This is a genomic window from Pseudomonas sp. Xaverov 259 (assembly GCF_019352915.1).
Lineage (GTDB): Bacteria > Pseudomonadota > Gammaproteobacteria > Pseudomonadales > Pseudomonadaceae > Aquipseudomonas.
In genome coordinates this window covers 435886-478162 of the sequence record NZ_JAAAFV010000018.1, presented here as the reverse complement: position 1 = coordinate 478162, position 42277 = coordinate 435886, and the positions used below count along the sequence as shown (strand labels likewise).

The following is a 42277-nucleotide window of genomic DNA, read 5'->3' as shown; positions in this document are numbered from 1 at the left end:
GCGAGGACTTTTTGGTTACCTTTTTGGTCCTTCAAAAAGTGACCCGCCGTCAGGGCGGAACCCTAAGTAGCCGTTACCCAAACAACGGATACGTACTCAACCCTCCCCAGCCCAGCTACAACCGAGACTTGCGCAAAGGAAAAAGACTGTTAAGCGTATCAATCAACCGCACCAGATAGATGGGCTTGCGAAACAGATCCAACACCTGCAAGCGCAGCATGTCGCTCACATCATCCATCTCGGCATGGCCGGACATCACGATCACCGGCAGATGCGAGCGACTGGTATGCTCGCGCAAGCGCTTGATCAACGATATCCCACTCTCCTCAGGCATACGCAGGTCAGTGATGACCAGGGCAATGTCAGGGTGCAGGGTCAGCTCCTGCAAAGCGAACGTGACCGAGGTAGCGGTAAAACAAACGAAGCCCTCGTTCTCCAGCGACTCCGCCAGTTCTACGAGGGCATCTTCTTCGTCGTCCACCAACAGGATTTGTTGACGTAAAGGTGCGGCTGCAGCATTCATGGGCACTACCTGCTGTCACCAATCAAAACCGTCTGAAATCAACAACAGGCCACCCCAAACTCACAACGCGGTAATCGCCGCCTGAATCCTGGCAAAGAAGGCCGTAATCTGAGGCCCCAGCGTCGTCCCGGCTGCCAGTATCACCAATGCTACAATTGCCACCAGAATCAGATATTCAATCGCGGTCGCGCCTTCTTTGCGATGAAAAAGTAGCTGAAGTTGAACATGGAGTTTAATCAACAGTTCGAGGATCATCGTACTACTCCTTTGGGCGACCAGACGCCCTAGCTCGGTGCTGCACAGTAATTGCCATGTGCCACCTGAGCATTGTCAACAAACCCCGCCCTCACAACTGTAAGAACTGATTAATCACAAAGTAGTGGTCGTTTTACTGGCGCCTGAATCCCTTGTTTTTAAGGCTATCGAGGGCCTTCGCAAAGAAATCTTTCTGTCAGTAATGGCATTTCGTCCTAGCTGAACTACCTTCAAATAGCGAAATAGTTAGTCACTGTTCATAGCAGCCGAGTTGCGGAATTAGCCTGTTGGGATCGATGGGTTTTAGTGCAACAGGAAAAGGAGAGCCGTCATGAACACGCGTCTCAGCATGGTGTTGGCCGGTGTGCTGCTTGTAGGTGCGCTGTTTGCCGGTTACTGGGGGTTGGTGCTCAGCCGCGAACCTGCCCCGGCGCCGCCACCGCCGCCCACCGCACCGGTAGAAAAAGCCGTCGCCGTGGTCGAGGACCAGACCCGCCAATCGGTGGTGGTACTGGCCCACGATGTCCCGCCCTTTATTGCCCTGACCGCCGCAGACCTGAGCATCGAAAAACTGCGCACAGCGCCAGCGGGCAGTATGACCAGTGTCGACCAGGCCATCGGCCGCACACCGTGGCGCGCCCTGCAGGCCGGCACCTGGCTCAACGATGAGAGCTTCAGCCCGGGCGGCCCGCTGGCCCGCATGATCCGCCCCAACGAACGCGCGCTGGCGGTTGCCGTCGATGAAGTGATTGGCGCAGCCGGCCAGTTGAGCCCCGGCGACTATGTGGACGTATTGCTGTACCTGCGCCAGGACGTCGCCAACGTCGAACAATCCGCCCAAGTGGTGATCCCCGCCATGCGCCTGCTCAGCGTCGGCGATCAAATGGGCCTGACCAACGACGGCGCTCCCGCTTCACCGCCGGCAATGACCGCCGAAGAAAAAGCCCAGCGCCATGCGCCCTCTCGCACCGTGGTGCTGGCGGTGCCCGAACAATTGCTGAGCCAACTGATGCTGGCGACCCAGGCCGGCACCTTGCGCCTGGCCGTGCGCAGCGCCGATGAACGCTTGCTGAGCCACTACTGGGCCGGTGAAAGCGATGCACCGGGCAAGTTGCAAAGCGCCAACCGCGACCTCTACCAATTCACCCAACTGGCCTTCGTCCAGGCGCCCAAAAAAGTCGCCCAGGGTGGCCCCGCACGCCGCTCCGGTGTCGAGGTGATACGCGGCAATCAAGCCACCCAACAAACACCCGACTGAACAAGGATGCTGTGCATGAACCGACGTTTCGCACCGGTGTTCACGCTGAAAATCGCCTGTGCCCTGATGCTGTCGAACTTGTCTGTGGGGCTCGTTGCAGCCGCCCCGGGCAACTGCGGCAGCCTGGGCCAATTACCCGCAGCACTGTCGGTGGGTGAGGGCTTGCAACAGGAGCTGCAATCTCCCGTGGCCATCACACGCCTGGCGATTGGCGACCCAAAAATTGCTGACGTACACCTCAACGGCGATCGCGGTTTCCTGCTCACCGGTGTCGCCTCCGGCACCACCAGCCTGATGGTCTGGACCGCCTGTTCGACCACGCCGCGCCAGAGCATGGTGTTCGTCAAAGGCAAGGCCACCTCGGCATTGACCAGCCTGTCGCTGTCGCCGTCCGAAGACCCGACGCTGCCCAGCCAGGTGCAGACCGACATCCGTTTCGTCGAAGTCAGCCGCTCCAAACTCAAGGAAGCCAGCACCAAGATCCTCGGCATCGGCAGCAACTTTTTCCTGGGCAGCCCTAAACTGGTATCCCCGACAGCCGGCACCTTTCGACTGCCGGTGAGCGACAGTAACTTCAATATCGGCTTCGGTGGCGGGCGTGTCTCCGCCATGATCAACGCACTGGAAAGCAGCGGTTTTGCCTACACCCTGGCCCGCCCAAGCCTGGTGGCCATGAGCGGGCAAAGCGCGACGTTCCTGGCTGGCGGCGAAGTACCAATCCCGGTGCCCAGCAGCGCCAGCAACAACATCTCGATCGAGTACAAGGAATTCGGCATTCGCCTGACACTTACGCCGACGGTGATCGACCGTAACCGTATTTCTCTCAAAGTGGCGCCGGAAGTCAGCGAACTGGACTACACCAACGCCGTGACGATCCAGAACATTCAGGTACCGGCGCTGACCATCCGCCGCACCGACACCAGCGTATCGCTGGCCGACGGCGAAAGTTTCGTGATCAGCGGCCTGATCAGCAGCACCAACACCACCAACATCAGCAAGTTTCCAGGCCTGGGCGATATCCCGATTCTCGGTGCGTTCTTTCGCGATTCGTCAGTCAACCGCCAGGACAAAGAGCTGCTGATGATCGTCACGCCGCACCTGGTGCAGCCGCTGGCCGCCAACGCCCAACTGCCGTCCTTGCCCGGCGAGAAGCTGCGCAACTACGACCCGAACTGGTACCGGCTGTACTTCCTGGAAAACGGCAATTTCGACCGACTCAATGGGTTGTCTCAATGAGCGATAGCCTGAGCCAGACGTTTCTGGCAATCACGCGCAACACCACCGACCTGGAATGGCTGCAGGGCGCGCTGGCGCCGCTTGGCCAAGTGGTCAGCGCCGGCAGCGGCACCCTCGACGAGTTGCTGGCGCTGGTGGACGTGACCTTCGCCAACCTGGTGTTTGTAGGCCTCGACCGCGAACACGTGGTGGCCCAGAGCGCGCTGATCGAAGGCGCGCTGGAGGCCAAGCCGATGCTTGCTATCGTCGCCCTCGGCGATGGCATGGACAACCAGCTGGTGCTCAATGCCATGCGCGCCGGTGCGCGTGATTTTGTCGCCTACGGCTCACGTTCCAGCGAAGTCGCCGGGCTGGTACGCCGCCTGAGCAAACGCCTGCCGCCGGTGACCACCAACACTCAACTCGGTGGCCTGACCGTGCTGTACGGCACCCAAAGCAATGCTGACGGCGCACTGCTGGCCAGCCACTTGGCGCTGGTGGTGCAAAAGAGCGGCCAGCAAACCCTATTACTCGACCTGGGCCTGCCGCGCGGTGACAGCCTGGCGTTGCTGGGGCTGGAAAGCTCGTTCAATTTCGGCGATGCCTTGCGCCACCTCAGGCGCCTGGACACTACCTTGATCAACAGCGCGTTTACCTGTGCCGAAGACGGCCTACGCATCCTTGCCTACGCTCCCGGCGACGAGCCGCTGGAACAGACCAGCGCGGCCGAGCTGTACATGCTGCTCAGTGCCTTGCGCCAGCACTTCCAGCACATCGTGGTGAACCTCGCCGGCCAGCCGGACAGCGAAGCGCTGCGCACCTTTGTCAGCCACTGCGACAAGCTGCTGTGGTGCACCGACCAGAGCGTTTTGGACTGCCGGCGCAACCTTGGCGTGCTGAATCAGTGGCGCGAAAAAGGCATGAAGCTGGAACACGCCAAGCTGTTGGTCGACCGCTACATCAAAGGCTGTGCGCCCGACGCCGATGCCTTGGGCAAAAGCTATGGGCTGGAGGTGATCGCGGTGCTGCCGCTGAGCCCGGAGGTGCGCCTGAACGCCAAGAACCAAGGGCAAACCCTGTTCGCCCTGGCCCCGCGAGAAACCCTGACCCACAACCTCAAAGCCCTGGGCGAGCGCCTGGCGAAGCGCTCCGAAGGCATGAAAAAACCCTCGCACACCTGGTTTGAACGCTTGCTGAGAGCCGGCAAATGAACGGTGAAAAACTCTTCGGTTCACCCGCTCGCGGCGTCGGCGGCAACACTGACCACGACGGGCTCAAGCTGGTGCTGCATCGCTACATCATCGATGCCATCGAGGAGTCGGGCAAAAATTTGCTCGAGGGTTCACGCCCGCTGCTGGCGCAGTTTGTCATCGACAAAGTGGCCGAATATATCAACCGCATGCACCTGGCGATTTCCCGTTATGAGATGGAGCGCCTGGCCGAAGAGATCGTCGATGAACTGACTGGTTTCGGCCCACTGGAAGTGTTGCTGCGCGACCCGTCCGTGACCGAAATCCTGGTCAACGGCCCGCACCGGGTGTTTATCGAACGTGACGGCTTGCTGCATCAAAGCGACCTGCGCTTTATTGATTCGCACCACGTTGAACGCGTGATGCAACGCATCCTCGCACCGCTGGGGCGGCGGCTGGATGAGTCGTCGCCGATGGTCGATGCACGTCTGCCGGATGGCAGCCGGGTCAATGCGATCATCCCGCCGATTGCCCTGGATGGGCCGTGCCTGTCGATTCGAAAGTTTCGCAAGGACATGCTGAAAAGCAGTGACCTGGTGGCGATGCAGACCATCGACCAGAACATCTTCGATTTCTTCCAGGAAGCCGTGGGCAAGCGCTGCAATATCCTGATCAGCGGCGGTACCGGCACCGGTAAAACTACGCTGCTCAATATTCTCAGCCAACTGATCAACCCCCATGAACGCCTGGTCACCATCGAAGACGTGGCCGAGCTGCAACTGGGCCACCCCCATGTGGTGCGCCTGGAGACCCGCCCGCCGAATGCCGAGGGCCATGGCGAGGTCAAGGCCAGCGACCTGATCCGCAACGCCCTGCGGATGCGCCCCGACCGCATCATCCTTGGCGAGATCCGCGGCGTGGAAGTGCTTGATGTACTCACCGCCATGAACACCGGCCACGACGGTTCCATGAGTACCGTACACGCCAACAACGCCGCCGATGCGCTGCTGCGCCTGGAAACCCTGGTGGGCTTGACCGGCCGTGTGGTGGCGGAGAAAACCCTGCGGCAGATGATCTGCGCGGCGCTCGATGTGGTGATCCAGTTGACCCGCTTGCCGGACGGGCGTCGCTGCGTCAGCGAAGTGGTCGAGGTGGTCGGTGTCCGTGAAGACGTGTACGTGACCAATACCCTGTTCCGTCATGACCGGCGCACCGGCTTCGGCTTCTTGCGCGAAGCGGTCAACCCGGCCGGCGATAAACTGCGCCGCGAACCGGCTTAGCCTTGAAAGGGACATGACCATGACCGGGGCCATTTTGCTACTCATCTGCCTGATCCTGATCGGCCTGTCGATCCGCTCCTTTCAGAACGGCCTGCGCCGAGCCCAGACCGAGCGGGTGCTGAGCCGGCTCGCCGAGGGCCAGCCGCAGCTCAGCGAAGAAGCCAACCAGTGGAGTGGCGTGGAGCGGATGTTCCTGCGCGCAGGCCTGGGCAAGCCCACCGACAGCCTGGGCCTGTGGTTGGCCATCTGGGCCTTGGGCGTGGCGTTGGGGCTGCTGGTGGCCGGTTGGCTCGGCCTGCTGGTGATGCTGGTGCTGCCGCCGCTGCTGCTGCGCCTGTACATTGCCTGGCGCTACCAGCGGCGCATCAAGCGCATGATCGAACAGCTACCGCAATTGCTCGACCACACCGTGCGCAGCCTCAAGGCCGGGCGCACCCTGGCGGACTCGGTGCTGGGCGGCATCGAGATCAGCGAAGACCCGCTGCAACAGGCCATGGGCCGTATTCAGCGCAACGTACAGTTGGGCGTGAGCCTGCCGGAGTCGACCCACGACTTTGCCGAGTTCTACGAGCGTGATGAGTTTCGCCTGTTTGCGCTGGGCTTGAAGATCAACCATCGCTATGGCGGCAACGCCAGCGAACTGCTGGAAAACCTGATCAAGATGATCCGCGAGCGCGAGCAGGCCGCGCGCCAATTGCGCGCTTTGACCGGCGAAACCCGGGTGACCGCCTACGTGCTCGGCGCCCTGCCCATCTCGATGATCGGCTACTTCCTGGCGGTGAACCCGGCGTACCTGATGACCATGTGGAACGACGGCACCGGGCGCATCCTGTTGTTCGTGGCACTCGGCATGCAGCTGCTGGGCTGCTTCGCCTTGTGGCGCATGCTGCGGAGCGTATGAGATGGCTATCCCACTGCTGATCAGCGCCGTAATGCTCCTGGCCGCCCTGGCGCTGGTGCTGGCCAACCTGCTCAAACACCGGCGCGGCCAGCGCCTGGTCGCCCAGCGCTTGCAGGGGCAGATGGGGCGTGAACGCACGCTCAATACGTTGATGCGCCAATTGGGCAACAGCCCTATCGCGCAACGCTCGGTCAGCCTGGACAACGAAACCCAACTGCTGCTCAGCCGCGTTGGCTGGCGCCAGGCCAGCCAGCGCTCGATGTTCGCGGCCCTGCAGGTCGGCACGCCGCTAGTGGCACTGGGCGTGGTGCTGGTGGGCCAGCAGTTGCTGTTTCCCCACACTGCCTCGCCATGGCTGGCGCCCTTGATCGGCATGGGCATCGGCTACCTGCTGCCCAAACGCATCCTGGCCAGGGCCGCCAAAGCGCGCCAGCAGCGTATCTCCCGTGAGGTCTCGACCTTCATTCCGCTGCTGCGCATCCTGTTCGAGTCCGGCATGGCGGTTGAACAAGCACTGCGCGTGCTGAGCATTGAAGCGCAGCGCCTGCTGCCGGACCTTACCTATGAACTGCGCCTGATCCTGACGCGTGTCGACTCGGGCCTGGAGCTGAGCGAAGAGCTGGGCAAGACCGCGCGGATGCTGGCCGTGGATGAATTCAGCGACACCTGCACCATCCTCCAGCAACTGGTCCAGCAAGGTGGCGGTGCGATGAAATCGCTGCTGGCGCTCAAGCAATTGCTCGACGACCGCCGCCTCACGCGCATCCAGGAATTCGTGTCGAAGATGTCGGCAAAGATGTCGGTGGTGATGATGGTGTTCCTGTTTCCCGCCCTGCTGATCGTGCTCGGGGGGCCGGCGTTCATCGGCATCTCCCGGGCCTTGAGTAACTTATGAGGACCGCCCGATGAAAGCCTTGATAGCCGGTTTGAGCCTGTTGCTGCTCGGGGGTTGCGCCACCAACGGCCAAACCCCATGGGCGGCCCTGACGGCGGGCGGCAGTTGCTCCAAACCCGGGTCGGACCAGGAACTGGCGCTGAACCTGGCCGATGAAATGGCCGGTGACGGCAAGCTGCACGCCAGCCTGGCCAACCTGCAGAACCTGCCGGCCAACCTGCCCCAGGTGCGCCTGCGCCAGGCCAAGGCGTATCGCCTGCTCGGGCGCAGCGAGGCACAGGGGCTTTATCAAAGCCTGATCGGCACCTGCATGGCGGCCGAAGGCGAACACGGCCTGGGCCAGTTGGCTTCGGCCAAAGGCGACAACGGCCAAGCCCTGGCGCACTTGCAACGCGCGGCCCGGTTGGCGCCGACGGATGAAAAAATCCGCAATGACCTGGGCGTGGTGTACCTCAACCAACTGCGCCTGGAAGACGCGCGCTTCGAGTTCATGACCGCCATGGAACTCAAGCAGAGCGACCCGCTGGCGGCGATCAACCTGGTGACCCTGATGATCTATCAGGACAACTGGAAGCAGGCCGCGCAGGTGGCCAGCCAAATGAACCTGAGCCCTGAACAGGTGACCGAGGCCCAGGCCCGCGCCGAGAAACTCAAAGGCGCCAGCGTGCCCGTCGCCAAGGTCAAAGACCAGGTGGCGACCATGAGTGATGCCGCAAGCACCCTGAGGAATTAATCATGAAAATGCCTTATCTCACCAGCCTCGCCGTACTCGCATTGCCCCTGGGCGTCATGGCCATCGAGCCCGGCCCGTCATCGCCGCAGCAAGCGGTGACCGAAAGCTGGCTGACCTTGCAGTCCAGCGGGAAAGCGGCCTCCAGCACCCAGCAAAAAGCCTCCGCTGCCGAACGTGACCTGGCGGCGCAACGCTTGCTGGAAAGCTACAAGCACCCGATTCCGGAATACTTCGATCAAAAGGCGGGCGGGACAACCCAGGGCGGTAGTTGACAGCAGGACGCGGAGCGTCCTGGGCGGCATTCCCACGCAGAGCGTGGGAACGATCAGCCCGCTCCCACAAGTGATCAGTGGGCAGTGACTCGCTGGCGCAGCGCCGAATTACTCGGCGACAACGCCAGCGCCAATTGCGTGCGGTTATGCATGTGCGTCAGGCGCAACACCTGCGACACATACAGCTTCACGGTGTTCTCGGTAATGCCCAGTTCACAGGCAATCTGATAATTGGTCTGCCCCTTGCCCACCAGCCGCGCCACATCCAGCTGACGTGGCGACAGCTGGTTGAAGATCGCCGGAATCTCCACCGGCCCGGCCTCCTCGGCAGGCACCTCGTCGCTCTCATGCCCTGGCGGGCTGCGGCGCGCTTTGTCGAGGTCCTGGTACAGGTCGTTGATGGACTCGGAAAGAAATTGCAGCTTCTGGTTCAAATGCCCCAGTTGCAGCTCTTTCTTGCGCTCCTCCAACGCCGCCTCCTGGCGCTGCAAGCCTTCGAGCAGCTCATCGAGGTTGATCGGCTTCTGATAGTAATCCGCGATCCCTGCGCGCAGCGCCTTGATCACATCCTGCTTGTCTGCGCGGCCGGTCAGCATGATCGCCTCAAAGGCGCGCTGCTTGCCTGCAACCTTCTGCAGGGCCTGCACCAATTCGATGCCGTCCATGTCCGGCATATGCAGGTCGCACAGCACCAGGCCAATCTCGGCGTCTTCGCTAAAACGCTTCAAGGCCTGCTGGCTGGATTCACACGGGACACAGCGGAAACCGCTGCTTTCAAGAAATTCACAGAGCTCTTCCACGATCAGCGGTTGATCGTCGACCACGAGCACTTTTACAGCAGAGGTAAGCTTGTTCACGCGCTACTCCATGCATTGCAAGCCAAATGTTTGACTAATCCTTCACCACGAATATTCCTGTACAGCCACGTATTAAACGTAGACGTACTTTCCGACTATGTACATAGCGTTAATACCCTCAAACGGTTAAATGGATCCAAAAACAGGTGGCGGCAAAACCCACCAGTAAAAACGGTGCAAACGGTAGTTTTCTTGACGGATCCGGTGCCAGGTAACCCAGATGGTTTTTAACCCCTTGACTCATAAGCGGCCAAAGCTTTGGCGCTGCCAATAGCCACAGCAAATTGGCGATCGCGGCGCCCACAAATGATCCCAGCAGGTAGTCGGCATTGGAGGCCAGCGCCAAAGCCGCGAGCAGCTTCACATCACCGGCGCCCAGGCGGCCCAGGGCGTAACCGGGCAAGGTCAATAGCAGCGCCAGAAAAAACGCCCACAGCCCCTGCCCGACGGAAGCGCCGAGCCAGGTGTTGCCCGTCCACACCAGGTAGATCAACGCCAACAGCGCCGCGCCCAGCGTCAGGCGATTGGCAAGCAAGCGCTGGCGAACGTCCTGTACGGCACACAGCCCCAACCACAACAGCACCACTGCGCTATGAATCACGTAAAAAGCATCCCTTTTTTCTGATTGATTCTATGCTGATATCAAGTAGTAGCCGTCAGGGTAGACGCGGTGATGAAAACAAGCCTCCCGGATAAGCAAAAAGGCGCGGCAGCCATCGAGTTCATTGCCGTGTTCGTGATTTTTTTTGCCGTGTTCTACGGCACGGTCAGCTATAGCCTGCCGCTGCTGCTGTTGCAGTCGTTCAACCAGGCCACCGCCGAAGCCGTGCGCCTGAGCGTAGGGCTGGACCCTAATATGCAAGGCTACCCCGCTGCCGTACAGGCCACTGCCAAAACAGCGGTCGCCAACCGTTTGTGGTGGATTCCCAACGCCTACAAATTCGACGCTTCCACCCAAGTCACCACCACCTTCAACAGCGGGCTGTTGTCGGTGCAGATCAATTACCCCTCGGCCAACCTCCAGGCCGTGATGCCCTTTATTGTCCTGCCGGGTATCGGCACCGTGCCGCAGTTACCGGCAATTCTGCAGGCCCAGTCGAGCCTGCAGTTTTGACTTCGGGGGACAGACTTTTCGGGCGCCTGCTCGGTCGCAATAGCGCACTGGAAATCGACACGCACGCGCCGCCGTCTGCCGGCTTGCATGTGCAGCTGGATAGCCAAGGCCACGTGCTCGACCTCAGCGGCACGCTGCGCCCACAGTTGCAGCCACTGGTTAACTCGCCGCGCTTGCACGAACTGCTGAGTGCCCACAGCGCGGTAACGGTTGAAGGCGTGCCCGCCGACTGGCAGCGCCACAGCCTCGACCTGGATTTTCACGGGCTCGCCGGGCAAGTCCTGCACACCCGCGGCACGCTTCACCCCCACGACAATGGCTGGCTGCTGCATGCCGTAGACATCGGCGACTTGCTCGGCGGGCGGCAATTGGCCGAGCAGCGCGAACAGAACCACCAATTGACCAGCCGCGTCAGTGAGCAACTGCGCGTGTGCAGCCTCAGCCGCCTGCCCGAGGTGTTCAACGAACAGTTAAGCAGCGTGGCGCAGCGCTGGCGTATCCCCTGCGTGGCCCTGGCGCTGCTCGATCAGGAAGACCAGGGCTGGATGATCTACAGCCAGTACGCCAACCATGATGCACCGCTGTTCTGGCACACCGGCCAACGCCTCGGGACCTGCCTGGACAGCCTCAACGGCACCACGCCGCTGAGCCTGCAAGCACCCTATGGGCGCGGCGAGCACCCGCGTCTGCACAGTATTTTCGGCAATGCCGATGGCTTCCTTGTGCCCTATCGCGATGGCCAAGGCATCGCCGCATGGCTATTGTGCGGTGCCTACAGCGGCCAGCTACACAGCAACGACCGCGACTGGCTGAACCTCGCCGCCGCCCTCGCCGCGCCACTGCTCAGCCGCCTGCGCGAACACCGCCACCATCAACAACTCGAACGCCAGGAGGCGTTGCAAGGCCTGTTGGGCACGGGCTGGTTTGAGTTGCTGCCCGCCAGCGGCGAAATCCAGCTCGCCCCCCAATTGATGCGCAACCTCGGCCCACAGGAAGGTCCGACCCGGCAAACCCTGGACACGTGGCTGAACCTCATCCACCCCGCCGATCGCCAGGAGCTGCACAGCCGCCTGCGCGACCTGCAGACCCTCGGCAAACCCTTGCTCGCCAGCGTGCGCCTCAACCGTGGCGACAGCGCCACACCGACCTGGTATCGCGTGCAAGGCCAAGTGCTGGGCGCCGGTGAACAGCGGCGCTGGGTCGGTTTTATGCTCGACATCAGCGACATCCAGAACCAGCAACTGCAAGCCGACGCCGCCCGCGCCCGCCTGGACAACCTGATCGCCAGCTCACCGGCGGTGATCTATGTGCAGCGCTATGTGAACGGCGCGCTGCAGCCGGTGTTTTTCAGTCACAGCCTGCTGCCCCTGCTCGGTCGCACCCTCGCCGAATGCACCCACGACAGCCTGGTGCAATGGGTACACCCGGACGACCGCGACCTGTACTTCCAGCGCACCCGCCAGCTGCTGCGCGAAGGCAGCGTGCGCAGCCGTTATCGCGTGCAAGATACACACGGGGATTACCACTGGCTGCTCGACGAAGCCAAGCTGTTGCGCGACGACCTGGGCGTGCCGGTGGAAGCCGTCGGCCTGTGGCTGGATGTGACCGAGGCAACCTTGGCCGCGCAGCAGATCAAGGACAGTGAGGAGCGCTATCGCATCCTCGTCGAAGACTCCCCGGCGATGATCTGCCGCTACCGCCCGGACCTGACCCTGACCTTCGGCAACACGCCGCTGGCCAATTACCTGGAGTGCCTGCCCGTACAATTGCGCGGGATGAACCTGGGTGAATGGCTGTCGACCGAACAGCGCGAAGCATTTGTGCAGCGCATCCACCAGCTGACACCGGAGTTCCCGGTGAGCACGGCCGAAATCAGCCTGCAATTGCCTGGCCGCGAACATGCCTGGTGGGTGTGGTCGGACCGAGGCGTCTTCGATGAGCATGGCGCCCTGGTCGAAGTGCAAGCCGTGGGCCGCGACAACACCGAAGTGCGGCGCTCCCAGCAGCAACTGACGCAAAGCGCGAAAATGGCCACCCTCGGTGAAATGGCCACCGGCCTGGCCCATGAGATCAACCAGCCGCTGAACGTGATGCGCATGGCCATCGTCAATGTGCTCAAGCGCCTGAGCAATGGTGATGTGCAGATCGACTACCTGACCGAAAAACTCCAGCGCATCGACGCTCAGGTACAGCGTGCGGCGCGGGTGGTCGACCATATGCGCGTGTTCGGCCGCCGCTCGGAGGTCGAACAGCAGCCTTTCGACCCGGCGCAGGCGTTGGAGGGCACCTTGTCGCTGCTCAGTGAAGGTCTGCGTGGCAAAGGCGTTGAAGTGCGCCTGAGCCAGGCGGATATCCCGGTGCAGGTCAAAGGCTACGTCGACCAGCTTGAGCAAGTGCTGATCAACCTGATGGTCAACGCCCGCGATGCGCTATTGAGCCAACGCGAAAAAAACCCCGAACTGCGCCCCTGGATTGCCGTGCACACCGATCACGACAGCCGCCACGTGCGTATCTGGGTCGAAGACAATGGCGGCGGTATCGACCCACGTTTGCTGGAGCGCATCTTCGAGCCGTTTTTTACCACCAAGCCGATTGGCGTGGGCACAGGCTTAGGCTTGTCGGTGAGTTACGGCATCGTCGAAAACATGGGCGGGCGCCTGAGCGTCAGCAACGGCGAACACGGCGCACGGTTCTGCGTGGAACTGCCCAGGGCCATCGACGCTTAAATCACCAGGTAGGCCTCGCCGGTCTGGCCGCAGGTGAGGTTGGCGCCGACGTTCACATTCACCAGGCTGATGCCGAGCATGCTCAGCAGGTTGTTGAGGATCGGGTTGAGCAGCGGGCCGAGCAGGCCATTCACTACCGGCGTGACGATGGCGCTGACGCCACTGAGCAACGCTGTGACCGTAGGCGCCAGAATGCCCAACGGGTTTCCTCCGGACGGTTGATACGCCGTGATGCCCACGCCATTAAGCGTGGTCGAAAGGCTACTCACCACATTGGTCGCCGGTGTCGCCGCCTGATAGGTCGGCGCAAGGCCCACGTTCGGCGGCGTGGCAAACGGCGTGGTACTCGAGAACACCAGGGTTTGATTGCTCTGCGCAATCGGACTGACCACCTTGATCGCGATACCGCCGCCGGCAAACGGCACGCGCGGGTTACAGCTGCCGATGCCGAGAATCTTGTGGCAGGTTTTGGTACCAATATCGATCAGCGGCAACGGCGCTACCGTCATCGGCAAGGTGCTGGAAAACGCATTGGTGATACTGCCCACGTTCAACGACGCCAGCGACGTGGTGGTGTAGGCGGACAGGCTCTTGGTGCCCGCGTTGCCGGTCGGGCAACTGTAGGCGGTGACGTAACTGCTCGCGGCGCCGGCATCCAGCACAATATTGATCGGCAGGTTGCCCGGCAGCACCAGCAAATCCGCCTGCTGGCAACCGGCGCCCAGCAAACACAGGGCCGAGTTGATCGTGCTCACCAGGTTCAGGCTCAGCAGGCTGCCGAGCACCGGCGTCAGAGGCCCCAACAGGTCATTTACCGCCGTGTTCAGCCCCGACAAGGCACTCAACACGGGCATACTCACGGTCACTTGCGTGCGCACTTGGGCGGTGCGCACGTAAATTTTATTCGGCCCTGTAGGGTTGGCCGCCGCCAGCACCGGGTTGCCTATGGCCGACAACTGCGGCGGCTCGATCACTTTGACCTGGGTGGTGATATTGGCCAACCCCAGCACACTCACGGGCAAGGTCGCCGCCGCCGCGCTCTTGCTGTTGGACAGTTGCACCACACCCTGGATCAGTTGAAACACCTGCAGGTTGGCATTCAGCGCCGCAGCAGTGGTGCCGGTCTGCAATTGCAGGATCTGCCCGACGGTCAACGGCGCCTGGTTGATCGCGGCGATTTGCAAGCTGCCCAAGGCGGTGATCACATCCGCCGTTGCACCGTTGGCGGTCAGCACGGTGACCGCAGCCTGGATCAACTGCGCAGCGGTGACGTTGGTGTTGAGCAGTTGGGTGTAGTTACCGGCGGCCACATTGAGGTTAATCGCCAGTTGGTTGAGGTAACTGAGCAGGTTGATATTGGTATTGAGCAGGCCATTCCACCCGGCGACCGTCAGGTTGACGTTACCGCCGAGCAAGCCACTGAACAGCGGGTTCAACAGGCTGGCACTCGCCGAGTTGACGCTGGCCAGGCTGCTGTTGATGGTGAGCTGCGCCGAGGGTGGCGTCGGCACCGCCGCTACTGCGGTCGCGGTCAACACGGTGTTGAGGCTCAGTGAGTTGCCGGAGAACAACGCCCAAACCCCGGCGGCCACGCTGGTGGTCACGGTTTTGCTCACCACCACTTGAATCGCCGATGACACGGCAGGGTTGGCACTGAAGATACGCCGGCCCGATGCGGCGGTGGTCACAGTGCCGCATTGGGTCACCAGGGTATTGCCGCTGCCCACCACAAAATGGTTGCGCGCCACACTCTGCCCGGCAAACGCCGCCGCGCTCAAACCGCTCAGGCACGTGCCGCTGCGGCTCACCGCTTCCAGCGCGGCCGTGTCTGCCACGCCTTGCAGCTTGCGCTTCTCCAGGTACAGGCGGCCGCTGTCGATCATCAGCAATGTAAAGGCCAGCACCACCGCCAACACGCCGGCGGCCATCAGGCCGATTGCACCACGTTGCCTGGAACCAAGTCGGGGAGACATCGAGCACTCCTGTGCCGGCGAGTTGCCGAGCGCTTACTCTCCTGGGATGCAATTGAGTGTAGACAAGGGCTGAAGGTGGTGAAGATCAAATGTGGGAGCGGGCTTGCCCGCGATGGCCATAGATATCTAAACAACCGGTTAGTGGCAAGTGGACCGTTGTGGCGAGCAGGCTTGTCCTGCGTTGGGCTGCGAAGCGGCCCCGGTAAATGCACTGCAGTTTTCCTGAAAGAACTCAGCGTCCGGGTTTGGGGCTGCTTCGCAGCCCAACGCAGGACAAGCCTGCTCGCCACAGGAGAAATTGGCGCCCTTCAAACGTTGTGTAGATACCTGTGCCGCGATGGCGACAGATCAGTCAATACATCGGTGACTGACAGATCGCTATCGCGGGCAAACCAGCTCCCACAGGTTTTGGCGGTGGTCGTTAGCGCGGCGGGTAGTTGGAGAGGATCCTGGTCACCGTGCTGCGAATGGCAGCGCTGCGATCCTGCGGGTTCGGCGTGCTGGCCATCATTTGCTCGTCGCTGCCACGCCATACCAGTTTGCCGTCCTTGCCGTCGAGCAGGTCGATCTGGATGGTCGCGACTTTGTAGGTGATGTTGCGCGTTTCGTTGTACATCGGCGCGCCCCAGTAGCCATTCCAAGGGCCGCCCCAGGCGCCGCCGTAGTTGGTGGTGACTTGTTGCTGGCGTTCTTCGACGATCAGGTAGGCCTGCACATTCAGGTCGGCCCTGGTGCCTGCGGCGGCGGGGCGCAGGCCGCGCTGGTCGAGCTGCTCGCCCACGGCCTGGCGGATGCGTTGCTCGGTGAGGTCGCTCTTAACCCGCGGATCATCCGGCCGGTATTGCAGTGCCGGGTCTTTCCAGGCCCAGTTGCGGTAGGCGCCAAAATCGCGGCTGGCATCAAAGTCGTGGTTGACCTGGCTGGTCTGGCAGCCACTCAACAAGACCAGTACAGCTAGTGCAGCAAGGCGACGAAGCATGGGTGTTCTCCAAAAGACGGAATCAGCCTGAGATGAGAATAGCTGCTAACTGGGTGGATAAGCGCTCATTGCCTTTTGCATCGCTTCACGCAATGCATCAGCGCGTTCGCTCAGGCTGCCCTGGCTGGTGGTTTCGGCGCTGGTGCTCCATACCGGCTGGCGCGTGCGGGCATCGAACAGGCTGACGCGTGCTACCGCAACCGTCACTTCATAGGTGCGTACCACCGGCACCGTGTTGTACATGCCGTAGCCGTTGCCATAGCGGTTATAGCCGCCGTAGCCGTAGCCATAGTCGTCCTGCACCTGGCGCAGGCGTTTTTCCAGGCGCACATCGGCGGTCACCAACAGGTCGGGAGCGCGGTTGTCATGCAAGGGGCGCAAGCCGCGCTGGTCGAGGGCGCCGCTGACTGCTTCGGCGATTTGCGCCGAATCCGCCCAGGCCGTGCCCGCGGGCAGTTGGCCGTTGAGCCAGCCCCAACTGCGGTAGGCACCATAGTCGCGCATCGGCGCCGGGTAGGCACTGGCATCAAAGGTATTCGCCGCCTGGGCCGGAGCCGGCGGCATCGGCGCCGAGGCGGCCACGTAGGGGTTGGGCGTGGAGCAAGCGCCCAAGCCCAGCGATAACAGGATCAAACAGAGACGACGCATTTCGACCTCCGCAGACTGGGCCGCTTAAACCGGACGGCAGATCCAGTGCAAATAACGCCCAAGTCCGGCAAAGCTTGGGTGACGACGGTGAGCGAGTTCCATCTCCAACAAGTCCTGCAGATTGGCACGGGCCTGGAATTCCATCGGCATATAGTCGTGGAACACCCGCACGCCGCTTTGGCTTTCGACCTGCCAAAGCCCTTCGAGTTGCGCCGCCAGTTCCCGTGGGTCGAGCGGTTGTTGCGGGGTAAGACTTTGCTTCTCGCCGGCCATGTCGTTCTTGCGCATTTTGCGGAAGTGGCCTTTGAGCAGGTTGCGGTAAATCAGTGCATCGCGGTTGTAGAACGCCAGCGACAACCAGCCGCCGGGCACCGTGAGCTGGTGCAGCACCGGCAGGATGGCATGCGGTTCGGCCAGCCATTCGAGCACGGCGTGGCACAGCACCAGGTCGTAGGGCTCGGTGAGTTGGCCTAGCAATTGCTGCCAGGGCGCATGGATAAACGTCGCGCTCTGCCCGGCCTCGGCAAACCGCTGACGGGCGCCTTCAAGCATTGGCTCGGCAGGCTCGGCCAGGGTCACTTGATGGCCACGCTCAGCCAGCCACAACGACATATGCCCCAGGCCCGCGCCGATATCCAGCACACGCAGCGGGCGCTCGGGCAAGGCTTCAGTCAGGTCGGCCTGCAACACCGCCAGGCGAATCGCGCCCTTGGCGCCGCCGTAGATCTTCTCGGCAAAGCGCGTGGCCAACTGGTCGAAGTGACGGTCACTCATGGGCAAACCGCCGTTCGCTGTCGGCCAGTTTGGCGCGTACCACTTCGTTCATGTCCAGGTCCAGCTCACTGCACAGCAATAGCAGGTACAGCACGATATCGCCGACTTCCTGCCCGGCGTGGGCAAGTTTGTCCGCCGGCAACTGGCGCGACTGGTCTTCGGTCAGCCACTGGAAGATTTCCACCAGTTCGGACATTTCCACACTGGCGGCCATGGCCAGGTTTTTAGGGCTGTGGAACGGCTTCCAGTCGTTGGTATCGCGAATACGGTGCAAGCGTTCGGTGAGGTGTTCGAGGTTCATGCGGGGGCTCCTGAAGGTGTATAGCTTCGGGCGGATGCCAGGCGAAGGCAAGTGAATCCCTGTAACGCGTAAACCTCTATGCTAAAAGGGAACTCGCTTGGTGTAATAACGACCAAAGGCTCAGCGACGCCCACCTCTTCATCAGGACACACACATGCAGGTAGAAAGTTTTTTCGAATGGTTGGGCCAGGCACTGGGGTCCGTCATCCGCTTTATCGTCGACGGGCTCAGCGGGTTGTTCGGCGCCTTGACCCACGCGGGCGGCAACTTTATTGAAGGCCTGTCACGCACATTGGGCATGGACACTTCGATCATCAGCATTGCCGCCCTGATCATCGGCTTGATGTTGCTGTACTCGGCGGTGCGTGCGTTTATGCGCGCCTCGATCATTATGGGGATTATCTGGCTGATGCTGGGCCTGTGGTTGCTCAGCTGGGTTGTGCATTAATCCCAAAGCTGCCGCCTATCTCCTGTGGGAGCGGGCTTGCTCGCGAAGGCAAAGTGTCAGTCGGTACATGTAGTTACTGGCACACCGCCTTCGCGAGCAAGCCCGCTCCCACATTGGTCCTGCTGTGCTGCCCACAGCCAGTTACAATGCCGCTCCCAGAAGGAGCCTGAATGACTTCCCTGCTGACTGATTGGCGCGACCGCCCCACCCATCGCCGCGTCTGGGCATTGGCTGCGCCGATGATTTTGTCGAACATCTCGGTGCCGCTGGTGGCCTTGGTGGACAGCATGGCCATCGGCCACCTGCCCCATGCCCATCAACTCGGCGCTGTGGCCGTGGGCGCCAGCCTGTATACCTTCCTGGCCTGGGCCATGGGCTTTCTGCGCATGGGCTCCACCGGGTTTGCCGCGCAAGCCGCCGGGCGCGGGGATGGCGCAGCGCTCAGGCAAATCCTGCTGCAAGGTTTGTTGCTGGCGCTGGGGCTGGCGATGCTGCTGGGCACGGTGGGCATTCCGCTGAGCCATCTGGCCCTGGAGTGGATGCAGCCCTCGCCCGAGCTGAACCAGCTGACGCGCGATTTTTTCCACACCCGTTTGTTCGGCCTGCCCGCCGCGCTGGCCAGCTACGCCTTGGTCGGCTGGTTCCTCGGTACGCAAAATGCGCGTGCACCGCTGGCGATTCTGCTGACCACCAACCTGGTCAACATCGCCTTGAACCTGTGGTTTGTACTCGGCCTGGACTGGGGCGTGGTCGGCTCCGCACGCGCCTCCGTTATCGCCGAATGGACGGGCGCCCTGCTCGGCCTGGCCCTCACGCAAAAAGCCTTGCGTGCGTACCCCGGGAATATCGCCTGGGCCGCTTTGAAACGGTGGCAAAGCTGGCGGCCACTGCTGGCGGTGAACCGCGATATCTTCATCCGCAGCCTGGCCTTGCAGTCGGTGTTTTTCATGATCACTGTGCAAGGCGCACGTCTTGGGGATGCGACAGTGGCAGCGAATGCGTTGCTGCTTAATGGGTTATTGCTCACGGCCCACGCTCTGGACGGGCTCGCCCACGCGGTGGAAGCCTTGTGTGGCCATGCTATCGGTGCTCACGACCGCCAGGCCCTGCGCCGCTCGCTGGTGGTCGCCTGCGGCTGGTCACTGATCGCCAGCGTGGGTTTCGCGCTGCTATTCACCTTTGCCGGGCACCTGTTTATCGCCATGCAAACCGATATCCCCAGCGTGCGCGAGACCGCCGACATCTACCTGCCTTACCTGGCCATACTGCCGTTGATCGCGGTGTGGAGCTACCTGCTGGACGGCCTGTTCATCGGCGCCACCCGCGCGCGGGAAATGCGTAACGGCATGCTGTTGACGGTGGTGATATTGCTGCCGTTCGCGTGGTTGTTGCAGGGGTTCGGCAACCACGGGCTGTGGATAAGTTTCCTGTTGTTCATGGCCCTGCGCAGCCTCACGCTGTGGGCAATCGCTTGGCGGCTGAACAAACGTAATCAATGGTTAGGGTAGTTCGACCTGTCAGTTCTCACAGGTTACAACGCTGACGTTCCGGCGTTGAATGGAGATCGCCCCTGAAGAGCCTTCAGCTTCAGGCTGCGATCTCAATTCAACTCAAGGAAGACCCCACATGAGCAACAACACCTACTTGATTATCGGCGCGTTGATAGTGGTCGTGTTGATCGCCGTCGCCGTTATCCGCACGTCCAGGAAGAAAAAAGCCAAGCCCCCTGCCGAAGTCATCGCCGAACCGCCCGTTCAGGTTCCACCCGTCACTGCGGACACGGGCGAATGGACACTTAAACTGGATGACGCTCCGTCAACACTTCCAACGCAGCCCGCCATCCAGAAAGGCGTGGAGGTGTGGAATCAAACGGATTTCCAAGTCTTCGTGACCCAACAAGGCATAAGAGCGACGCTGCCACCTAAAGGTCGAACACTGATGGACAATGGCGCCAGCCTGACAGTCAGCCCTTCAGCGCAAAACACGCTGCAGTCTGTCGCGCTGGAGGAAACCGGTCCAGAAAGCTCAGCCCTGTACACCCTGATTGTCCGGTAAAGCCAGCCTCACTGGCCTGGCGTGGAGAGGATAAACGCCGTGACCCGATCCAGTACCGGCGCCAGCCAGCGCAACGGCTTGGCAATGGACGCTACTAATGTCGCGTGGCTGGTCCGGGTGAAATAAAACGCCTCGACCGGCACACCCGCTTCACGCAGCTTGTTAGCCAACGCGCCCGTATTGCGCGTGGGGTTGACCAACGTGTCGCTCACCGAGGCAATCAACAGGCTCGGTGGTGCGTCATGGCTGACGTGGTTGATGGGCTGGGAATCGGGCGGTGAGTCCGGGAAGAAAAACACGGGGCGCACATCGCGGTTTTCAATTGGCAGGAAGTCATAGGGCCCGGCCAGGCCGATCCAACCTTTGAGCATCGAGGGTGACAGGTTCACTTCTTTGAGCCAACGCGCATCCAGCGCCAGCATCGAGGCGTTGTACGCGCCGGAGCTATGGCCCATCAGGTAGAGCTGCTTGGGGTCGGCGCCATATTCGGCGATGTGCTGATGAGTCCAGGCCACCGCTTGGGCGCCGTCCTGGAGAAATGTGGGGTAACGCACTTGCGGGTAGAGCCGGTAGTCCGCGATGACCACCACAATGCCGCGTGAAGCCAGGGCTTCGCCGACGAAACCGTAGTCATCCTTGGAGCCGCTGTTCCAGCTGCCACCGTAAAAAAACACCACGACAGGGGCGTTGGGCAAGGCGGTGACGGGACGGTAGATATCGAGTGTCTGGCGCGGGCCAGTGCCGTAGGCAATGGATGAAGTTTTGGTGAACGTGCTGGAAGGGGTGAGTGCGTTGAGCACTTTGATCGGCGAGCAGGCCGAGAGGAATGCGGCGACTGCCAGGGTGAACGCTTGCAGCCATTTGCTCGACATCGTTCAGACCTCACGCAGTAGGTACTACCAAACGAACATCCAAAGGTGGGAGCTGGCTTGCCTGCGATGGCGGTGTGTCAGCCCTGAATGTGCAAACTGATACACCGCCATCGCAGGCAAGCCAGCTCCCACACTGGTTCTCAATCACTTTGAGATCCAGCCTGGGAGCAGTGTACTTACGAGGACAGGTACGAAGACCGCGTCAGGCCCAGACGCAACGCATCCAGGAACTGCGTACGCTCGCTGGCACTGATCTTCGCGCTGGCGCACTTGTCACGGTAGTGCGTCATCAACTCCTCCGGCGACAAATGCACGTAGCGCAGCATGTCTTCGATGGTGTCGTGGGTCTCGATCCCGGCGCTGTACACCGAACCGTCTTCACGCTGGTAGATGTTCACCGAGTCGGTATCACCGAACAGGTTGTGCATGTCACCGAGAATTTCTTGATAGGCGCCCACCAGGAAGATGCCCAGCAAGTAATCTTCGCCTTCGTTCAAGCCGTGTACCGGCAAGCTGGTCTCGATGCTCTGCTCGTCGACGTATTGCTTGATCTTGCCGTCGGAGTCGCAGGTCAGGTCTTGCAGCACGGCGCGGCGCAGCGGCTCTTCGTCAAGACGGTGCAGCGGCAGAATCGGCAGCACCTGGCCGATGGCCCAGGTGTCCGGCAGGCTCTGGAACACCGAGAAGTTGCAGATGTACTTGTCGGCCAGCTTGTCGTTGAGTTCGTCCAGCACTTGGCGGTGCGAGCGCTGACGCGCTTTCAACGAGTTATGCAGGCGGCGGCACACGGCGAAGTAGCACTGTTCGGCCAGGGCTTTTTCCGCCAGGGTCAGCTTGCCATCGGCGTACTGGGTGGCCACGTCGCTCATGTAATGGGTGGCACGCCAGTAAGTCTCGGTGACCATCTCGATGTCGGTCGGGCCTAGCAGGTCCACCAGCCATTGCACGGTTTCCGGCAGGCTTTCTTTGTTCTCGATCTGCGGGATTTCGTCGTTGTGCTTTTCAACGTCGGTGACTTGCACCACCAGCATGGCGTGGTGGGCGGTCAGGGAGCGGCCACTTTCGGAGAAGATATGCGGGTGCGGCAGGCTCTGTGCATCGCAGAATTCCTTGAGCATGCCCACAACCACACCGGCGTAATCGTCCATGTCGTAGTTGATCGAGCTGGCGTTACGCGAGTGCGTGCCGTCGTAGTCCACCCCCAGGCCACCGCCCACGTCGATGTGGTCGACCGGCAGGCCGAGGTTGCGCAGTTCGCCGTAGTAACGAATGGCTTCCTTGAACCCGTGCTGGTAGTCGGCCAGGTTGGCGATCTGCGAACCCATATGAAAGTGCAGCAGGCGGATGCCTTGGTCCAGGCCAGCGGCGCGGAAGCGCTCGACCACCGACAGCAATTGCGCCGCCGACAAACCGAACTTGGACTTCTCGCCACCGGTGTCCGCCCATTTGCTCGACGCCAGCGACGACAAACGCACGCGCAGGCCGACCTGCGGCTTGACCTTGAGGGCTGCGGCTTCTTCGATCACCAGGCCGACTTCGGATTCTTTCTCGATCACGATAAACACATTGTGGCCGAGCTTCTGGCCCATCAGGGCCAGGCGGATGAACTCACGGTCTTTGTAACCGTTGCAGACGATGGTGCCGCCCTTGGGTGCCAGGGCCAGCACGGCCAGCAGTTCGGGCTTGGAACCGGCTTCCAGGCCGATCGACACGTTCTGGGTGGCGATGATGTTTTCGATCACCGCTTCCTGCTGGTTCACCTTGATCGGGTACAGCGCGGTGTACTTGCTCTGGTATTCCAGGCGCTCGATGTTCGAATCGAAAGCGCCGGTCAGCTGGCGAACGCGGTCTTGCAGGATGTCGGGGAAACGCACCAGCAGCGGCAAGGACAGGCCGCTTTTGCGCAGCTCGTCGACTTGCTCGTACAGATCAACCGGCGTGCTGTTCGGGCCGTTCGGACGGACTTCAACGCGACCGGCATCATTGATCGCGAAATACCCGGCCCCCCAATGGCGAATCCCATAAACACTGCGGCTGTCCGCAACTGTCCATTGGCTGCCATCGTCTTTGCGTGTGCGTCGTACGGACATCGAAGTCCCCTATATAAAGTCGAAGATCACCACGCCCTTCTTGCAAGGCTGGCGAAGTCTAAAGAATGAAAATGACGATTTGCCTGTAAGGAAGGTAGACCCCACTCGCAGGACAGAGTTTAGACACCGGTCAGGAACAGGCTCTGTGAAAACCATGGAGACGACAGTTCGCGTTCAGCAAACCGGCCATCCGGGTGGGTTTCACAGAGGCTGCTAGCCGCCGGATTTCTTCGCCTTGTAACCCAGCTTGATCAGCTCGGCCAACAGCAACTCGACGTGATCGCCCTGGATCTCGATGACGCCGTCTTTCAACGCGCCACCGGTGCCACAGCGCTTTTTCAGCGTGGTAGCCAGTTCCTTCAGGGGCTCTTCGGCCAGGGGCACGCCGGTGATGGTGGTCACCGTCTTGCCGCCACGGCCTTTGCTCTCGCGTCGCACGCGGGCAATGCCGTCGCCTTCAGGGATCAGGGTCTGTTTGCAGGTACACGAATCCACGGGCTGACGACAGTCCGGGCAGTGTCGACCTGCGTCGGTGGAAAATACCAGGCCACCAAGGGCGGCGAAGGATGCGGCTTTTTTGGCCACCGGCAATCCTCTTGGGAGGACAAAGACTGATCGGAACCCGGCTCTCGTTACAAGAGGCAGCTTACCGACCGCGAAGCCCCACTCAGGCAGGGGCAGCGCTACCGAACCGCCAAGGGTGGTTCGGGTGAAAAGTCGCGCAGTGTAACGGCAAAAAGCCGGCTTGCTAAGAGCCAAATAGCGCCAATTTATGCAACTTTAGCGACGTGAGGCCAGATAGCGCCGCAAGCCCTCTTGAGCATCCGGGCAGTAAGGCTTTTGTTGAGCTTCCTGCAGGACCGTTTCAAGGGGCAGAAACCGTGCTTCCATGACCTCTTCGGGCTGCAAGCGCAATGGGCCGTCCCAGACTGCCGAGTAAGATTTGCACCACAGCCGGCTGCCATCTTCCTCAAAGTAGAAGTGGTCATGCTCAACCAGTTCCACGCCGCCCACGCCGAGCTCTTCTTCCAGCTCACGGGCGGCCGAAACCGCGTAGCTCTCGTCCGCCGCCACCATGCCACCTGCTGCGGTGTCCCAAAACCCGGGATACAGGGCTTTGCTCAGGGTGCGCCGATGCACACACAGCTCACCGGCGGAGTTGAACAAAAAGATAAAGGTGCAACGGCCGATCAGGCCTCGCTGGCGCAGGTCGGACCTGACAAGGTGGCCGAGCAGGTTGTCCTGCTCGTCCACCCAGCAGATCAGCTCGGCATCAGAGGCCACACGGTGTGCAGCCTCGTTGGGAGTAGCGTCCATCATCACCCCTGGTTGAGGAGCTGACGCAAATCTATAACTGCAGCGTTTGCCCGGGAAATATAGTTGGCCATGACCAACGAGTGGTTGGCGAGGATGCCAAAGCCACTGCCGTTAAGAATCATAGGACTCCACACCGGTTCCTGCGAGGCTTCCAGCTCGCGAATGATCTGACGCACGCTGACGGTGGCGTTTTTCTTGGCCAGCACGTCGGCGAAGTCGACTTCAATCGCGCGCAGCAAGTGCGACAAGGCCCACGCCTGGCCACGGGCTTCGTAGAACACGTTGTCGATCTGCATCCATGGGGTTTCCACCACTTCTTCATCGACCTGCGGCACTTCACCCGGCGCCAGGGCTTCGGTTTTCAGTGCGGTGTTGAGTTTCACCCGGCCCACACTGGCCGACAGGCGTTGTGACAACGAACCCAGGCGCGTGGCGACATCGCCCAGCCAGTTGTTGAGGTTGTCGGCGCGAGCATAGAAGAGCGCGCCCTTCTGGTTCGGGTCGGACAGGCGTGCTTCGTAGCGGCTCAGGGAATTGATGCCTTCCTGGTATTCCGACTCACTGGACGGCAGCACCCAGCTCTTGTTGTCGAAGTTGAAGCGTGGCTCGGCCTTGGCCAGGTCCGCGTCTTCAGCCGACTGCGACTGCGAACGGGCAAAGTCTTTACGCAGCGCGCGCGTCAGGTCGCGCACCTGCACCAGCACGCCATATTCCCAGCTCGGCATGTTGTCCATCCACAGGCCTGGCGGGAAACGGTCGTTGGAAATGTAGCCACCGGGCTTGTTCAGCAAGGTGCCGACCACGGTCTTGAGGGTTTCGACGGTGGTGTAGCCAATCACCATCTGCTTGCCTTCCTTCTCGGCGGCGAGCTGGGCGTTTTGCTGGACCGGGAACAGCGCCGGCTCTTCGCTCCAGTACCAACCCAGGCCGCCGGTGACCAACAGGTACAAGGCCAGCACGCTGAGCAGCGCTTTGCTCATCAGCAGGTTGCGAAAGTAGCCGCGTTGGGTCGACTTTGGCTCAGGGGCGGGGCCTTTGGCACTGCCTGCACGGTTTTTCCAGTCCAGCATGGCGATATCCTTTCAATCACTTGAGTTCATGCACGTCAATTGTCCGGGTGCGGTCAAACACTCCGACCACAACCCTACCCCATCGTGCCCATCGGCGCGGGGCTTTTAACCGAAAGTGGCAGGTGGGAGACGTTCGACTATAAAGGATGCACGCTTTTTACGCAGCGCGACCATTGAGTCGATAAATGAATGCCTGAGACTTGTACTTAATTGACGTATGACACTCATGCAATAGAAAAGAGGTGCTAGCATAGAGCCATCAGTCGACCTCAGCATGCACCCTCACTAGTAGTCAGGATATGACCGAGCCAGAAGACCCCAGCCGTGAGCGTCTCAAGCACCATTTTGCCCAGCGGGTAATTCATCAGGCACGTCAAATTCTTGAGATCTGGCAGCGCCTGCAACGCAGCGAATGGTCGAACACCGATTTGTCCGAACTCAGCGAAGCCAACCTGCGCCTGCTGCGCTTTGCCGAGCGTTTCGAACAACCGGAACACGGCCAACTGGCGCGACATATCGGCGAATCGCTCAAGGCGGTGGACGAAAATCGCGGCCGCCTGAGCAGCCAGGTCATTACCGAACTCAACCGCCTGATGCAGCGCCTGTCCCGCACCGGCCTGCGTCAGGGCGACCAGCTGGAACAAACCTTCCTGCCGCCGATGCGCAAGCCCATCTACGTGATGCTGGCCGATCACGACCGCGCCGAACGCCTGGCCAAGCAGCTGGAATTCTTTGGCATGAGCGCCCAGTCACTGGACAGCGTGGCGGCGTTTCGTGCCTCCATGGCCGAGCGCCTGCCGTCGGCGATTGTGATGGATGTGGACTTCTGCGGCGCGGGGCTGGGCCTCAAGTTGGCCGCCGAAGCCCAGGAAGGCCTCGAGCAAAAGCTGCCGCTGTTGTTTTTCAGCCTGCACGAAACCGACACGCCAACGCGCCTGGCCGCCGTGCGTGCCGGTGGCCAGGAGTTCCTCACCGGCACCCTGGAAGCGTCGAGCCTGCTGGAAAAGATCGAAGTGCTGACCTGCGTCGCGCAGTACGAACCTTATAAAGTGCTGATCATCGATGACTCACGGGCACAGGCGCTGCACACCGAACGCCTGCTCAACAGCGCCGGCATCGTCACGCGCACCTTGATCGAACCGATCCAGGCCATGGCCGAGCTGGCGGATTTCCAGCCGGACCTGATCATCCTCGACATGTATATGCCTGCCTGTACCGGCACCGAACTGGCCAAGGTGATCCGCCACAACGACCGCTACGTCAGTGTGCCGATCATTTACCTGTCGGCCGAAGACGACCTGGATAAGCAACTGGACGCCATGAGCGAAGGCGGCGACGACTTCCTCACCAAGCCGATCAAGCCGCGTCACCTGATCACCACCGTGCGCAACCGCGCCGCCCGTGCCCGCAACCTCAAGGCGCGGATGGTGCGCGACAGCCTGACCGGGCTGTACAACCACACCCATATCCTGCAATTGCTCGAAGACTGCAGCTTCCGCGCCCGCCGCGAGAACAAGCCGCTGAGCTTTGCGATGCTCGACATCGACCACTTCAAACGCGTGAATGACAGCCACGGCCACCCGATGGGCGACCGCGTAATCAAGAGCCTGGCGCTGTTTCTCAAGCAGCGCCTGCGCAAGACCGACTACATCGGGCGCTACGGCGGCGAAGAGTTCGCCATCGTGATGCCCGACACCGACCTGGAATCGGCCTGCAAAGTGCTGGACGAAATCCGTGGGCGCTTTGCCGAAATTCATTACCCGGCCCAACCGCAGGATTTATGGTGCACCTTCAGCGCGGGGCTGGTGGAGCTTTGCGACGGTTCCGACAGCCTGATGATGGCAGCCCAGGCCGACGAGGCGCTGTACCGCGCCAAGGACGCGGGGCGCAACCGTGTGCAAGCCGCGCGCACGTCAAAGCAAAGTGCCATCTTTTCACCAGAATCCACTGAATCCGTCATAACTTTGTAATGGAAACGCAATAACTTCAGGCACTTATCTTTTGCTGTCGGTTGAAACCACGCATGCGCCTGAAGCTGCTGACCAATCTCAATACCCTTCTGCTGGTGGCCGTGTGCCTGGCCCTTGGGGCCACGCTTTGGTGGTCGCAACGCGCACTGGAACGGCCGTATCTGTTGATGGAACGCTACCTGGGCCTGTCGCAGACCTTTCAGAACCAGGCCGCGCGCAACGTTGACGACTACCTGTCCAGCGGCGATGCCCTGCGTTTGAGCAGCGCCAGTCAAAGCCTGGAAAACCTCTTGCAGCATCTGGACGAATTGCCCGCAGAGCTTGCGCAAAACCTGCGCCCCAGCCTGGTGGATCTGGACACCTTCAGCAAAACCGACCTGCTCGCCGCCGGCAAACTGGCGGGCGACCCGCAAGCCCTGTTGCTGCAAGCCGAACGTGAGCTGGGCGCGAATCTTGAGCAACTGAGCCAATACGCCACGGGCGTCAACTCACCCGACGCCGCTCGCTACCTGCCGCTCTTGCTGGCGGCGTCCCAGCACGTGGGCAAACTGTCCCTGGCCCGCGACAAACTGGTCAGCAGCGGGCGCGCGGAGTTGGCCGATGACGTGGAACGCGAAGTCGCCAGTATCCGCACCCAGGCCGACCTGTTGGCGGCGCTGCCGTTGCTGGGTGTAAAGGCCAGCAGTGAATCCGGCGCCGATGATTTTTCCGCCATGATGGGCTTGGAAAACAGTGCAAAAGCCGAAGTGCAAGATACTGGCGTCGACCTCAAGCGTGAACTCAACAGCCTGCTGACCCGCTACCCAGCCGAACTCCAGCGTACCCGCGAGCAAATCCAGCAGCGCACCGCACTGGCCGCCGCCACCCACCTGAAAATTGCTGCCGTGCAACAGGCTATTTCCGGCCTCGAGCCGGTGGTGCGTGCCCAACACGCCAGGATCCAGGGTGAAGTGCGCCTGTTACAAGGCCTGATGATCGGCCTGATCCTGCTGATTGCCCTGCTGATCGACACCCTGCAACGGCGCCTGGCACGGGTGCTGACCAATCTGGCACCGGCCCTGTCGACCTGGGCCGACGGTGATTTCAGCCAGCCGATTGCCTTGGGCAAGACCAACCGTGAACTGCACGATATTGAAGCATCGCTGAACCGCCTGCGCGCGTATCTGGTGGACCTGGTGGGCACCATTCGCGGGAATGCCGAAGAAGTCGCCGCTAGCAGCCGCGCCTTGGCCGAGCTGAGCAGCGGGTTGCATGATGGTGCGCAGCGCCAAGCGGGTGATACCGCACAGATCCGCGACTCTCTGGGCGAGCTGGAAGCCACCATCCAGCAAGTGGCCGGCGATGCCAGCCAGGCCGCCGGTGCCAGCCGCAGTGCGGGCCTGGCCGTGGAACAAGGCCAACGGGTGATCGGCCTGAGCCTCACCGGCTTGCATGCGCTGGTGGGTGAAGTGCAGCAAAACGCACAGATGATCGAAAAACTCGCGGAAGAATCCGCCACCATCGGCGGCGTGCTCACCGTGATTCGCTCGATTGCCGACCAGACCAACCTGTTGGCCCTCAACGCCGCCATCGAGGCGGCGCGCGCCGGTGAAGCCGGGCGTGGGTTTGCCGTGGTGGCTGACGAAGTGCGCACCCTGGCCCAGCGCACGGCGGGCGCTACCGCAGAAATCCAGGGTTTGATCACCGGCCTGCAAAGCGCCGCCCACCAGTCGGTGCAAGGCATGCGTGCGCAGGTCGAACACGCCGAAGCCACCGCCCAGCAGGCCCAGGCGGCCGACGGCGCGCTGGATGAAATCGTCGGGGCGATCCAGACCATTTCCGACACTGCCGTGCGCATTGCCGATGTGACCGCGCAGCAGAGTGGTGCCGTCAGTGAGATTCGTGACAATAGCGAAAGGATTCACCAGTTGGGCGAGGATAATTTGCTGCGCATCGGCCAAGGGCGCAGCCAGGGTGAGCATCTGCTGGAACTGGGTGGGCAGCTGAACACTGCCGTGCAAGCGTTTCGCGTCTAATGCGATCGAGATTGTGCCCACGCTCTGCGTGGGCATGCATCCTGTGACGCTCTGCGTCACGATTTTAGAGCGGGACGCAGAGCATCCTGGGCGGCATTCCCACGCGGAGCGTGGGAACGATCAAGATTCCACACTGACCAAATCCAGCCTCACAGTCACAAATTTTGCGCAATCATCGCTAATCGTGCCGCCTACTGCATAGAACTGGACAGTCACAAAGGCTTTGCGGCATAGTCGCCGGGTTCTGACGCACCCACATCAATAACAAGGAACAGCCGATGGCGACCTTACTGGTTCTTCACGGACCCAACCTGAACCTGCTCGGCACCCGTGAACCGGGCGTCTACGGGGCGGTGACCCTGGAACAGATCAACCTCGATCTGGAACGCCGGGCGCGTGAAGCCGGCCACCATTTGCTGTACCTGCAAAGCAATGCCGAGTACGAATTGATTGATCGCATCCATGCCGCGCGTGGCGAAGGCGTGGACTTTATCCTGATCAATCCCGCCGCTTTTACGCATACAAGTGTTGCATTACGTGACGCGCTGCTGGCGGTGAGCATCCCATTTATCGAAGTGCATTTGTCGAACGTGCACAAACGCGAAGCTTTCCGCCATCACTCCTACTTCTCCGACGTAGCGGTAGGTGTGATCTGCGGCCTTGGCGCCAGCGGTTACCGACTGGCCCTGGAGGCCGCCCTGGAACAACTTGAACAACCGGCCAAGCGCCCCTGACCGACCCTTGGGAGTTGATGATTCATGGATATCCGTAAAGTTAAGAAACTGATCGAACTGCTGGAAGAATCCGGTATCGACGAGCTGGAAATCAAGGAAGGCGAAGAATCCGTACGGATCAGCCGTCACAGCAAGACCCCGGCTCAACAGTTCTACGCGCCACAGATGCAAGCACCCGCTCCGGCTGCCGCACCTGCCGCCGCCCCGGCTGCTGCCGCTGCACCTGCTGCCCCAGCCGCGCCTGTGCTGAACGGCTTCGTAGTCAAGTCGCCAATGGTCGGTACCTTCTACCGCACCCCGGCACCGACCTCGCCAGCCTTCGTTGAAGTCGGCGCAACCGTGAAAGTGGGCGACACCATCTGCATCGTTGAAGCGATGAAAATGATGAACCACATCACGGCTGAAAAAGCCGGCGTCATCGAATCCATCCTGGTAGAAAACGGTCAGCCGGTTGAGTACGACCAGCCGCTGTTCACCATCGTTTGAACCGCGGAGCGCCTTCGATGTTGAAACCTGCGAAGAAACTGCAAAAAGTCCTGATCGCCAACCGCGGCGAGATCGCGCTGCGTATCCTGCGCGCCTGTAAGGAAGAGGGCATCAAGACCGTCGCTGTTTACTCGACGGCCGATACCGAATTGATGCACGTGAAACTGGCGGACGAAAGCATTTGTATCGGCCCGCCACTGGCCACGAACTCGTACCTGAAAGTCTCGAACATCATCGCCGCCGCTGAAGTGACCGGCGCTGATGGCATCCACCCAGGCTACGGCTTCCTCGCGGAAAACGCCGATTTCGCCGAACAGGTGGAAAAATCCGGCTTCGCCTTCATCGGCCCTAAAGCCGAAACCATCCGCCTGATGGGCGACAAGGTTTCGGCCAAGGACGCCATGATCGCAGCCGGCGTGCCAACCGTTCCAGGTTCCGACGGCCCACTGCCGGAAGACGAGGCAACCGCCCTGCGCATTGGTCGCGAAGTCGGTTACCCGGTGATCATCAAGGCCGCCGGTGGCGGTGGTGGTCGCGGCATGCGTGTGGTGCACAAGGAAGAAGACCTGATCGAAGCCGCCAAGCAGACCCGCTCCGAAGCGGCTGCCTGGTTCGGCAACCCGATGGTCTACCTGGAGAAGTACCTGACCAACCCACGTCACGTGGAAGTGCAGGTTCTGTCCGACGGCCAGGGCCACGCCATCCACCTGGGCGACCGCGATTGCTCGCTGCAACGTCGTCACCAGAAGGTGCTGGAAGAAGCACCGGCACCGGGCCTGGACGAAACCGCGCGCCAGGAAGTACTGGCTCGCTGCGTCAAGGCGTGCATCGACATCAACTACCGTGGCGCCGGTACCTTCGAGTTCCTCTACGAGAACGGCCGTTTCTACTTCATCGAGATGAACACTCGTGTGCAAGTAGAGCATCCGGTTTCAGAGATGGTCACCGGTATCGACATCGTCAAGGAGATGCTGAGCATCGCCGCCGGTAACGTGCTGTCCTTCACCCAGGACGACGTGAAGATCCACGGCCACTCCCTGGAGTGCCGGATCAACGCCGAAGACCCGAAAACCTTTATCCCAAGCCCTGGCCTGGTCAAGCATTTCCACGCGCCGGGCGGCAACGGCGTGCGTGTGGATTCGCACCTGTACAGCGGCTACAAGGTTCCGTCCAACTACGACTCGCTGATCGGCAAGCTGATCACCTGGGGCGCCACCCGCGACGAGGCCATGGCCCGTATGCGCAATGCCCTGGACGAAATCGTGGTAGACGGCATCAAGACCAACATCCCGTTGCATCGGGACCTGGTACGCGATGAAGGCTTCTGCGAAGGTGGTGTGAACATTCACTACCTGGAACACAAGCTGGCCAACCAGTAAGTGCTCCACCCAACAAAGCCGCCTTCGGGCGGTTTTGTTGTTTGTGGCACACCTGTTCTTATACTCGTTCCCACGCTCCGCGTGGGAATGCCGCCCAGGACGCTCTGCGTCCGTGACGCGGAGCGTCACAAGATGCATTCCCACGCGGAGCGTGGGAACGATCGGGCAAGCCCGGCTCCCACATAAGCCCGCTCGCCACAAACTCGCCGCTCGCGTAAACTTGCGCGCTTTCGCGACCCAGCCGTCGCACACTCATTTTTTCAAAGGTGCCCGCCATGCCTTGGCTGCAAGTCCGTCTCGCCATCAGCCCAGAACAAGCCGAAACCTACGAAGACGCTTTCCTCGAAGTCGGCGCCGTGTCGGTGACTTTCATGGATGCCGAAGACCAACCGATCTTCGAACCGGAACTCAACACCACGCCGCTGTGGTCCCACACCCATCTGTTGGCCCTGTTCGAAGACGGCACCGATGCCGCCGCCGTGCTGGCCCATATGCAATTGCTCACCGGCAGCCCGCTGCCGGAGCATCACAGCGAAGTGATCGAAGACCAGGACTGGGAACGCAGCTGGATGGACAACTTCCAGCCGATGCGTTTCGGCCAGCGCCTGTGGATCGTGCCAAGCTGGCACGCCGCGCCGGAACCGAATGCCGTCAACCTGCTGCTCGACCCGGGCCTGGCGTTCGGCACCGGCACCCACCCCACCACCGCACTGTGCCTGGAATGGCTGGACGGCCAGGACCTGAGCGACTGCAACGTGCTGGATTTCGGCTGCGGCTCGGGGATCCTGGCAATTGCCGCGCTGCTGCTGGGCGCCAAGCAAGCGGTCGGCACCGATATCGACGTGCAAGCCTTGGAAGCCTCCCGCGACAACGCCGGGCGCAATCACATTGCTGAAGGCAAATTCCCACTGTACCTGCCGGAAGATTTGCCCCAGGTGCAGGCCGATGTACTGGTGGCCAATATCCTTGCCGGACCGCTGGTCTCGCTGGCGCCGCAACTGTCGAGCCTGGTCAAGCCGGGCGGGCGTCTGGCGCTGTCGGGCATCCTCGCAGAGCAAGGCGAAGACGTGGCCGCTGCCTACGCCAAGGATTTCGAACTGGACCCGATCGCCAACCGTGATGGCTGGGTACGCATCAGTGGTCGTCGGCGCTAGAATGAGCGCTTGCCTGAATCGGATGGCCGCATGACCGACAGTTTCGTCACCCAGTGCCCACATTGCCAAGCCCGCTTTCGCGTCAGCCACGCACAATTGAGTGTGGCCCGTGGCGTGGTGCGCTGCGGCTCGTGCCTGCAAGTGTTCAACGCCGCTCGCCAGTTGCTGGAGCAGCGCGGCCAGGTGCCTGCGCCTGAGCAGCCGGCCGTTGCCGAGAAAGCCGCCGAGCCGTCCGCCGAGGCCCCACGGGCCATCAGCCAGAAGCAGTGGAACGCCGAAGAGCTGGACCTGGACAACCTGGACCTGGATGAAGAACTGGCCAAGCTGGAACGTCGCCAGGCACCCGCCGACCGGCGCCAGCCTGAAGAGGCCCTGAGCGCCACGCGCGGCACCGCCAAGGCCGAAGAAGAACAGTGGGCCGCCAGCCTGTTCAGTGAACCGCCCGAGGAACGCACCCCAGCGGCCGAAGACGAGCCGGAACCGGCCACTGCGACACGTCAGCGCACCGAACCCTCCATGTCGTTGCGCCTTGACGACATCGACGATGAACCGCCATTGCGCTCGGCGCTTCACGTTGAAGATGACGATATCGACCCGCCGTTCACGCCCTTGACCAAGGCCCTGGACGAACCGCAACCCGAAGATCGCCCGCAACCACGGCGCAAGCGCGCGCGCGCCGAGGCGAGCGTTCACGATGACGTACTCCAGGATCTGGAAGACGACCCGCTGCACCTTTACGCCCAAAAGCGCCCGTCCGGCTGGGGCCGTCGCCTGGTCTGGATCCTGCTGGTGCTGATCGCCGCTGCGGGCCTTGCCGGCCAGTACATCGCGTATCAATTCGACGACCTGGCCCGCCAGGATGCCTACCGCCCATGGTTCCAGCAGCTATGCCCGTCATTGGGCTGCACGGTGCCATCACGGGTCGATATCGCCCATATCAAGAGCAGCAACCTGGTGGTACGCAGCAACCCGGAGTTTGCCGGGGCGCTGGTGGTGGATGCGATCATCTATAACCGGGCAACGTTCTCCCAGCCCTTCCCGCTGCTGGAACTGCGTTTTGCCGACATGAACGGCAGCCTGATCGCCAGTCGTCGCTTCAAACCCGGCGAATACCTGAGTGGTGAATTGGCCGGCGTCAGCGAAATGCCTTCGCAGACACCGATCCACATTTCCCTGGATATCCTTGATCCAGGCAACAAAGCCGTGAATTACAGCCTGAGTTTTCACTCGCCCGAGTGAACCGGCGCAGGTTCTGAGGTTTGACGGCAAATTATTGACTTTGCGCTGCGCAACCAAACCGGCGGCGATAAAGAAATAACTGTTCAGATTTTATCCAATTCAGCCTTTATCCAGTCATCGAGAGCGGGTATCATGCCAACCCTTTTTCGAACTCTAATGATCCGGCCCCACAACAGGGAAGTCCTATGTCGGCGGTACGCATCGGCCCATACACATTGCAAAACGGCTTGATCCTCGCCCCGATGGCGGGCGTCACCGACCAGCCCTTTCGTCAGCTGTGCAAGCGTTTGGGCGCGGGTCTAGTAGTCTCTGAAATGGTCACCAGCGACATGAGCTTGTGGAACACCCGCAAATCGCGGATGCGCATGATCCACGAAGGTGATCCCGAGCCCCGCTCGGTGCAGATCGCCGGGGGTGATGCGCAAATGCTGGCGGATGCGGCCCGAGCCAATGTGGAGTTGGGTGCGCAGATCATCGACATCAACATGGGCTGCCCGGCCAAGAAGGTCTGCAACAAGGCCGCCGGTTCCGCATTGTTGAAAGATGAGCAGTTGGTAGCCGAGATCCTGCAGGCCGTTGTCGCCGCAGTGGATGTGCCGGTCACCCTGAAGATTCGTACCGGCTGGGACCGGGACAACAAAAATGGCCTGACCGTGGCGAAGATCGCTGAACAGGCCGGGATTACAGCGCTGGCGGTGCATGGCCGCACCCGCGCCGACCTTTACACCGGTGAAGCCGAGTACGACACCATTGCCGCGATCAAGCAGGCGGTGTCGATGCCGGTCTTTGCCAATGGCGATATCGATTCAGCCGAGAAAGCCCGGCGCGTGCTGCACGCAACCGGTGCCGATGGCTTGTTGATTGGCCGGGCCGCCCAGGGGCGGCCATGGATTTTTCGTGAGATCGAGCATTTTCTGCGTACCGGCGAAGTCTTGCCGGCACCGGAGTTGGTCGAGGTGGAACGTATTCTGCTAGAGCATCTGGCCGCCCTGCACGCCTTCTATGGAGACGTGATGGGAGTACGCATTGCTCGCAAGCATGTCGGCTGGTATCTCGCAACCTTGCCGGGCGCCAGGGAGTTTCGCGCCCACTTCAATCGTTTGGATGATACGGAAGCACAGTGCGCCAACGTTCGTGAGTTCTTCTGCGAGCGTTACAAGAGCCTGGGGACAGGGGACGGAGAGGGGGTGGCCGCATGACGATGATGACCGAGACTTTAGTGAGTGGAACAGCACCCGTGAGCGACAACGTCAATTTGAAACAGCACCTCAACACGCCGAGCGAAGAAGGTCAGACCCTTCGTGGGAGTGTCGAGAAGGCGCTGCACAATTATTTCGCCCACCTTGAGGGCGCTTCCGTCACGGACGTGTACAACCTGGTGCTCTCCGAAGTCGAGGCGCCGCTGCTTGAAAGCGTGATGAACTACGTCAAGGGCAACCAGACCAAAGCCAGTGAGCTGCTGGGCCTCAACCGTGGCACCTTGCGCAAAAAGCTCAAACAATACGATTTGCTGTAAGCATTCAATCAAACCAGAAAGGCGCCCGCGTAAAAACGGTCGCCTTTTTTGCTGACTCCTTTGCTTTTGATGGAAATTGAAATGACCGACCAGACCACCCGCCTGCCGATCCGCCGCGCCTTGATCAGTGTCTCCGACAAGACCGGGATCCTCGAATTTGCCCGGGAGCTGGAAGCCCTGGGCGTGGAAATCCTCTCCACAGGCGGGACCTTCAAACTGCTGCAGGACAACGGCGTGGCCGCAGTAGAAGTCGCGGACTACACCGGTTTCGCAGAAATGATGGACGGTCGGGTCAAGACCCTGCACCCTAAAATCCACGGTGGGATCCTCGGTCGTCGCGGTATCGATGACGCCATCATGAGCGAACACGGCATCAAGCCGATCGACCTGGTGGCGGTTAACCTTTACCCGTTCGAAGCCACCATCAACAAGCCAGGCTGCGACCTGCCGACCGCCATCGAGAACATCGATATCGGCGGCCCGACCATGGTTCGCTCGGCTGCCAAGAACCACAAAGACGTGGCCATCGTGGTTAACGCCAGCGACTACGCCAACGTACTGGAAAGCCTGAAAGCCGGCGGTTTGACTTACGCCCAGCGCTTCGACCTGATGCTCAAGGCGTTCGAACACACCGCCGCCTACGACGGCATGATCGCCAACTACATGGGCACCGTGAACCAGGCCGCCGAAACCCTGAGCACAGAAGGCCGCAGCCAGTTCCCGCGCACCTTCAACAGCCAGTTCATCAAGGCCCAGGAAATGCGCTACGGCGAGAACCCGCACCAGAGCGCGGCGTTCTACGTTGAGGCCAAGCCTGCCGAAGTCGGCATCGCCACCGCGACCCAACTGCAAGGCAAGGAGCTGTCCTACAACAACGTGGCCGACACCGACGCCGCGCTGGAATGTGTGAAGAGCTTCGTCAAGCCAGCCTGTGTGATCGTCAAGCACGCCAACCCGTGCGGCGTGGCCGTGAGCCCGGACGCAGAAGGCGGCATTCGCCAGGCCTACGAACTGGCCTACGCCACCGACACTGAATCGGCGTTTGGCGGCATCATTGCCTTCAACCGCGAACTGGACGCCGAGACCGCCAAGGCGATCGTCGAGCGCCAGTTCGTTGAAGTGATCATTGCCCCTTCGGTGAGTGAAGAAGCGCGCGCCATCGTCGCCGCCAAAGCCAACGTGCGCCTGCTGGCCTGCGGCGAGTGGTCGGCTGACCGCGCCGCTGCCTGGGACTACAAGCGTGTCAACGGTGGCTTGCTGGTGCAGAGCCGCGACATCGGCATGATCGGCAGCGAAGACCTCAAAGTCGTGACCAAGCGCGCCCCGACCGAGCAAGAGATCAACGACCTGATCTTCGCCTGGAAAGTCGCCAAGTACGTTAAATCCAACGCCATTGTCTACGCCAAGAACCGCCAGACCATTGGTGTCGGCGCCGGCCAGATGAGCCGCGTGAATTCGGCGCGTATCGCCGCGATCAAGGCTGAGCATGCAGGCTTGCAGGTCGTGGGTTCGGTGATGGCTTCCGACGCGTTCTTCCCGTTCCGTGATGGCCTGGACAATGCCGCGAAAGCCGGTGTGACCGCCGTGATCCAACCGGGTGGCTCGATGCGTGATGCTGAAGTGATCGCAGCCGCTGATGAAGCTGGCATCGCGATGGTCTTCACCGGCATGCGCCACTTCCGCCACTGATTGATCGTTCCCACGCTCCGCGTGGGAACGCAGCCAGGGACGCTCCGCGTCCCTCGGACGCAGAGCGTCCGTAGAGGCATTCCCACGCAGAGCGTGGGAACGATCATCCTAACGAGGTTTTTGAAATGAATGTTTTGATCATTGGCAGCGGTGGCCGTGAACACGCCCTGGCCTGGAAAGTTGCCCAGGACCCACGTGTCCAGAAGGTTTTCGTCGCACCCGGCAACGCCGGCACCGCCATTGAAGCCAAGTGCGAAAACGTCGCTATCGACGTGCTGGCCCTTGAGCAGCTGGCCGACTTCGCGCAAAAGAATGTTTCCCTGACCATCGTCGGCCCGGAAGTACCGCTGGTTGCCGGCGTTGTGGACCTGTTCCGCAGCCGTGGCCTGGACTGCTTCGGCCCAACCGCCGGTGCCGCGCAGCTGGAAGGTTCCAAAGCCTTCACCAAGGATTTCCTGGCTCGCCACAAGATCCCGACGGCCGACTACCAGAATTTCACCGAGATCGAGCCGGCCCTGGCTTACCTGCGTGAAAAAGGCGCACCGATCGTGATCAAGGCCGATGGCCTGGCCGCCGGTAAAGGCGTGATCGTCGCCATGACCTTGCAGGAAGCCGAAGACGCCGTACGCGACATGCTCGCCGGTAACGCGTTTGGTGATGCAGGCTCGCGTGTGGTGATCGAGGAGTTCCTCGACGGCGAAGAAGCCAGCTTCATCGTGATGGTCGATGGCAAGAACGTGCTGCCGATGGCCACCAGCCAAGACCACAAACGTGTGGGTGATGGCGACAGCGGCCCGAACACCGGCGGCATGGGTGCCTACTCCCCTGCCCCGGTCGTCACCGCCGACGTGCACAAACGCGTGATGGACCTGGTGATCTGGCCAACCGTGCGCGGCATGGCCGACGAAGGTAATGTGTACACCGGTTTCCTCTACGCAGGCCTGATGATCGACAAAGCCGGCAACCCGAAAGTCATCGAGTTCAACTGCCGCTTCGGCGACCCGGAAACCCAACCGGTGATGCTGCGTCTGCAATCGAGCCTGGTGCTGCTGGTGGAAGCCGCATTGGCCCAGGCCTTGGACAAGGTTGAAGCGCAGTGGGACCCGCGTCCAAGCGTTGGCATCGTGCTGGCGGCCGGTGGTTACCCTGCCGACTACGCCAAGGGCGATGTGATTGAAGGTCTGGATGCGGCTGCTACGCTGGAAGGCAAGGTGTTCCATGCGGGCACCGCGCTCAAGGACGGCAAAGTTGTAACCGCAGGTGGCCGTGTATTGTGCGCCACCGCAATGGGTGCCAGTGTCGACGCCGCGCAGCAGCAGGCGTACAAACTGGCGGCAAAAATTGACTGGAAAGGCTGCTTCTACCGCACGGACATCGGCTATCGCGCCATTGCCCGTGAACGCGGCGAGAGCAACTGAACAGCTACGCTTGCGTAGCTATCCGTTCGGTTAGGTAAGGGCCTTTGGCCCTTGCCGTACCCATGTCGCCCCGCGCATAGTTAACCCGTGCATCAACCTACGAAGGGATTTCGCCGTGCGCTGGCTCAGGATCGCCATAGGTTTTACAGTCAGCTTGCTGACCCTGCTCTGCTTGTTCCCGGCCCAGGCCGCCGCGCAAGGCAGTGGTTGGGCAGTATTGCTTGATGAACAGGCCGACCTGCAACTGAGCGACATCCGCTCCGCCCGCTACACCAATCAATTCAGCCCCATCGAACTCGACCGGATTACCGCTGCGCAGCCGGACGGTGCGCTGTGGGTACGCTTCAAGCTGCAACCCGGCAAGCACGAACAAGTGCTGCGCGTATTCGCCCCGGACCTCTCGCACCTGAACCTGTATGTGCTCGACGGCGACATGCTGGTGGAGCAGCAAAGCACCGGTACGCGCCAGCCCCAGGCGGAACGCCCGCTGCCCAGCAGCGATTTCATGCTGCCGATGCCCCAGAGCCAGAAGCCCCTTGAGGTGTACCTGCGCCTGGTCTCGGAACACGAACTGCGCCCCTATATCACCCTGGAACCGGCCGTGCTCGCCGCCGCCGACCAGACCCAGACGCTGATCTACGGCCTGCTGTTCGGCTGCCTGCTGATGCTGATCCTGCACAACCTCACACGCTTCGCCTACCACCGCTCGCGCAGCAGCCTGTGGCTGGCGGCCTGCGAAGTACTGTTGATGCTGAGCCTGGCGCTGCTCCTCAATCTGGTGGGGCCGTGGCTGCCGAACTGGCACGCAGTGCAGACCCCGGGCGCCTACCTCGCACTGCTGCTGACTGCGCCGTGCGGGCTGATGTTTGCCTATCGCTTCTTCATGCCCCTGGGCCCGCATCCGCTGAACAAGCTGTTGATGGCCGACATCCTGCTGATCGTGCTGTGCGGCCTGCTGCTGTTGTTCGTCAACACCCTGCCGCTGAACATCATCACCTACGCGCTGGTCGCCCTGGCGGGCTTGAGCATGTTGTTTGTCTCGGCCTACCACTGGCAGAAAGGCTACCGGCCGGCGCGCTTGTTTGTGGTGGCGATGGTGGTGTTCAACATCGGCACCCTGATCATCCTCCCCGCCCTGCTGGGCCTGACGCTGGTGGCGCCGCAAGGTTTGATTGTCACCCTGCTGAGCTTTATCTGCCTGAGCGGTCTGCTGATGAGCCTGGCCCTGGGCGAGCGCCAGCGCGCCATTGTCGAAGCACGCTTCAGCCTCAGCCGCGACCTGGCGGCCAGCAACGCCGAAATAGCCGCCAAGGCCGAATTTCTGGCCAAGATCAGCCACGAAATCCGCACCCCTATGAACGGTGTGCTGGGCATGACCGAGTTGCTGCTGGGCACGCCGCTGTCGGTGAAGCAGCGTGACTATGTGCAGACCATCCACAGCGCCGGCAATGAACTGCTGACGCTGATCAACGAGATTCTCGACATCTCCAAGCTCGAGTCCGGGCAGATCGAACTGGACGATGTGCAATTTGACCTCAACGCGCTGATCGATGACTGCTTGAGCATCTTCCGCGCCAAGGCCGAGCAGCAGAACGTCGAACTGATCAGCTTTATCCAGCCGCAGGTGCCGCGCGTTATCAGCGGCGACCCCACACGCCTGCGCCAGGCGCTGTTGAGCCTGCTGGAAAACGCCCTGCAAAAAACCGATGAAGGCGAAGTGCTGATCGTGGTCGCCCTCGACGAACGCAGCACCAAGCCGCGCCTGCGCATCGCCGTGCAAGACAGCGGCCTGCCGATGGACGCCGCCGAACGCGACGCACTGCTGCACAGCGAACTGCACAGCAAGAACTTCCTCTCGGCCACCCGCCTGAGCGGCCACCTGGGCCTGGTCATCGCCCGCCAGTTGATTCTGTTGATGAACGGCGAGTTCGGCATCAAGAGCGGCAGCCACCAAGGCAGCACCCTGTGGCTGACCCTGCCACTGGACCCGGAGCGCCTGGAGCACCCGACGTCCGACCTCGACGGGCCGCTCAAGGGTGCGCGGGTGTTGGTGGTCGATGACAACGACACCTGCCGCAAAGTGCTGGTGCAGCAATGTACCGCCTGGGGCTTGAACGTCAGCGCTGTGCCGTCCGGCAAAGAAGCCCTGGCGCTGCTGCGCACCAAGGCGCACCTGCGTGATTACTTCGATGTGGTGCTGCTGGACCAGAACATGCCCGGCATGACCGGCATGCAACTGGCGGCGAAGATCAAGGAAGACCCGAGTCTTAACCACGACATCCTGCTGATCATGCTCACCGGCATCAGCAATGCGCCGAGCAAGATCATCGCGCGCAACTGCGGGATCAAGCGCATCCTCGCCAAACCGGTGGCCGGCTACACGCTCAAGACCACCCTGGCTGACGAACTGACCCAACGCAGCAAAGGTGCAATAGCGCCGCGCCCTATGCTCAACGCGCCGGCAGCGGTGACCGTGCCGAGTGATTTCAAGATCCTGGTGGCCGAAGACAACAGCATCTCCACCAAAGTGATTCGCGGCATGCTCGGCAAGCTCAACCTCAACCCGGACACCGCCAGCAACGGCGAAGAAGCGCTGGAGGCAATGAAGGCCCAGCGTTACGACCTGGTGTTGATGGACTGCGAAATGCCGATCCTCGATGGCTTCTCGGCCACCCAGCAATTGCGCGCGTGGGAAGTCAGCCATCAGCGTATTCGCACACCCGTGGTTGCGCTCACGGCGCATATCCTCACGGAACATAAAGAGCGCGCACGCCAGGCCGGCATGGATGGGCATATGGCCAAGCCGGTGGAATTGTCGCAGTTGCGTGAGCTGGTGGAGTTTTGGGTGGCGCAGCGTCAGCAACGCCCGGAACACGCCCCGTCTTAACCTGGAACACATAGGAGCAGGCTACTGTGGCGAGCAGGCTTGCC

The 42277-nt window shown here is 61.4% G+C and carries 39 protein-coding genes; 25 read left to right on the top strand and 14 right to left on the bottom strand.

The annotated features are described in order from the left end of the window. Positions 1–115 precede the first annotated feature (115 nt). Together K0H48_RS05105 and K0H48_RS05100 are read right to left on the bottom strand one after the other, a co-directional pair. Positions 116–523, bottom strand: coding sequence for a response regulator (locus tag K0H48_RS05105; RefSeq protein ID WP_219266669.1), 408 nt, complete (start codon positions 521–523; stop codon positions 116–118). Between the two features lie 60 nt (positions 524–583). Next, a complete protein-coding gene (locus tag K0H48_RS05100; RefSeq protein ID WP_017136716.1) occupies positions 584–778 on the bottom strand; it encodes a Flp family type IVb pilin in 195 nt (64 codons plus the stop codon). 331 nt (positions 779–1109) lie between these two features. Here K0H48_RS05100 and cpaB point away from each other — a divergent pair, with 331 nt between their 5' ends. From cpaB to K0H48_RS05060, 8 genes are read left to right on the top strand one after another with little or no spacing between them, the layout of a single operon-like run. Further along, positions 1110–2036, top strand: a complete 927-nt coding sequence (gene cpaB, locus K0H48_RS05095; RefSeq protein WP_219266667.1) for a Flp pilus assembly protein CpaB — start codon at positions 1110–1112, stop codon at positions 2034–2036. 15 nt (positions 2037–2051) lie between these two features. Beyond that, the gene (locus K0H48_RS05090) at positions 2052–3272 is read left to right on the top strand and encodes a type II and III secretion system protein family protein (RefSeq protein ID WP_138817012.1); all 1221 of its coding nucleotides are present in this window, start codon (positions 2052–2054) and stop codon (positions 3270–3272) included. Then, on the top strand, positions 3269–4462 hold the full coding sequence (locus K0H48_RS05085; protein WP_219266665.1) for a pilus assembly protein: 1194 nt from the start codon (positions 3269–3271) through the stop codon (positions 4460–4462). Before K0H48_RS05090 ends, K0H48_RS05085 begins: the two co-directional genes overlap by 4 nt. Next, positions 4459–5721 (top strand): CpaF family protein, encoded by a 1263-nt coding sequence (locus K0H48_RS05080; RefSeq protein WP_200433797.1) that lies wholly within the window; start codon positions 4459–4461, stop codon positions 5719–5721. Before K0H48_RS05085 ends, K0H48_RS05080 begins: the two co-directional genes overlap by 4 nt. A 19-nt stretch (positions 5722–5740) precedes the next feature. Then, positions 5741–6622: a type II secretion system F family protein gene (locus K0H48_RS05075; RefSeq protein ID WP_138817015.1), complete on the top strand. Its 882-nt coding sequence runs from the start codon at positions 5741–5743 to the stop codon at positions 6620–6622. A 1-nt stretch (position 6623) separates the two neighbouring features. Beyond that, positions 6624–7517 carry a type II secretion system F family protein gene (locus K0H48_RS05070; protein ID WP_138817016.1) on the top strand — a complete coding sequence of 298 codons (894 nt, stop codon included), beginning with the start codon at positions 6624–6626 and terminating at the stop codon, positions 7515–7517. Between the two features lie 10 nt (positions 7518–7527). Then, positions 7528–8250, top strand: coding sequence for a tetratricopeptide repeat protein (locus K0H48_RS05065; RefSeq protein WP_219266663.1), 723 nt, complete (start codon positions 7528–7530; stop codon positions 8248–8250). Between the two features lie 2 nt (positions 8251–8252). Beyond that, the gene (locus K0H48_RS05060) at positions 8253–8522 is read left to right on the top strand and encodes a DUF3613 domain-containing protein (protein ID WP_138817018.1); all 270 of its coding nucleotides are present in this window, start codon (positions 8253–8255) and stop codon (positions 8520–8522) included. A gap of 74 nt (positions 8523–8596) precedes the next feature. Here the strand turns inward: K0H48_RS05060 and K0H48_RS05055 are convergent, their stop codons facing one another. Both K0H48_RS05055 and K0H48_RS05050 read right to left on the bottom strand, forming a co-directional pair. After that, positions 8597–9379, bottom strand: a complete 783-nt coding sequence (locus tag K0H48_RS05055; RefSeq protein WP_219266661.1) for a response regulator transcription factor — start codon at positions 9377–9379, stop codon at positions 8597–8599. A 118-nt stretch (positions 9380–9497) separates the two neighbouring features. Then, a complete protein-coding gene (locus K0H48_RS05050) occupies positions 9498–9980 on the bottom strand; it encodes a prepilin peptidase (RefSeq protein ID WP_219266660.1) in 483 nt (160 codons plus the stop codon). Between the two features lie 72 nt (positions 9981–10052). On the opposite strand from K0H48_RS05050, the gene K0H48_RS05045 reads away from it, so the two are divergent. Both K0H48_RS05045 and K0H48_RS05040 read left to right on the top strand, forming a co-directional pair. Continuing rightward, the gene (locus tag K0H48_RS05045) at positions 10053–10493 is read left to right on the top strand and encodes a TadE/TadG family type IV pilus assembly protein (RefSeq protein ID WP_219266658.1); all 441 of its coding nucleotides are present in this window, start codon (positions 10053–10055) and stop codon (positions 10491–10493) included. After that, positions 10490–13219 (top strand): PAS domain-containing sensor histidine kinase, encoded by a 2730-nt coding sequence (locus tag K0H48_RS05040; protein WP_219266656.1) that lies wholly within the window; start codon positions 10490–10492, stop codon positions 13217–13219. Before K0H48_RS05045 ends, K0H48_RS05040 begins: the two co-directional genes overlap by 4 nt. On the opposite strand, the gene K0H48_RS05035 is transcribed toward K0H48_RS05040, so the two are convergent. The 5 genes from K0H48_RS05035 to K0H48_RS05015 all read right to left on the bottom strand — a co-directional run bounded on the left by K0H48_RS05035 (position 13216) and on the right by K0H48_RS05015 (position 17894). Further along, entirely contained in the window at positions 13216–15192 is a 1977-nt protein-coding gene (locus K0H48_RS05035; protein ID WP_219266654.1) for a pilus assembly protein TadG-related protein, read from the bottom strand. The genes K0H48_RS05040 and K0H48_RS05035 overlap by 4 nt on opposite strands. A gap of 421 nt (positions 15193–15613) precedes the next feature. Continuing rightward, the gene (locus K0H48_RS05030; RefSeq protein ID WP_219266652.1) at positions 15614–16171 is read right to left on the bottom strand and encodes a DUF4136 domain-containing protein; all 558 of its coding nucleotides are present in this window, start codon (positions 16169–16171) and stop codon (positions 15614–15616) included. Positions 16172–16216: 45 nt separating this feature from the next. Continuing rightward, entirely contained in the window at positions 16217–16819 is a 603-nt protein-coding gene (locus tag K0H48_RS05025) for a DUF4136 domain-containing protein (protein ID WP_219266651.1), read from the bottom strand. A gap of 24 nt (positions 16820–16843) precedes the next feature. After that, positions 16844–17593 carry a methyltransferase domain-containing protein gene (locus K0H48_RS05020; RefSeq protein WP_219266649.1) on the bottom strand — a complete coding sequence of 250 codons (750 nt, stop codon included), beginning with the start codon at positions 17591–17593 and terminating at the stop codon, positions 16844–16846. After that, complete coding sequence (locus tag K0H48_RS05015; RefSeq protein ID WP_219266647.1) at positions 17586–17894, bottom strand: MazG-like family protein; 309 nt, start codon at positions 17892–17894, stop codon at positions 17586–17588. The genes K0H48_RS05020 and K0H48_RS05015 overlap by 8 nt, the downstream gene beginning before the upstream one ends. A 154-nt stretch (positions 17895–18048) precedes the next feature. On the opposite strand from K0H48_RS05015, the gene K0H48_RS05010 reads away from it, so the two are divergent. The 3 genes from K0H48_RS05010 (at position 18049) to K0H48_RS05000 (ending at position 20397) form a co-directional block, all read left to right on the top strand. Beyond that, entirely contained in the window at positions 18049–18342 is a 294-nt protein-coding gene (locus tag K0H48_RS05010) for a hypothetical protein (protein ID WP_017136733.1), read from the top strand. A gap of 170 nt (positions 18343–18512) precedes the next feature. Continuing rightward, positions 18513–19850, top strand: coding sequence for an MATE family efflux transporter (locus tag K0H48_RS05005; protein WP_219266645.1), 1338 nt, complete (start codon positions 18513–18515; stop codon positions 19848–19850). A gap of 118 nt (positions 19851–19968) precedes the next feature. Next, positions 19969–20397, top strand: coding sequence for a hypothetical protein (locus tag K0H48_RS05000; protein ID WP_219266643.1), 429 nt, complete (start codon positions 19969–19971; stop codon positions 20395–20397). 8 nt (positions 20398–20405) lie between these two features. Here K0H48_RS05000 and K0H48_RS04995 read toward each other — a convergent pair whose 3' ends face one another. From K0H48_RS04995 to K0H48_RS04975, 5 genes are all read right to left on the bottom strand, one after another. Then, on the bottom strand, positions 20406–21269 hold the full coding sequence (locus tag K0H48_RS04995) for an alpha/beta hydrolase (RefSeq protein WP_219266641.1): 864 nt from the start codon (positions 21267–21269) through the stop codon (positions 20406–20408). A 176-nt stretch (positions 21270–21445) separates the two neighbouring features. Further along, a complete protein-coding gene (speA, locus tag K0H48_RS04990) occupies positions 21446–23359 on the bottom strand; it encodes an arginine decarboxylase (protein ID WP_138817034.1) in 1914 nt (637 codons plus the stop codon). 213 nt (positions 23360–23572) lie between these two features. Then, entirely contained in the window at positions 23573–23944 is a 372-nt protein-coding gene (locus K0H48_RS04985) for a translation initiation factor Sui1 (RefSeq protein ID WP_219266640.1), read from the bottom strand. Positions 23945–24139: 195 nt separating this feature from the next. Continuing rightward, positions 24140–24676: an NUDIX hydrolase gene (locus K0H48_RS04980; protein ID WP_219266638.1), complete on the bottom strand. Its 537-nt coding sequence runs from the start codon at positions 24674–24676 to the stop codon at positions 24140–24142. 2 nt (positions 24677–24678) lie between these two features. Continuing rightward, positions 24679–25746, bottom strand: coding sequence for a DUF2333 family protein (locus tag K0H48_RS04975; RefSeq protein WP_017136740.1), 1068 nt, complete (start codon positions 25744–25746; stop codon positions 24679–24681). 299 nt (positions 25747–26045) lie between these two features. Here K0H48_RS04975 and K0H48_RS04970 point away from each other — a divergent pair, with 299 nt between their 5' ends. The 12 genes from K0H48_RS04970 to K0H48_RS04915 all read left to right on the top strand — a co-directional run bounded on the left by K0H48_RS04970 (position 26046) and on the right by K0H48_RS04915 (position 42233). Continuing rightward, the gene (locus K0H48_RS04970) at positions 26046–27716 is read left to right on the top strand and encodes a PleD family two-component system response regulator (protein ID WP_219266636.1); all 1671 of its coding nucleotides are present in this window, start codon (positions 26046–26048) and stop codon (positions 27714–27716) included. A 53-nt stretch (positions 27717–27769) separates the two neighbouring features. Further along, positions 27770–29731, top strand: coding sequence for a methyl-accepting chemotaxis protein (locus K0H48_RS04965; RefSeq protein WP_219266635.1), 1962 nt, complete (start codon positions 27770–27772; stop codon positions 29729–29731). A 278-nt stretch (positions 29732–30009) separates the two neighbouring features. Further along, entirely contained in the window at positions 30010–30465 is a 456-nt protein-coding gene (gene aroQ, locus K0H48_RS04960) for a type II 3-dehydroquinate dehydratase (RefSeq protein WP_017136743.1), read from the top strand. A gap of 24 nt (positions 30466–30489) precedes the next feature. Beyond that, positions 30490–30951 carry an acetyl-CoA carboxylase biotin carboxyl carrier protein gene (gene accB / locus K0H48_RS04955; protein WP_122718896.1) on the top strand — a complete coding sequence of 154 codons (462 nt, stop codon included), beginning with the start codon at positions 30490–30492 and terminating at the stop codon, positions 30949–30951. 17 nt (positions 30952–30968) lie between these two features. Continuing rightward, positions 30969–32330 carry an acetyl-CoA carboxylase biotin carboxylase subunit gene (accC, locus tag K0H48_RS04950; RefSeq protein ID WP_017136745.1) on the top strand — a complete coding sequence of 454 codons (1362 nt, stop codon included), beginning with the start codon at positions 30969–30971 and terminating at the stop codon, positions 32328–32330. 275 nt (positions 32331–32605) lie between these two features. Beyond that, positions 32606–33484, top strand: a complete 879-nt coding sequence (gene prmA / locus K0H48_RS04945; RefSeq protein ID WP_219266633.1) for a 50S ribosomal protein L11 methyltransferase — start codon at positions 32606–32608, stop codon at positions 33482–33484. A 30-nt stretch (positions 33485–33514) separates the two neighbouring features. Continuing rightward, on the top strand, positions 33515–34723 hold the full coding sequence (locus K0H48_RS04940) for a DUF3426 domain-containing protein (protein WP_219266631.1): 1209 nt from the start codon (positions 33515–33517) through the stop codon (positions 34721–34723). A 185-nt stretch (positions 34724–34908) separates the two neighbouring features. Beyond that, complete coding sequence (gene dusB / locus K0H48_RS04935; protein WP_219266629.1) at positions 34909–35922, top strand: tRNA dihydrouridine synthase DusB; 1014 nt, start codon at positions 34909–34911, stop codon at positions 35920–35922. Then, entirely contained in the window at positions 35919–36239 is a 321-nt protein-coding gene (fis, locus tag K0H48_RS04930) for a DNA-binding transcriptional regulator Fis (RefSeq protein ID WP_003221275.1), read from the top strand. Before dusB ends, fis begins: the two co-directional genes overlap by 4 nt. Before the next feature lie 81 nt (positions 36240–36320). Further along, on the top strand, positions 36321–37928 hold the full coding sequence (purH, locus tag K0H48_RS04925; protein WP_219266627.1) for a bifunctional phosphoribosylaminoimidazolecarboxamide formyltransferase/IMP cyclohydrolase: 1608 nt from the start codon (positions 36321–36323) through the stop codon (positions 37926–37928). 125 nt (positions 37929–38053) lie between these two features. Beyond that, complete coding sequence (gene purD, locus K0H48_RS04920; protein ID WP_138817042.1) at positions 38054–39346, top strand: phosphoribosylamine--glycine ligase; 1293 nt, start codon at positions 38054–38056, stop codon at positions 39344–39346. A 115-nt stretch (positions 39347–39461) separates the two neighbouring features. Then, positions 39462–42233 carry a hybrid sensor histidine kinase/response regulator gene (locus K0H48_RS04915; RefSeq protein ID WP_219266626.1) on the top strand — a complete coding sequence of 924 codons (2772 nt, stop codon included), beginning with the start codon at positions 39462–39464 and terminating at the stop codon, positions 42231–42233. The last annotated feature ends 44 nt before the right edge of the window (positions 42234–42277 follow it).

Excerpts from the sequence above, each read along its gene's own strand:
- K0H48_RS05015 (WP_219266647.1), bottom strand. The coding sequence starts at position 17,894 with ATGAACCTCGAACACCTCACCGAACGCTTGCACCGTATTCGCGATACC.
- accB (WP_122718896.1), top strand. The coding sequence starts at position 30,490 with ATGGATATCCGTAAAGTTAAGAAACTGATCGAACTGCTGGAAGAATCC.
- purH (WP_219266627.1), top strand. The coding sequence starts at position 36,321 with ATGACCGACCAGACCACCCGCCTGCCGATCCGCCGCGCCTTGATCAGT.
- K0H48_RS05030 (WP_219266652.1), bottom strand. The coding sequence starts at position 16,171 with ATGCTTCGTCGCCTTGCTGCACTAGCTGTACTGGTCTTGTTGAGTGGC.
- dusB (WP_219266629.1), top strand. The coding sequence starts at position 34,909 with ATGTCGGCGGTACGCATCGGCCCATACACATTGCAAAACGGCTTGATC.
- K0H48_RS05070 (WP_138817016.1), top strand. The coding sequence starts at position 6,624 with ATGGCTATCCCACTGCTGATCAGCGCCGTAATGCTCCTGGCCGCCCTG.
- K0H48_RS05020 (WP_219266649.1), bottom strand. The coding sequence starts at position 17,593 with ATGAGTGACCGTCACTTCGACCAGTTGGCCACGCGCTTTGCCGAGAAG.
- K0H48_RS05080 (WP_200433797.1), top strand. The coding sequence starts at position 4,459 with ATGAACGGTGAAAAACTCTTCGGTTCACCCGCTCGCGGCGTCGGCGGC.
- K0H48_RS05075 (WP_138817015.1), top strand. The coding sequence starts at position 5,741 with ATGACCGGGGCCATTTTGCTACTCATCTGCCTGATCCTGATCGGCCTG.
- K0H48_RS05065 (WP_219266663.1), top strand. The coding sequence starts at position 7,528 with ATGAAAGCCTTGATAGCCGGTTTGAGCCTGTTGCTGCTCGGGGGTTGC.
- K0H48_RS05010 (WP_017136733.1), top strand. The coding sequence starts at position 18,049 with ATGCAGGTAGAAAGTTTTTTCGAATGGTTGGGCCAGGCACTGGGGTCC.
- fis (WP_003221275.1), top strand. The coding sequence starts at position 35,919 with ATGACGATGATGACCGAGACTTTAGTGAGTGGAACAGCACCCGTGAGC.
- K0H48_RS04980 (WP_219266638.1), bottom strand. The coding sequence starts at position 24,676 with ATGGACGCTACTCCCAACGAGGCTGCACACCGTGTGGCCTCTGATGCC.
- cpaB (WP_219266667.1), top strand. The coding sequence starts at position 1,110 with ATGAACACGCGTCTCAGCATGGTGTTGGCCGGTGTGCTGCTTGTAGGT.
- K0H48_RS04940 (WP_219266631.1), top strand. The coding sequence starts at position 33,515 with ATGACCGACAGTTTCGTCACCCAGTGCCCACATTGCCAAGCCCGCTTT.
- K0H48_RS04995 (WP_219266641.1), bottom strand. The coding sequence starts at position 21,269 with ATGTCGAGCAAATGGCTGCAAGCGTTCACCCTGGCAGTCGCCGCATTC.
- speA (WP_138817034.1), bottom strand. The coding sequence starts at position 23,359 with ATGTCCGTACGACGCACACGCAAAGACGATGGCAGCCAATGGACAGTT.
- purD (WP_138817042.1), top strand. The coding sequence starts at position 38,054 with ATGAATGTTTTGATCATTGGCAGCGGTGGCCGTGAACACGCCCTGGCC.
- K0H48_RS04975 (WP_017136740.1), bottom strand. The coding sequence starts at position 25,746 with ATGCTGGACTGGAAAAACCGTGCAGGCAGTGCCAAAGGCCCCGCCCCT.
- K0H48_RS05045 (WP_219266658.1), top strand. The coding sequence starts at position 10,053 with ATGAAAACAAGCCTCCCGGATAAGCAAAAAGGCGCGGCAGCCATCGAG.
- K0H48_RS05035 (WP_219266654.1), bottom strand. The coding sequence starts at position 15,192 with ATGTCTCCCCGACTTGGTTCCAGGCAACGTGGTGCAATCGGCCTGATG.
- K0H48_RS05000 (WP_219266643.1), top strand. The coding sequence starts at position 19,969 with ATGAGCAACAACACCTACTTGATTATCGGCGCGTTGATAGTGGTCGTG.
- K0H48_RS05100 (WP_017136716.1), bottom strand. The coding sequence starts at position 778 with ATGATCCTCGAACTGTTGATTAAACTCCATGTTCAACTTCAGCTACTT.
- K0H48_RS05105 (WP_219266669.1), bottom strand. The coding sequence starts at position 523 with ATGAATGCTGCAGCCGCACCTTTACGTCAACAAATCCTGTTGGTGGAC.
- K0H48_RS04965 (WP_219266635.1), top strand. The coding sequence starts at position 27,770 with ATGCGCCTGAAGCTGCTGACCAATCTCAATACCCTTCTGCTGGTGGCC.
- K0H48_RS05005 (WP_219266645.1), top strand. The coding sequence starts at position 18,513 with ATGACTTCCCTGCTGACTGATTGGCGCGACCGCCCCACCCATCGCCGC.
- accC (WP_017136745.1), top strand. The coding sequence starts at position 30,969 with ATGTTGAAACCTGCGAAGAAACTGCAAAAAGTCCTGATCGCCAACCGC.
- aroQ (WP_017136743.1), top strand. The coding sequence starts at position 30,010 with ATGGCGACCTTACTGGTTCTTCACGGACCCAACCTGAACCTGCTCGGC.
- K0H48_RS05025 (WP_219266651.1), bottom strand. The coding sequence starts at position 16,819 with ATGCGTCGTCTCTGTTTGATCCTGTTATCGCTGGGCTTGGGCGCTTGC.
- K0H48_RS04970 (WP_219266636.1), top strand. The coding sequence starts at position 26,046 with ATGACCGAGCCAGAAGACCCCAGCCGTGAGCGTCTCAAGCACCATTTT.
- prmA (WP_219266633.1), top strand. The coding sequence starts at position 32,606 with ATGCCTTGGCTGCAAGTCCGTCTCGCCATCAGCCCAGAACAAGCCGAA.
- K0H48_RS05085 (WP_219266665.1), top strand. The coding sequence starts at position 3,269 with ATGAGCGATAGCCTGAGCCAGACGTTTCTGGCAATCACGCGCAACACC.
- K0H48_RS05090 (WP_138817012.1), top strand. The coding sequence starts at position 2,052 with ATGAACCGACGTTTCGCACCGGTGTTCACGCTGAAAATCGCCTGTGCC.
- K0H48_RS05060 (WP_138817018.1), top strand. The coding sequence starts at position 8,253 with ATGAAAATGCCTTATCTCACCAGCCTCGCCGTACTCGCATTGCCCCTG.